A 53,192-nucleotide genomic window follows, 5' to 3' on the forward strand; every position below is an offset into this window, starting at 1 on the left:
GCTAAATTATTCGAAGTGTATTTTAAGTTACATGATATCGAGAAAGATTTTCTAAAACATTTTAGAAAATTTTATGGAAGTAGATCGTTAAGAACTTGTACTAATTGCGGAAGAGAAATGCCCGTTGATCAGAGATTTATTGTTGAAGAATAATGTGGTAAAAATGAAAATATGATATATAGAATATTTCTAATTTTGTTTTCATTTTCGTCGTTCGGCCAGTTAAGCCATGAAAAAATAACGGTAGCAGATTTCAATAAGGATGGATTTAAGGATACGTTGAAAATAAGAAGAGGTTATATTCAAATAATAAATGGTATAAGCGAAGAAAGCTACGAACTTTTTGATAATGGATGTTCTTGCGATATTAAACAAGTTGTTTCTATACCCTTAGAATTAGGTAAAGCTGAGAATAGGCCTTTTTTAGAAACAATGAAAAAAGAATTGCTCCCCAAGCAAAGAAGTGCTCCAGATCCTTCATTAAAATGGATGATAAAAGGAGCGTTCTTAAATATAAAATTAAATGACAACCCCTTCTTTAGTCATATTTATGATTCTAAATTACCTTGGAATAAAGGTAGACATAAGAATATCGACAATTATTATATTAAAATTAAAGGAGATACTCTTAATAAACTGAAAGCTTCCTTTTATGTTGATCAAGAACAAAGAGCATTAAGTTCGAAGGGTTTTTTAGTGTATTATGCGCACAATCACTATCGTCTAGCATCTGGAGACAGTATTATGCTTGTAGATAAGAATGATGTTTATAATATATTAAGGACATCTCACGGGGTTATTGCAGAAAAAGAAGGCTTTTATAAATGGTTATTTGTTAGTGACTATACTCTTACCGGAGCGCCAGAAAAACTTCGGTGGGAATCAATAAAAAATGCAACTCTTTTTGATAAACATATTATAGTTGAACAAAGTTTACCTCCAGATAAACATAAGCAGTTTTTTGTGATAAATATTGAAACAGGTATTTGCGGTTTGTTGAAAGAAGATTTGATAGTTGATAAGCAAGATACTCATAGACTAAAAATGATTTTTAAGGAACTTGAGAAGCATTATATTAGTAATGAATGAAGGTCAATTTAATCTCAAAAATGACATTCTATTGAAGGATTGATTTTTTTGAAGTCTTTTTTTTAAAAAATCATTCAAAATAGACAATATAATAGATCAAAATTTAATATATCTTCAAAAGACAGTATCTTTACCACTTTAAAAAATAATTTAATAAACATGGCAGCTATAGCAACAGATTTTGGAATCGAAGAAGCATTAAAACAATTAGGCGTTTCTGATCTTAATAAAGGAACTTCAACAGGTTCTGATTGGTTTTCAAATGGAGAAGAAATTCTATCCCACTCACCTGTGGATGGTAATTTGATAGGAAAAGTAATTGCTACTACCTCAGATGACTATGAAAAGGTAATTGATAAAGCACAATCAGCTTTTAAAACATGGAAATTAGAACCAGCACCGTTAAGAGGTGAAATCGTAAGACAGTTCGCAGAAGAATTGCGAGTTTTAAAAGAACCACTAGGTAAATTAGTTTCTTATGAAATGGGTAAATCGTATCAGGAAGGATTAGGAGAAGTACAAGAAATGATCGATATCTGTGATTTTGCCGTAGGGTTATCAAGACAGTTACACGGTCTCACGATGCACTCCGAGCGACCGGGACACAGGATGTATGAACAATATCATCCACTTGGGATAGTAGGGATCATATCAGCTTTTAATTTTCCAGTAGCAGTTTGGGCTTGGAACACAGCATTAGCCTGGATTTGCGGAGATGTATGTGTATGGAAACCAAGTGAGAAAACACCACTCTGCGGGATTGCCTGTCAAAATATTATTGCTAAAGTTTTAAAACAAAATAATCTTCCTGAAGGAATTTCTTGCCTTATCAACGGAGATTATAAGGTAGGAGAAATGATGACTACTGATAAGCGTATCCCATTAATTTCTGCAACTGGTTCTACCAGAATGGGAAAAATTGTTGGAGCAACTGTTGGTGAACGTTTAGGGAAATCATTACTGGAACTGGGAGGAAATAACGCAATCATTGTAACACCAGATGCGGATATCAAAATGACCGTAATCGGTGCAGTGTTTGGAGCAGTAGGAACGGCAGGACAGCGCTGTACTTCAACTAGAAGATTGATTATTCATGAATCAATTTATGATAAAGTAAAGAATGCCGTAGTAGACGCATATAAACAATTGAGAATAGGAAACCCATTAGATGAAAATAATCACGTTGGTCCCGTTATCGATAAAGATGCAGTTAAGGGCTACCAAAATGCCTTAGAAAAGGTAGTACAAGAAGGAGGGAATATAGTGGTAGAAGGAGGTGTGCTTTCTGGTCAAGGATATGAAAGCGGATGCTATGTGAAACCTGCCATCGCCGAAGCAGATAATTCTTTTGAGATCGTTCAGCATGAAACGTTTGCACCTGTTTTGTATTTGTTGAAATATAGTGGTTCTTTAGAAAATGCTATCGAAGTTCAGAATGGAGTAGCACAAGGCTTATCTTCTGCTATTATGACTAATAACCTTCGGGAAGCAGAAAGATTTTTATCTCACGCAGGATCAGATTGTGGGATAGCAAATGTCAATATTGGTACATCAGGTGCTGAAATTGGAGGCGCTTTTGGAGGAGAAAAAGATACCGGAGGAGGAAGAGAATCTGGTTCTGATGCTTGGAAAGTGTACATGCGTAGACAAACCAATACCATAAACTATACAACTGAGCTGCCCTTAGCTCAGGGAATTAAGTTTGATTTATAGTCGAACTGAATAATAATTATAGTAAAAAAGCATCTGTTTTTAAAAACAGATGCTTTTTTACTTAATCGCATATAATTTGCTTCTCTAAAATTAACAAAAGAACCACCTGTAAACTGAAAAATAAATGGAAGTTTGTTCAGAATATATACCTTCGCAAAAATAAAGACGCAACCAGAAGCTCATAAGCGCATCTTATTACAAATATGCAAAAGAAATATGAAGAAGTTACTTTTTATACTATTGATAATTTGTTCAGCTTGTAACCTAGAAGAACAAGAGACACTGGATCCGGTTTTTTGCACAGAAGAACTAAGGCCAGGGTTGGAGATTGCCATAAGAGCTGACGCCAATGATGATGTTTTGTTAACCGCTGGGATTACCGTTATTGCAAGAGATGATAACTACACAGAAACACTCACCAATTTCAACGATACAGATACTTTTGTTGGTGCTTTCGAAAGAACAGGGACTTATACAATCACAGTAAGCGGCGACGGTTATGAAACTTTCATTTCAAATACTCCCATTGTTGTAGATAAAGATATTTGTCATGTGATTACAGAGAGAAGAGCATTCATATTACAGCCAAATTAGTAAGATAGTACAATATTTTGATAATATTTTAACAATTGTTTTAATCTCAATGGGTTAGATTTGGTATTCACACAAAATTAACTCAATATGTATCCAACTTTACAACGTCTCATTAGAGATCTGTGCGTTTGCACTTTAATTTTTACCACCTACTCTGCAACCTCACAAACACAGCAGCTGCACACAAGTGCGGATCCACAACCAACCAAAGGACATCAGCTCTACAAACAAACAAGAATGTTTGATAGTAAAAAAGGATCTACAGATTCAAAAACTCCTTTGGAACGACAAGCCGATAATGCTGAAGAAAGGGCGGCTTTCGAACTTATGAGATTGCAGGACCCGAAAACGGGAAATATACCGAATGGAATTAGAAAAGCGGAGCTTCAGTTTTCTAGTAAGATTAGTGCTAGTGATGATTCTAAGAAATCATTAAATACAGTTCCAAAATCTTCGAAATCTAATAATTTTTCTTTTTGGAAGAACAGAGGACCATTTAATGTTGGAGGGCGAACCCGTGCATTAGCTATCGATAGACGAAATGAAAATGTAATTCTGGCAGGAGGAGTATCCGGAGGGTTATGGAGAACAGAAAATGGCGGAGAAAGCTGGAGAAAAGTTACCAGATCTTTTCAGAATCCTAGTATCACGGGAATTGTACAAGACCCTAGGCCAAGGCATAGCTTTACTTGGTACTACATTTCTGGAGAACGTTATGGAAATTCGGCAAGTGCAGGAGGAGCATTCTATCAAGGTAGTGGAGTTTACAAATCCAGAGATGGAGGGCGCACATTTGAACTATTAAGAGCTACAGTAAACCCTAATGTTGGAATATTCAACACAAGTGAACCTTTTGATTTGATTAATTCGATCGCTATTGATCCAACTAATGGAGATATTTATTTAGGTACAATTACAGGTATTCAAAGATCTCAGGATGGAGGAAATTCTTTTACAGAAGTATTAGCGGGAGGTTTTGACAGTAAAGCAGAAGTAATAATTTCTTCGACAGGTCAGATATACGCAACAATAGATTCTGATAATGATCCTACGGCAGGTTTCTTTACTTCAACTGATGGAAACACCTGGACTAATATTACTCCAGAAGGATTCGCAACTGCCTACGGAAGAACGGTAATGGGTATTGACCCATCGAACGAAAATACAGTTTACTTTTTAACGCAAAATAATAGTGGTATAGCTCCTGGGGCTCCTATACTTCCTGCCTTATTAAATAGATATGATGCTACTTCAGGAACTTGGACAGATTTAAGTGTGAACCTACCCTTCGGTATTGGAGGAAGCGTTGGAAACCTAAATTTACAAGGAGAATATAATATGGTAATTAAAGTGCATCCTAGTGATAGTAATATGGTGTTTGTTGGTGGAACTAACGTGTATAGATCAACTACAGGATTTACCACACCAGCAGGACAAGAAAGTTGGATAGCAGGGTATTCTCCTTTAAACAATGTAAGTTTATATACGAATCAGCATCCAGATCAGCATGTACTGACTTTTTTTCCATCAAATCCAAATAAAGCTTTATCTGGAAATGATGGTGGAGTTTTTGTAACCGAAGACATTACAGCCACCAATGATGGTGTAGAACCAGTGACTTGGACTTCTTTAAATAATGGTTATATCACTACACAACCATATCACGTTGCTTTCGATCCAGAACCGAATACAGATGATTTGGTCGCTGGATTCCAAGATAATGGTACTTGGTTTACTAATTCTACAGAATCTAATGCTATTTGGGAAGAGGATTTTGGTGGAGATGGAGCGTATAGTGCAATTGCAGATAATGGTCGAACCCGTTATGTTTCTTCTCAACGTGGTAATGTTTTTAGATTCAATTTTGATGAAGAAGGAGTATTTCAATCATTCTCTGCTGTAGAACCAGCAGGAGCAACTGGATTTTCTTTTATCAACCCATTCATACTTGATCCTAACAACGATAATGTTATGTACATGCCGGCAGGTAGTTCGTTATGGAGAAATAATGATTTGGACGGATTGCCTCTTTTTACGAATACTAATGCAACAGAAAATTGGGTAAATATTTCAACTTCATCAACACCAGATGGCTCTACAATTACAGCCTTGGAAGTTTCTAGATTTCCTATCGCTAATAGATTGTATTATGGAACAAACTCTGGTATTGTGTTTAGAATGGATAATGCAAATATTGATGATCAACAAGCAATAGATCTTACCACAGGTAAAGGTTTGCCACTAGGATTTGTAAATGATATTAATATAGATCCTTCTAATGCAGATAGAGTAATCGTTACTTTTTCTAATTATGGAATCCCAAGTGTATTTATTACAGAGGATGCAGGGGAAACCTGGACAGATATAAGTGGTAACTTAGAAGAAAATTCTGATGGAACTGGCAATGGTCCGTCGGTAAGAAGTACGGCGTTCTTAGGCGGGAGTACAGGAGTTGCAGGTTCACGATTACAAAGAATATTTGCTGCTACCAGTACAGGTTTGTATTCTACAAGAAGGTTGAACGGACAAAATACAGTTTGGAGAAAAGAAAATTTTGCAATAGGCAATGCTGTAACCGACGAAGTTGTGACTAGGAAAGATGGATTTATTGCTGTGGCAGCTCATGGTAGTGGATTGTTTAGTGCCCGTTTTCCGATAAATGCAAATCCCTTACCAGAATCTTCTCTAACTACTGCATTTTTGTTAGATGATTTTGGAATAGATGAAAACAGTGACGAAACCATAATTGATATAACAGGTTTGTTTGTTCAGTCTCAGGGATTACCAATTGATATTGAAGTGACAAATTCTAACCCGGAACTGGTAACTGCAGTATTATCAGGTAATACGTTAACATTATCCTATGCTCCCGATAATATTGGAGCTGCAGCCATTGGATTGATTGCTTCTTCTGGAGAGGAACAAGTTTCTGAAGGCTTTACAGTAATAGTATCGGAGCCTTCTATCTATGAGCAGATCAACGCTCAGGTATCTACATTACCTTCTCAGAATTTCTTAGATTTTGGTGGATTAGCGCAGTCTGCGGATGATTTTACCGTTCCTGACGGGAACACTTGGAACATTGATAGGGTATTAGCTTTTGGTGGTAGTAGAGGAGCTCCTTCTTTTGATAATGTCTCTATTGTGATTTATGAAGATAATTCTGGATTACCGGGAGACGAGATATATAGCAGTGGTGCTATCACTCCAATATCAGAATTAAATGATGCAAATCTTAATATTCTTCTGCCGGAAATAGTGACGCTGACGAGTGGTAAGTATTGGATATCTATATATGTGAATCTTGCTTTTAATCCTGGAACAAACCAATGGTTTTGGGCTTCGCAAGACAATTTTATAGGAGAAGAGACACAATTTAGAGATGCTGCTAATATCTTTGGATTAGGGGCAACAGATTGGTCTACAGGTTCAGTAGTGTTTTCAAGAACACCGTTGGATCAAACATTCCAGATTTTTGGAGATATTATAGGTGGTGAGATAGAGGCAATAGGTCCGGAAGCAGAAGCACCCTTGACAACATTAAAGTTAAATAAAGATGTTTCTGTATATCCAAATCCATCCACTAATGAGTTTTTCTTTAATCTTGGAGAAAATATCTCAAAATCAAGCCAAAAGGTATATGTTGAAATATTTAATAGCACTGGAAACTTGGTGCATACCATATCAGATGTTAATTCAGGTGCAGATATCACCTGGAATGCTTCGAACCTAGCTTCAGGTATTTATTATGCTAAAGTTTCAGGACTTAGTACCAATACGGTTGTTAAATTACTTAAAAAGTAATATTAAATAGATGAATTATGAAAAAGGAGTTGATTTATTCAGCTCCTTTTTTAATTTTAAAACTATGAGTAAAATACTATACATAATGTTGATGTTAATTTTATTTTCGTGTAAATCGAATAATAGTATAGCGCAGGAAAAAGAGAAAAATAATCCTAAGAATACATCAATACAGAAGCCGAAGTTTGGTGACCCCAATAATAATGATCTTATTAAAATAAACACCACTGCTACTAACCAAATCCCACCAAACACCGTATATTTTAATGCTGTTGTCCTTCAAATTTCTGAAAACGAAGTCGTCTGTGACATTTCTAATACTACTATTGTCAAAGTGAGAGTAAAACAGGTTGTAGGCACCGGTTCTGGAATTGTGAATATGCTTTCTTCAAATCAAGAAACCGTTATGGTATTAGGACAAAATACCTTAAAAAATCGTATTGCTCTAAAAGAAATATTAGGTAAAGAAATTTTTATAGTTTCCAGAGAAAAACCTTGTTATGACTTTAGCCAAACAGTATATGAAATTGTTAGTTTTGAACCTAAAAATTAATTATGTTATTGTTGATTGCCATAGGTGTTAACTATCCATACGATCAGAGCAATTATAGCGATAATAGAAAGAATAAAGAAAAATATTTTCCAGAAAGAATAAGGTCTTTTGCCAGATATCTTACCGGTCTGACCATTGACAAAGAAATTATATTTCTTTCCACTATATTGGTATGCGCTGATATATACTGGAAGCAAAATATGTTTAAATGTTTCTTCTGATAAATTCATATCAATGGTATGCACCCTTTGTGTATCGCCACCAATATCGTGACGTGCCCAGGAACGTGCTATTCTTTCTGCTTCTTGTGTAGAAGATAAATGACCATCCTGTAATGGTATTGTATATTTCTCGGTAACAAATCCAGCTAGATAACTAGTATTGAAGGGCTCTAAAGCCTGAAGATTCCAATGAGCAATTTTAGTGGGGATGGAATTTTTACGTTGATGTGAAGCTTTTATCAAAGTATCGTCTACAAAACCATTAACACTGCCACTTGCGGGAGTCCATCTGGTTCTCCGTTCTTGTCTAGTGCGCTGTACTGTCTTTCCATTAACCGTAGTAGTATAAGATACACTCACATAATAATAATCCCCTCTTTGTCCCGTATAGGTAGCATACAATTGCGCATCAAAGGTCCAATATGGAAGGTACAGACCTTTGGTGTATTGCGGATCCAAAGCAGCTTTTTTTAAATTATTTGGAGCAAACCAAAGCCCTTTGACCCATTGAGAAAATATACGATGTGATTTTTTTTGATCAAGTTGAAAAGGTAAGACAGCACCAGGCAAAATCCAGTCTTCTTTATATGCGTCTTCTATGATTAAAGGCATTGTGCAGTATACGCAATGCAAGGACTTATAGTTTTCTTCAACATGTTGATTGGCTCCGCAGTTTTTACAGTGTAACATCATGATCTCTTCAGAATGCGAAAGAGATCCCATTTTATCGAGATAAGGTTTTAGTTCCAATTCCTGGAAACCATCTTCATGTTGTTCAATAGTTTCTTCATGTCCACAATAATCACATGTAATTTGTGTTGTACCTGGCTTATAGGTTAACTCTGCACCACAATTGACACATGATTTTTTTTGTTCAGAAAATGCTTTTTTTTCTTCTTCTCTCTCCATAAAATTGTTATCCCAGCCTCTGCTGGGATTTCATTAGATAATTCTAAGTTATTTGTATTAGCTTCCAGGTAATGGAGGAGGAGTATTGCCTCCTAAAAATGATTTTAACTCTTCTACATCTTTGATAGCTGTCCAATTGGCCATTCCTTGCTTCCAAACTAGAGAATCTTTATTCACTGTTCTGTTTGCAAAAAGTGATTTTAGTTGGTCAAAGGATACGGGTCCTGCTTGCTGACCATTAGAAGCATAGAAGTATTGAACCTGCACTGGCATTGGTGGAGGAGCAACGGGAGACGTTTGTTGGGGTTGCACTTGCTGTTGAGTTGCCATTGGATTCATCATACCACCCATTTGTTGAGCTAGCACGAATCCCATTCCCATTCCCATTCCAGCTCCTGCAGTACCTCCTTCATTGGCGGCGGCAGCTTCAATAGCTTTAGCGGTTTTAAACTTAGTTAATTTATCAAGATCAAGCTTATCAATCCTGCTATACTCGAAAATTTCTTTCTTTAAATCTTCTGGCATAGAGACGTTCTCGATAAAGAACTTTTCTAAAGAAATACCCACAGAATTAAACTCGGGTTGCATGACTTCCTTACAAGTTTCAGATAGTTCTGTGGTATTAGCAGCATATAGTTCGATAGGAAAGTTTGCTTCTCCCACAGTATCTGTAAAACGCGTGGAAATAAGACTTTTAAGATGCTCATTGATTTCAAAATTGGTAAAATTAGCATCGGTACCAACAATATCAACAATAAATTTACCGGGATCGTTGATTTTAAAAGCATACGTCCCGAAGGCTCTGATTTCTACCAATCCAAAACGGTCGTCGTTCAGTGTTATCGGGTTTTTGGTTCCCCATTTCTCATCCGTAAATAGATGTGTATTTACAAAATACACTTCTGCTTTAAAAGGACTATTAAAACCATATTTCCAACCTTTTAAAGTGGTTAGGATAGGTAAGTTTTGTGTGTTTAGGGTATATGTTCCAGGTTTAAATACATCGGCTAATTGACCTTCATTGATAAAAACGGCGGTTTGCCCTTCCCTAACAATAAGCTGGGCACCATTTTTTATTTCGTTTTGATAACGTTCGAATCTATGTACAATAGTATCCTGTGTATTGTCCAGCCACTCTACTATATCTATAAATTCATTACTAAGTTTTTTCTTGATTTCGTCAAAAATTCCCATCGATATGTTGATTTATGGTTTGTGTTCTAAAACTACAAAATACGCTGCTTGTGTAAAAATTAATTTTGGATTTAATTATAAAAATTAAAAGTCCTAATATGATTGACACATTAGGACTTTTTGGTTCAAATAAGGGATTAAAAACTTAATTCTTTAGATTATAAGCTCGTTTTACCGCTTCGTAATCATTGTAATCTATAGAAGTTCTACCTATCGATACATTAGGAGGTATAATGACATACCTAAATCTGTTTCCTCTTGCAGGATCAATCTGAAATTCGTTAAGATCACCACTTAGCGCTTGCGCCCTTATTAAAATGTCTTCTACTGCACTGCTACCGCTACCAAAACCATAAGTAAATTGTGCCCCTCTAAAATTAAGTACAGGTAAAAGGTATACATTACCGTCTCCAAAACCAGTAAAGTAAACCAAGATAATATGCGTGTTTTTAATACTCGTCGCTGATGGTAGTTCTGCCGGGAAATCGATATCCATAAATTTCACAGAAGTAGAGGTTCCGGTAAAATCTGCAGGGATCCAATCACTGTAGATTACTTCTGCGTTTCCATCCTCCCCATCCTGTCCGTCTTGTCCATCTTCACCGTCCTGTCCGTCAGCCCCATCTTGACCAGCTATACCTTGTGGACCTTCTGCTCCGTCCATTCCGTCTTCGCCATCGCAAGAGGTTGCTGTAGTTAATACCATTGTGAGTACTATTACATAATAGCTTAAAAATTTTAGTGTAGTTTTCATTTTTTACGTTTTAATGTTTACGATTAGTGTATGCAAAAACACATAGGTAAACATTGGGTCAAAAAAAACCTGTCTTCTTAATGAAAACAGGTTTGTGTTATAGGTAAAGTTTTAATGTTTTAGATCTAATTAGTCTAGATTGTAATGAGATTGTACTTCTTCAAAATTTGTAAAATCAATACTGCTGGCGTCAGTACCTTCTACAAGCACAAAGCGAAGTCGAAGGTTTGACTGAGTAAAAGTAGCTCTTAATGTGATTCTACCAACTTCGATTCTGTCAATTTCTAAAATAATATTTTGACTACTGCTTAGAGGCAGTACTTCCCAATATTGATTTCCGGTTACCGTTACATATGCGTACACAATGCCGGTATCATATATTTCCTGTGTCAATTCGGGGATATCAAAAACAGTGTCACCAGTATTTATGGTTTGATTTTCTAATAAAACCGAAACTACATTAGCATTTCCATCTTGTCCTGCAGGTCCTTGTGGACCTTCTGCTCCATCCATTCCATCTTCTCCATCGCAAGAAGTTAATACTAAGGCAAAAGCCATCATTACGTACGTTAAAAATTTCATTATTGTTTTCATCATTTAAAGTTTTAAAGTTTAAGATTAGTGGGGTTTTTTTAAAAAAGGTAAACATGTATGTTTAAAAAAAACCTATCTGGATTTTCCAAATAGGTCTTTTTAAAATTAGCGTGCGCTAAAACTATAACTCGATTACTTCTGTGTTTTGTTCATCGATGTACAAGGTCAAGGTTTTTTCTGTTGTATTAGATATGCTATCCAATCCTCCAAAGTCGCTAACAAGAAAAGAAAATGAGATACTTACACCATCACCATTTGTGACTAATTTTCCTGATAGGATATTCCCAGTAGTTGGGTTTGTTTCATCTCCATCCCAAAAAATTATACTCGAAAGAAATGTGGTAGTTGCCTGTTCCCAGGGAGTTGGTATTTCTGTGGAAAATTCTATATAATCATGAGGATATTGCCAGGAGATTCTTTCTACACCACCCGAATCCGCACCAGAATAAATAAAATTATATTCAGTATCTGCACGTAAATTTAGTTGTAAGCTGGAAAAATCATCTTCTTGATTAAAAGTTCGGTTAAAACCATCTCCCGAAATATTGAAAGTAAATGTAGGAGCAGTAGCGTCGGTTTCCGGGATATCGGTTTCACACGATATACATAATAGCATGATCAGTGCAGCAAATATTCTTTTCAATTTTGTGAAAATTAGTGTTTTCATCTTGTTAAGTTTTATTATTTAAAACTTAGTCTTAACGAATAACAATAGGTAAACATTGATAATTAAAACCTGAACCGCTTTATCAAGTACTAATCGAGCTTAGTAATTTTTATTTCGTGTGTATTAGATCCCTTTAGGAATTGCATTGATAAGTTTTTTTGTGTACTCTTTCTTGGGTTTTTCGTAGATTACATCAGCATCTCCACGCTCTTCAATTTTACCTTCATTCATGACCAACAATTGATCAGACATATATTTTACAACCGCCAGGTCGTGAGAGATAAAGATATAAGTAAACCCAAAATTTTCTTTAAGCTCGTTCAATAGATTTAGTACTTGTGCCTGGACTGATATATCCAGTGCACTTACAGATTCATCGCAGATAATTAGTTTTGGTTCTAGGGCAATCGTTCTGGCAATTCCTATTCTTTGGCGTTGTCCACCACTAAACTCGTGAGGATATCTGTTAAAAAAATCAGGATTCAATCCTACTCGTTTCAAAAGATCAGTAGTTTTTTCTTTTCGTTCTGTGTCATTGGCATACAATTTATGAGCTTTCATAGGTTCCATAATTGCTTTGCCAATAGGTAACCGTGGATTAAGAGAAGCAAATGGATCCTGAAATATTAGTTGAATTTCTTTTCTTAAATTTCTGATTTCTGAGGAAGAAATTTTTGTGATATCTTGACCTTTGTATAAAATCTCTCCACTATTAGCGCTATCCAATTGCAGAATAGTGTTGCCTAAAGTAGATTTACCACATCCTGATTCACCAACCAGGCCCAAAGTTTCGCCTTCATATAATTCAAAACTTACGTCATCTACAGCTTTAAACTCTTTTTTACCAAATAAACCAACTTTTGAAAAAAATATTTTCTCTACATTTTTTACTTCTAACAAAGGGGGTTTGCTATATAATTCTTTATGGTGTAGCTCTCGTTGAGTTTTAGAAATAATTGCTCTATCCTTTTGTTGATCGCTTACATAATCTTTGATGGTTGGCAATGTTTTGAATCTTACTTTTAGCGAGGGTCTAGCGTGAATTAATGCTTTGGTATAATCATTTTTGGGATTATTGAAGATTTCCGAGGTGGTGCCATATTCCATCATCTTACCTTGATACATTACTAGAACGTTATCAGCAATTTCAGAGACTAATGATAGGTCGTGTGAAATAAAAAGAATACTCATTTCATATTCTTTCTGAAGATCCTTCAGCAACCCTATAATTTCTTTCTGAACAGTAACATCCAATGCGGTAGTGGGTTCATCAGCGATAAGTAGTTTTGGCTTACAAGCAATTGCCATTGCAATCATGATACGTTGTTTTTGTCCACCACTTAGCTGATGTGGATAAGCGTTATAGGCCCGAGTACGATCCGGAAGCTTCACTTTTTCGAATAGTGAAAGTACTTCTGTTTTCACTTCGGAGTTTGTTAAGTTAGTGTGCTTCAATAGAATTTCTGCTACCTGTTTGCCACATCTCATAGATGGGTTCAAAGAACTCATAGGCTCCTGAAATATCATAGCAATTTCATTTCCACGAACGGATCTAATTTTTTTGGTATCCAAGTCGAGTAAAGAATGAGTGTCGTAAAATATTTCTCCAGAAACCTGAGCATTATTTATAGGGAGCAAACCCATAATAGCCAGAGAAGTTACGGATTTTCCACTCCCTGATTCACCAACAACACCCAGGATCTCATTAGAGTGGATATCAAATGAAATATGGTGTAATACCTGTATTTCATTTTCTTCAGAAGAAAATGAAACGTTTAGGTTTTTTACAGAAAGTAAAGCCGTATTATCCATAGATTCAAAACTAAGTAAATTTAACCAATTCTAACTAAAGAAAAGAAATGGAGTGGTTTGCTATTTCTGGCTTATCGTAGAAAAATTTTTGGTGTGATATTTGTTATATTTACGTCTCAAAGAATACTATGAAGCTAACTAAACTCTCTCTTAGAACAAGGATTTTTATTTCTATGACGGTATTAGTTTTGTTGGCTTCTGTCTTGGTTGCAGCAATCACGGTCTATCAGTATAAAGAAGAAGCGGAGGACTATCATAAGGAACGTTTAGAAAGGAAAGAAGAGCGCATTAAAATTGCAATTGATAACGCTTTAAGAAGTACAACATATCCAGTGACAGAAGAGAATGTTGCCTTCATCTTTAGAGAGAAAAAAAGAATTAATCAAATATCGCATGAGCATTCTTTACCTATCAACATTTATAGCTTATTCGGGAATTTGTTGGTAAAGTCAGAAGAAACCTTTGTGAATGACACTACAGATAAGCAGTTGACTCAGCGGATTATAGACACCTTGGATAGTGGTTATGATAAGAGATACCTAGGGGTGTCAGAGAAAAATGGAGAACACTTTTTATCTTCTTACACTTATATCAAGGACGATAAATCAAAACCATTGGCCATACTTAACCTACCCTATTTGGAAGATGATGATTTCTTTTCCAGAGAACTATGGGAATCTCTAGAAAGACTCGGTCAGGTATATTTATTGATGTTGCTAATAGCTATTGTTTTAGCATATTTTTTGTCAACATATATAACACGGTCTCTTAAAACAATTTCAGATACTATTGATCAAACTCGTTTAGATAAACGAAATAAAAGAATTCGGATTGGGGATTCTAGCGATGAAATTTATTCGCTTGTTAGTGCCTATAACAGCATGATTGATGAGTTAGAAGAAAGCGCTGCGATGCTGGCAAAAAGTGAACGTGAAGCGGCTTGGCGAGAAATGGCGAAGCAGGTGGCTCATGAAATAAAGAATCCGTTAACGCCTATGAGACTAACAGTTCAAAGTTTTCAACGAAAGTTTGATCCCAGTGATCCTAATATTGAACAGAAAGTAAGAGAATATAGTGATACCTTGATCCAGCAAATTGATACGATGAGTTCTATTGCATCGGCATTTTCTAATTTTGCTCAGATGCCAGCACAGAAAAGAGAAACGTTAGATGTTGTAAAAATCGTTGGATTGGCACTTGATATTTTTACGGAAGATTATATTATTTTTCCATCAGAAAAAGAGGAGATCATTGCTAAATTTGACAGAACGCAGTTAATACGTGTCGTAACGAATTTGGTTAAAAATGCCATACAAGCTATACCAGATGATCAAACACCTAAAATTATAGTAAATGTTTTTACAGAAAAGGAGAATGTTGTCATTACTGTGGCGGATAATGGAGTTGGCATAACTGGAGAGAATAAAAAAATGATTTTTGAACCAAAGTTCACTACAAAGAGCAGTGGTATGGGGTTAGGATTGGGGATGGTAAAAAATATTGTGGAAACATATAACGGAAGTATTACCTTTACCTCTCAGGAAGGAAAAGGAACCGTTTTTAAAGTAAAATTTCCAAAAGAACAGTAAACAAGAAATAACGTTATGAAAGAGTATAAATTAGAATCCTTGATTTATTATTCAAAATTGACATTGGATAAAGAGCATATTTTAAAATCTTCTTCAAAAGATATTCAGGAAAAACTGAATCTTTATGCCAAAGACGGATGGAGGTTGGTTTCTACTGATGTAGAAGATTTTGGTATGGGGATGTATTTCTATTTATACTTTGAAAGAGACTTAAAATAATTAACAAACAGTATATACAATGCACACAAATATTCTCGTATCTCATCAAAATGGGATAACAACTATTACTATTAATCGGCCATCAAAATTAAATGCACTGAACAAAGAAACGATCCATGAGCTTCATGAGGCTTTTGATCTTGCTAATAAAGATCTTAAAACAAAGGTTGTCATTCTTACAGGAAGTGGAGAAAAGGCCTTTGTTGCAGGTGCTGATATTAGTGAATTTGCTAATTTTTCAGTGGATCAAGGTGGTCAATTGGCAGCAAAAGGACAAGAGCTGCTTTTTGATTTTGTAGCTAATTTATCAACACCTGTAATCGCAGCGGTAAATGGTTTTGCATTAGGTGGCGGGTTAGAACTAGCCATGGCAGCACATTTTAGAATTGCAAGTGATAACGCCAAAATGGGATTGCCAGAAGTGTCTTTGGGAGTGATACCAGGATACGGAGGTACACAACGATTACCTCAGTTGGTAGGTAAAGGAAGAGCCCTGGAAATGATTATGACAGCAGGAATGATTGATGCCAATCAGGCTTTAAATAATGGATTGGTTAATCATGTAGTTTCACAAGAGGAGTTATTGCCATTAGCAGAAAAGCTGGCTGGTAAGATTATGAAAAATTCTTCTGTAGCTATCGGAGCGGCCATCCATGCGGTTAATGCAGGGTATGAAGATGGAGTGAACGGTTTTAAGACAGAAATCAGTGAATTTGGTAATTGTTTTGGAACTGAAGATTTTAAAGAGGGAACCACAGCCTTTTTAGAAAAAAGAAAAGCTAATTTTCCTGGACGATAGGCTGAAAATCTGGATAAGATTAAGACACCTTAAGGTTTCCAAACCCCCACAGGCCTTTTAGGTTATTTATAAAAATTCATTTCATCAATATATTTCCATACTTCTTCTGGGAGTAAAGGTCTGATATTTTTCTCTTCAAGAATGGATTTTCTGATGAACGTAGAAGAAATTTCCATAATTGGTGCATCTATTTTATGAATTTTTGGATGATTCTTAAATTGATGTTCTGCTACTCCTTCAGAAATGCGCGGGTATACATATATATGATGATTTTCTATAATCGCTTCATAATTTTTCCATCTATGAAAGCTTTTTAGATTGTCTTCACCCATAATTAAACTAAACTGATCATCAGGATATTTTTCTTGAAGATGTACCAACGTGTTTATAGTGTAATTAGGTTGTGGAAGCTTACATTCAATATCACTGGGCTGTAGTTTTGGATAGAATTCTGTAGCACGGTATACCATTTCTAATCGATGGTTATTATCAAGCAAAGAACTTTTCTTTTTAAATGGATTGTGAGGGGTTAAAACCATCCAGATTTCATCAAGATCAGAGTGTTCAGCCATGTGATTCGCGATGGCCAGATGCCCTACGTGAATAGGGTTAAAAGTGCCGAAATATAAACCTATTTTTTTCATGAAAATGTAGCTTTCTTTCTCATAAAATCGCGACTTTTTTTAATTTGATAAAAACTTTTTAACCAGTTGAAAAACTTCTACTTTTGCTTTTTCGAGGTCGTCATTGGTTATGATTGCATCAAATTGAGGTGCAGTAGCCATTTCAGTAGAGGCCTTTGCGACACGCATATTGATTTTGTCTTCTGATTCTGTTTTACGCTTTTTTAAACGAATTTTGAGCTCTTCAATACTTGGTGGTTTGATAAAAATAGCAAGTGTGCGATCCGGATAGATTCTTTTTATATCCAATCCACCAACTACATCAATATCAAAAATTACATGTTTACCCTGATCCCAGATACGTTGCACTTCTGTTTTTAGAGTTCCATAAAAGTTATCACGATATACCTCTTCCCATTCCAGGAATTCATCGGCTTTAATTTTATCTTTAAATTCCCTTAATGAAAGAAAATAATAGTCTTTTCCGTGTACCTCAGCACCGCGTGGTTCTCTGGATGCAGCAGATATAGAGAAATCTAAGTTTAATGCCTCTTGATGTAATAAATATTTTACCAAAGTAGTTTTTCCACTTCCTGACGGTGCAGACAGAACGATAAGTTTTCCTTGTTTCATTTATATATATTTTACCAAAATTGGGGTAAAAAACAGATGCATATCCCTATTTATTAACTAGAACAAAACCTACTTGTGAAGGTTTTACAAAATGTTTAGTAATTGTTCTTTGATCTTTTCTAATTCATCTTTCATTTGCACTACTAGTTGTTGCATAGGAGCATAATTAGATTTACTACCGATAGTATTGATCTCCCGACCAATTTCCTGTGTGATGAAACCTAGTTTTTTTCCATTAGAATCTTTTGTGTTCAACGTGGTAGAGAAATACTTTAAATGATTAGCTAGTCTCACTTTTTCTTCTGTAATATCAAACTTTTCAAGATAGTATACCAACTCTTGTTCAAATCGGTTTTCATCTACTTGTTCCTTTAATTCAGAAACAGCCTTATGCAAACGTTCTCTTACTACTTCTATACGTTCTGGGTCAATAGTAATAACTTTTTCTAATAAATCACTGATGTTTTCAATGCGAGTCACGAAGTCATTTTCTAAGGCTTTTCCTTCGTCTAATCGATAGCTTTCGATGGCTTTCAGAGCTTCCAGAAGTCCTTTTTTTATAGCTTCAAACTCTTTTTCATCAACCTCGGCACGTTCGGTTTTTAACGCATCCGGCATACGCACTGCCATTTTTATCATCTCTAGTTTTTCCGCAGAGTTGTAAATAGATTCTAATTGTTTGATATAATCCTTAACAATATCTTCATTAATTTTGGTAGAATTTTCTTCTCCGGTAACTTCTACATATAAACTAAAATCTACTTTACCTCTCTCCAGAGCTTTGGCTATAGTTTTACGCATTTCCAATTCTTTTTCTCGGTATTGCGAAGGAATTCTGGCATTAAGATCTAAGTTTTTACTATTTAAAGATTTTACCTCTATTGTGATTTTTTTGGTAGGAAGTTGAAGAATAGACTTCCCAAAACCTGTCATGGATTTGATCATAAAATTATATCAGTACTCGGTTAAAAAATTACACGAAGATACAAACTAATTACGAATGAGGAATTAAGAACTCTGAAGGATGAGAATAAATACATTAAAATCGGTTGCTTTAATTGATTTTTAACTTTACTAAACTTGTCTTGACATGATGATTTTGTCAATATATATTTCTTTCTCTAAAAAGAAATTGGGTACAACGCCTGATTGTTGGAATTTCATTTTCTTATATAAAGCAATACCGGAATTATTGCTAGCATATACTTCTAACCAGACTACTTTTAATAGTTGATTTTCTTGTGCCCAGTTTAGTAAATTTTGTAGAAGGAGGCTTCCAATACCTTGGTTTTGCCATTGAATATGGATACCCATACCGATCATTCCTGTATGTTCTATTTTTTTTCTCCAGCTTCCAGTAAGATCAATATTTCCGATAATTTCTTTTTCTGAGGTAGCTATAAGAATAATACAGTTTTTCTCAGATTGATATTTTTGGATCATTTCTCTTTCTTGATCGGCATCATTGGGATATTCATTAATAAAAAGAGGCAGCGTCTCTGTATCTTTTAGATACGCTAATTTCAGTTTTAATAGCTGTTTAGCATCATCAGGTACAGCCTGTCTTATTGTAATAGGTTGATTGTTTTTAGTAGTATATGTTTTAGGAAAGAAGCTCAATTTTGAAACGGGGGAATTTATACTAAGCATTTGGGTTTTTATCTCTAATTCTTTTATAAAACTTTATTCCGAGCATCAATAGGATTGCTAGTAAAAGGATTCCAACAACTCCATAGATCCAATTAACAGCATCTTTCACTATCACCAAAAAAATAACAGCAAATAGAATGATGGTAGCACCTTCGTTCCATATTCTCATCTGGTTAGAAGTCCATTTTATAATTCCAACTTGAAGTTGTTTGAAAATCTGATGACTTTTTAGATGATATATAATGAGTAAAAGAACAAATCCGAGTTTTATGTGCATCCATCCATTATGTAACAGTCCAGGTCTTAGTGTCAATAACCAAATGGCAAATAAGGTAGCTAATACTGCCGAAGGCCAGGTGATAATATACCAAAGACGTTTAGCCATAAGTCTTAGTTGATCCCCTAATATTTCTTTGTCAGGAGAAGGTTTTTGTGCCGCCTCAATCTGATATATAAATAATCTGGGTATATAAAAGAGCCCCGCAAACCAAGTAATAACAAAGATAAGGTGCAGTGCTTTTATGTAATTATAGTAGTCTTGCATGGATCACTCTACAAAAAGATAATTAAGTTGCAAGGTATTGAATTCTGCATTAAAGCTTTTTATTTCTTCAGAAATTAATTTGTCAAAAGTGTTTAGTTGTTCCTCAATTTGTTTTGTCAGTTCATTTTTTACTTCAATATCCTGTGCTGTTGGTCCAAAATCTCCCATTCCTACCAGTGAATTTAAATGGCCAAGCTTATTGGTTAGCTTGATAGGAAAGTTCAATGGGTCTTGACCACTTCTATTTTTAGTTTGATATAATGCTTTTTCAATTTCAGCGAACTTTTTTTGTAAATCTTTAGCTTTTGCAATCAGCTCTTTAGTTTTTGAGTCATCTTTATATTGTTTGGAGAAAGACTTTAATTGAGTATTAATTTTTCTTATCTTTTTTATAGACTTATGTGCCTTGTCCACAGTTTTATTAACGCTGCTGATAAAATCAAATTGCTGTTGCATTTGCTGCAGTGTTGCTTCTGCTCTAGGATCTGCTAAAATTGTAAATGGTTGCGAAACTTGATTTCCGTTTACATTCAGACTTACTTTGTAAGTTCCGGGAACAGCTTTGGGACCATTAAGATTGGCCCACCACAAAATCATTCCTTGTAGTTCTTCGGCGCCATCACCGCGCATATTCCAATTAAATTGATTCGCTCCTTTTTTTAAGTCCTTTAGTTGGTCGTTTTTCTCTTTAGCGCCGCTACTAAAAGACTTTATAGTATCACCTTTGCTATTAAAATATGTGAGAGAAACAGTATCTTTTTCTTTTTCGAAATTTTTAAGGTTAAAATACGTAATGACTCCGCTTGGATGATTCGTTCCTTCTGTTTTAGAGCCTTTTCGACTAGCACCACCCATTCGATACGTATTCTTTGGTTTAAACAAAATATTTTCCTGAGTTTTTAAACTCTTGTTGAGTTGATGTAATACGGTAAGATCATCAATAATCCAGAGACTTCTTCCCTGAGTAGCTACTATTAAATTGTTGTCTTTGATTGTTAGATCCGTTATAGGTACGATAGGGAGATTCAACTGGAAGGATTTCCAGGTTGTACCATCATCAAAAGAAATATACATTCCTGTTTCCGTACCCGCATACAACAACCCCTTTCGCTTAGGGTCAGCACGTAGTACTCGTGTAAAATGTTCACCATCAATACCAGATGTAATCTTTATCCAAGATTGTCCATAATTAGTGGTTTTATAAAGATATGGGGCAAAATCACCGGATTTATATCGTGTTCCTGCAATATAACAAGTGCCTTCATCAAAATTACTGGGCTCGATACTATTGATCATCATCCATTCTGGCATTCCTTTTGGAGTGACATTACTCCAGTTCTTTCCGCCATCTTTAGTGACATGAACAAGCCCATCATCGCTTCCGGTCCACAGTACTCCTTCTTTAATAGGACTTTCTGCGGCAGCAAAAATCGTACAGTAATATTCGACTGAAGTATTATCTTGGGTAATAGGACCCCCAGAAGATTTTAGCTTGCTTGGATCATTACGAGTAAGGTCAGGACTAATAACATTCCAGCTTTGACCTTCATTTTCAGTAACGTGAACCTGATTTGAAAAGGTGAATAACTTATTTGGGTTATGCTTAGAGAACATAATAGGGAAGTTCCACTGAAATCGATATTTCATGTCTTCTGCACCGTGTCCCATAGGATTATCTGGCCAAACACTAATGGACCTTATGGTTTCGGTTTTGTGATTTACTCTCGTTAAGAAACCATCATAACTACCACCATAAACAATATCATTATTTTTCGGATCTACTGCAATATGCGCAGATTCTCCACCAGCTGTAGACTCCCAATCATCTTCAGAGATAGACCGTCCTGTACTTCTGTGATTGATCCTTATGGTAGAATTATCTTGCTGGGCGGCATAAATTCTATAAGGGAAACTGTTATCGGTAGTAACCCGGTAAAATTGAGACGTAGGTTGATTATAATAGGTACTCCAAGTTTCTCCACCGTCATATGTAATTTGTGCGCCACCGTCATCACCAATTATCATACGTTTTGGATTTTCTGGAGCGATCCATAGATCATGATGATCTCCATGTGGAGCTCTATGGCTACTGAAATTTTTTCCACCGTCTTTACTTTTATGATAAGAAACGTTTACTACATACACTATGTCCTTATCTTTAGGATCCGCATAGATACGGGTATAGTACCATGCACGTTGGCGTAAGCTACGATCACTATTGAGAAGATTCCAGGTTTCTCCACCGTCATCACTTCGATACACACCACCTTTTTCTTTATTTTCTACGATAGCCCAAACTCTTTCACTATCAATAGGAGAAACCGTTACTCCCATAATTCCTAAAGTGTCTTTTGCAAAACCTTCATTTTTCGAAATTTCTTTCCAGGTTTTACCACTATCTGTACTTTTCCATAAGGCAGATCCTTTACCTCCAGAACTAAGACTATATGGTGTTCTTCGGGCATTCCAAGTAGAGGCATATAGAATTCTTGGGTTATTCGGATCCAAGGTAAGATCCACAGCACCGGCATCCTGATTGGCAAATAAAACGTTATCCCAGGTTGCTCCTCCATCCGTACTTTTATAAACACCCCGATTCTGTGTAGGTTTATAGATGTTTCCTAAAACTCCGGCATATACAATATCCGGATTCGTAGGGTCAATTGCTATTCTTGGAATATGTCTGCTTTGGGGAAGGCCTGATTGCGTCCATGTTTTTCCGGCATCGACACTTTTCCAAACTCCATAACCGGAAGAAACATTGCCACGCAGCGTTTTTTCTCCACCACCCACATAAATTACGTTCGGATCACTTTTAGAAACCGAAATGGATCCAACAGACCCACCAAAGAATCCATCAGATATGTTTTCCCAGATACGACCACCATCTGTTGTTTTCCATACACCTCCTCCAGTAGCGCCAAAGTAGAAAAGATTAGGTTTACCAGGAACTCCTGTAACAGCTGCACTGCGTCCTCCTCTAAAAGGACCAACTAATCGGTATTCAAGAGCATTGTATAACTCTTCATTATAGTTTTGTGCTTTTACGGATGAAAAATTGCCAATTATAAAAAAGACAATCCAGGCGATTTTGAAAATTCTTGAGTACATTTAGTTGAGTTTATAGTTTACACCAAAATATTTTTAAAAATCAAGACAAGTAGATTTGATGGTCTACTAAAATCTGGAATAAATGGTTATTGGAAAAGAATTTCACGTAATTTTAACCTTAGTTGATTCTCTTTCTCTCTTCAGATTGATTTACTAGGAAAAAATAGGTGTTAAGCTGTTTTTGGAAGCGCTAGTGTTTTTCGGACTTCCAGGTTGAGGTAATATCCAGTAAGTATTGTTGATAATACATCTGCTATTGGAAATGCAATCCAGACCCCTAAAACTCCAATAAATGGAGGTAAAATCAGAATAAGCGGAATCAGGAAAAACCCCTGTTTCGTTAGACTTAATAATAATGCAGGTACTGCCTTTCCGATAGACTGAAAATAAGCGGACCCAATAAGTTGAACGATAATCACAGGTGTTGCAAGAAATACTAATCTGAGCGCATCTGGAGTCCGTCGTAATATTTCTGCATTATTCGCCAGCGTTTCTTTATCCAGGGATTCTTTGCTACTTACAAAAAGAGAAACAAAATTTTCAGGGAAAATCATGATTATGGAAAAAACCACAATAGCAAGTAGTCCGCCATATTTAATCGAGGTATTGATGGCTTCTCGTACCCGCTGATATTTTTTTGCCCCATAATTATATCCTGCAATGGGCATAAACCCTTGGTTTATACCAATTACCGGAAATAATGCAAACATCAGCATTCTACTAATAATACCATAAGAAGCTACATCCAGAGCATCTCCATGTTTTATTAATACATTGTTTAAAAGTACTGTAAGAACAGCGATGGTTCCTTGTCTTGCCAGCGTAACAAAACTCAACTCACTGATTTCTTTGACAATATTTCGTTGTAGTTTAAAACATTCCAGATACAATTTTAGCTCACTTTTGACAACAAAAAACCAAACAATAAAAGCAAAACAAATAGCATAACTAATAAAAGTAGCCCAAGCAGCACCTTCCATTCCGTAATCTAATATATTAATCAGAACATAATCCAATAAAATATTACCAATAGCAGGTAAGATCATAGCGACCATGGCAAATGTAGGCTTACCTTCCGCACGTATCACATTATTGCCCATCATACACATGGATAACATTACAATACCATAAAGAACAATACGATAGTACGTTAAAGCATAGTCTTTAAAAGAATCATCAGCGCCAAAAAAGCCAATGAGATAATCCTGAAAAAGTAAACCCATTAAGGCAAGAAAACCCGAAGTTAAAAAAGTCAGTGTTGTTTGGTTTCCAAAAATCCGCAAAGCTTTGTCGTGATTTCCAGATCCTAAAGCTCTGGATAAAACAGAGCTTCCTCCAATACCAATAGCCAAACCAATGGCTCCTATAAAAAAGGTAACCGGAATCACTACAGTTATTGCAGATATAGCTAGTGGACCTATCCAGCGTCCTAAAAAAATAGTGTCTACGATCATGTTCAATGACATAACCAATATACCTATCGAAGCTGGAACTGCTTGTTGTATAAGAAGTTTTCCGATGGGCTGTGTTCCTAAAGCCTCAGAACTGACTCTAGCCATTATAAAGCGGGTGTTTTAGCTTCTACCCACTCGTTTACCCAATTTCCTAAAACATCAGCCCAATCATCACGATCATTTAAACAAGGAATTGTAGTAAATTCTTTTCCCCCAACTTCGTGAAAGATCTCCTCACCTTCCATGGCAATTTCTTCCAGAGTTTCTAAACAATCAGAAACGAAAGCAGGAGTAACGATCGCCATTTTTTTGATTCCTTCTTTTCCCATTCGTTCGATAGTTCTATCTGTATAAGGCTGTAGCCAAGGATCAAATCCTAATCTGGACTGAAAGGAGGTAGAATATGTTCCGTTTTTAAGGCCTAATTTTTTAGCTACCTGTACTGTTGTTATTTCACATTGATGACGATAACAGAATTCGTGTTGTACCGATCCTTTCTTAAAGCAGCACTTTCCATCCATTTTGCAATTTCCGTTGCTAATATCGCTCTTTCTAATGTGTCTTTCAGGAACTCCGTGATAGCTAAATAAAAGATGTTCATAATCAAGATCTTTAATTTTTTCGGCAATGCTAGTAGATAATACCTCAATATATTCTTGTTTATTATAAAAAGCAGGAATATCTGTAAGTTTCATATGAGGAAAATGCTCTTTACGTAGTGCTTCTGCTAAAACTAAAATTGTTTCGGTAGTAGCCATAGCAAACTGTGGATACAAAGGAATGATTAGTACTTCATCCACTCCTTTTTCGTGAAGCTCCTGTAATCCTTTTTTGATATTCATAGAACCATAACGCATCGCCAAACTAACAGGGATAGATGTTCGTTCTGCTACTTTTTTCTGTAATCTTTCTGATAAAACAATTAGAGGAGAACCTTCATCCCACCATATTTTTTTATAAGCAGCTGCAGACTTTTTTGGCCTGGTATTTAATATGATCCCTTTTACTAATAGCGTTCTCGCCCACAATGGAACATCAATAACTCTGGGGTCCATTAAAAACTCACCAAGATATTTCTTAACGTCCTTCGGATCTGTACTATCAGGAGATCCCAGGTTGACAAGAAGTACACCTTTACTCATAGTTTTTTGTTTCGAGGGGTAAAAATACAAACTATTCTATGGATAGATCATAAAATTATAATAAGACTTATTAATAGCAGAATCATAAAGTTTTAAGTTTACATTTTTTCGTAAGTAATTTCAATTGTTTGATATTCTTTAATATTACAAAACCTTAATTTCCTAGTTAAAATATTGTAAATTAGGGATTCTCATATAATATTTTCTTATTTTTATAGGACAAAAAAAGCATTGAAATGAAACGTATTATTGTAGACGTAGAAAATAACAAATTGCCTTTTATCCTAGAGTTACTTGAGCATTTCGAGTTCGTATCCGTTTTGGCAGATACTGATGGTGATGATAGGGGGATGTATGACTCTATAGTTTCTCTTCAGAAAGGAGAAGGAATTCCTATGAAGGAATCTCGGGATCTGTAGTTAACTTAAGTTCATGACGTATTTCTTTGGGGTAGTCCCAAATTTCTTTTTAAAAGCAGCTATGAAATGACTAGCCGTACTATATCCTACTTTTAACCCAACTTCATTAACATTATGTCTTCCTGAAGCAAGTAGTTGGCGAGCAACTTCCATTTTATAATCAAACAAAAAAGCATATACAGGTTCTCCATAGATTTGTTTGAATCCATCTTTTAGTTTGCTTAGAGGCAATCCGATTTCTTTTGATAATTCCTGAAGAGTCGGTGGCTCTGACATTCTGTTAATAATAATTTCTTTAGCTCTTTTGATTTTAAGAACGTTTTCTTCATCGACTAAAAATGGACATTGATCAATATCCGTATCTTCGGGTTTATTGAAGTATAGGCTTAATAATTCATAAGACTTTCCTCTAAAATATAATAGCTTGATTGATTTATGTAAGTTATAACTTAAGATTTGATTGAGAACCACTACCATGGACGGAGATATATCAGCATCTGTATAATACTTTTTATCTCTATTACCTTCACCAAGAAAAGGGATATAGTCAGCTTCTTTCGAAAATAAAGAATGAAACTTCTTTATAGAAATTAAAAGGGATACCGACCAGGAATCTTTTTCCATCTCTAAGTTCATAGGTAAATCTCGCTGTGGATTATACAATAAAAGTGATTTTTTTTCTGGTAAGGGAATGGCATAACTTCCATTATTAAAATTAAACTTCAAGCTACCTTTTACACAAAAATGGAATTGAATATAACTGCTATCAATATCTCTTATAATCCTCTGATTATCATTGGTTTCGTTTTGAAATTTTAGAATATAAAAGCCATCTTCTATAATGGTTTCTTCCAGAATTCCTGGAGCGTTATTTTTTAGTTGTATTTCCATGTTTCTAAAAGTATTTATTTAGAATAAATCTAAACAGTTGAAACCCCAATCTTTGGGACTTACACAAAAATAGGTGTTTTTACCCATTTTTGCATATTCTAACTTCTAAACAACGCTTTTCGATACTTTAAAAACTTCTAGCGTTATTTTTTAAACCATATGTGGGATATTTTTGCTACGGAAAAATTGAGATAACCTAATGGAACCTCACCTACGTAAGAAAGGCACTAATTTTTATACAATCGGTCTTAGCTATAAAAAAGCTGATGCAGAGATTCGTGGCCATTTCAGCATAAACGAGGATGCAAAAACGGCTATTTTAAAACAAGCTAAAAAAGAAGGAATAGAAGGTTTGTTGGTAATGTCTACGTGTAATCGAACAGAGCTTTATGGTTTTGCACAGCACCCATTTCAATTGATAAAACTTTTATGTGAACATACACATGGTACTGTCGAGGAATTCGAAAGAGTAGCATACGTACATAAAAACAGCAAAGCGGTTACACACTTGTTTAGAGTAGGAACTGGGTTGGATAGTCAGATTTTAGGAGATTTTGAAATAATAGGGCAAATAAAAGCTGGCTTTAGGGCATCTAAGAAGGTACAAATGATCAATCCCTTTTTAGAACGATTGATAAATGCAGTTATCCAAGCAAGCAAACGAATTAAAAATGAAACGGATATTTCTACTGGTGCGACATCGGTTAGTTTTGCCGCAGTGCAATATATTTTGGCAAGAGTTCCCTTTGTGTCTGACAAAAATATAGTACTATTTGGCACTGGGAAAATAGGTAGAAATACTTGTGAGAACTTGGTAAAACATACAAAAAATGATCATATAATTTTGATTAACAGAACAAGAGATACAGCAGAAAAAGTAGCTGGTAAATTTAATCTTGTTGTTAAAGATTTTGATAAACTCAAAGAGGAAGTGAATCATTCGGATGTTTTAATTGTTGCTACAGGAGCTCAAAAGCCAACAATTACTAAAAACACTATTAGTACCGATAAACCATTATTGATTTTGGATTTGTCAGTTCCCAAAAATGTAAACACGGATGTTACTGAATTACCAAATATTACTTTAGTGCACATGGATCATTTGTCTAAAATTACAGATGCTACCTTGCAGCGAAGAAGAGTTCATATTCCAAAAGCAGAAGCCATTATTGATGAGGTAAGATCTGAATTTGATAGTTGGATGGAAACTAGAAAATTCGCTCCAACTATAAAAGCGCTTAAAAACAAACTAATTTCGTTGAAAGAGGCTGAAATTAATCTACAGCGAAAAAAAATAACCGATTTTAATGAGGAACAAGCGACCATTATCAGTGATCGCATTATCCAAAAAATCACAAATCATTTTGCCAGCCATCTAAAAGACGAAAATACTGCATCTGATGAAAGTATTGAATTGATTCAGAAAGTATTTCAAATACAAAATAAATAGTGGAAACAAGAACAATCCGCATTGGTACTCGAGATAGTGAGTTAGCCCTTTGGCAGGCACATACTGTTCAGGATACACTAGAAAACCTTGGGTATGCTACCAAGTTAGTACCGGTAAAATCTACCGGAGACATCATTTTGGATAAGCCGTTGTACGAATTAGGAATTACAGGGATTTTTACAAAGACTTTAGACATTGCAATGATAAACAACGATATCGACATTGCTGTGCATTCAATGAAAGATGTTCCAACAGCTTTGCCGAAGGGTATTATAGAAGGAGCTGTTTTAGAACGTGCCAATACAAAAGACATACTTTTGCATAAAGGACTTGAGTTTTTAGAAACGCAAGAAGAAGGGATTATTGCAACTGGAAGCCTTAGAAGACAGGCACAATGGCTTCATAAATACCCCAATCATCAAGTAATAGACCTAAGAGGTAATGTAAATACCCGTATGCAAAAACTAAACGATAATGATTGGAACGGAGCTATTTTTGCTGCTGCAGGATTAGAGCGAATCAACCTAAAACCAAAACAATATTTGGATCTTGACTGGATGGTTCCAGCGCCTGCACAAGGAGCCATGTTGGTGGTTGCTAAGGAGAAAGATTCGTATTGCCTAGAAGCACTCTCGCACTTGGATCACATTGACTCCAAAATATGTGTGCACATAGAAAGAGAATTTCTTAGGGAACTAGAAGGAGGCTGTACTGCTCCAATCGGAGCACTGGCAGAAATCGAAGGAGATCAAATACATTTTACAGGAGTTTTATTCAGTTTAGATGGAAAAGATAAAATAGCGATTCGCAGAACCATAAAATGTAAGAACAGAAAAGGGTTTGGCGTACAGTGTGCTCGGGAAATATTAACTAATGGAGGAAAAGAACTAATGAAGAAGATTAAAACAGACTTGAAATAATTGACTTCTAGTAGCACCATATTATCCACAAAAAAACTTTCTACAGCTCAAAAAGAACTCTTATTGAATTCAGGAATCGGATTTGTTGAATACCACGCAATCGAGATCGAATTACTGGATATTGATTTTGCTAAAGACGTACAGAATGCAATTTTTACCAGTAAAAATGGAGTGAAAGCAATTTACAATTCACAATTGACAATTCAGAATTGCTTCTGTGTAGGAGAAAATACCAAGAAACTTCTGGAAGAAAACGGGCAAAAAGTTATAGAAACTACTCAAAACGCTTCAGAATTGGGTAAAATTATTGTAGAAAAACATAAAAACGAACAATTTTACTTTTTTTGTGGAAATATTAGAAGAGATGAACTGCCATCGATTTTAAAGGAAAACAATATCAAATTTGAAGAGGTGATAGCCTATAAAACACGCAAGAAGACTAAGAAATTTAATCGTGCTTTTGATGGGATATTATTTTTTAGTCCATCTGGGGTAGAGAGTTATATCTCTGGTAATATACTTGGAGAAAGTACAGCTTTTTGTATAGGAAATACAACGGCTTCTGAAGCAAAGAAATATACAAACAACATCATTGTTGCTAATAAACCAACCGTAGAGAATGTGATTGTTCAGGCGGTAAAATACTTTGACAAACGAATATGATAGAAAACGATTTATTCTTAAGAGCATTAAAAGGAGAAACGGTTGATCGTCCACCAGTTTGGATGATGCGTCAGGCAGGAAGATATCTACCAGAATTTATGGTATTAAAGAAAAAGTATGATTTTTTTACCCGATGCAGAACTCCGGAATTGGCTTCAGAAATCACAGTACAGCCCATTGATATTATTGGCCCTGATGCTGCTATATTATTTAGTGATATCTTGGTCATACCCCAAGCTATGAATATCGAAGTGCAGATGAAGGATGGTGTCGGACCTTGGTTACCAAATCCTATTCGGTCTCAAGCAGACGTCGATCAAGTGATAGTACCGAATATCGATGAGGAATTGGGATATGTGATGGATGCGATCAAGATGACCAAAGAAAAACTAGCTCATAGAGTTCCGTTGATTGGTTTTGCTGGATCACCATGGACTATCTTATGTTATGCAGTACAGGGTCAAGGTTCTAAGAATTTTGATATGGCCAAAGGGTTTTGTTTTACACAACCGGAAGCAGCACATCAACTATTGCAAAAAATCACCGATACTACTATTGCATATCTAAAGAAAAAAGTAGCGACTGGAGTCAATGCAGTCCAGGTATTTGATAGTTGGGGCGGTATGCTTTCTCCCGTAGATTATCAGGAATTTTCCTGGAAATATATTCAGCAAATCGTAGATGCCCTAAAAGACGAAACAGAAGTGATTGTTTTTGGTAAAGGGTGTTGGTTCGCATTGGATAAAATGGCACATTCTGGAGCTGCTGCTTTAGGAGTAGATTGGACTTGTTCAGCCAGAAATGCTCGATATTTAACAGGCGGAAATATCACACTACAAGGTAATTTTGATCCATCCAGATTATTATCACCTCCATCAGATATCAAAAAGATGGTGAAACAGATGATTGATGAATTTGGTAAAGATCGGTATATTGCTAATTTAGGACACGGGATTTTACCTAATATTCCGGTAGAAAATGCAAGAGCTTTTGTAGATGCGGTAAAAGAATATAATGTGTAGCGATGAAAATTCGCAACTTGATAAGACGGTTTAACTTTTGGCAGCTATTTAGATTAGCTGGATTGGCCATTCAAAAGCCAATGTATATAATCCCCACGCTAAAAGCAACTAAAAAAACAATGATGATTTGTGATGCTATCTATGGAAACTTACATCACAAAAATGGAAAAGCGAATGCGTTTAGACATGCATTGTGGAATGTATTGATCTGTCAAAATACATATAGTCGTTCTAAAAATGAAGAGAAGTCAATCCTTTGGGCGCAAAAGGTCACAGATTTACATGAGAAAATAGCACCTAATAAAGCTATAGAAGAAGCTATGGATCTTCATAATAATAGGTTAGGTAGGTTATATTTTAGAGTGTTGGAAAACGCTACGGAAAGAGAAACAATCGCCTATCTTAATAGTAAGATCGAAAATGCCAAAAGAATGTCAGATATTAAAAATCTTAAAACATTTTCAGCTGATTTAGTATATATTGAATAAAAATTATAAATTAACTTTGCTCAATGATTAGTAAGCTAAAAAATCTTAATAAATCATATTCAAATTTTAAAAAGGGTTGGTCTCCACAACAAAATTTACTTTATGGATTTTTAACGTATGTAGTTGTGGGGTTCATATTGTTATGTATTCCTTGGTTTCAAAAGACTTCTGCACCAATCCTGGATCATCTTTTTATCGCAACATCGGCCGTTTCTACAACAGGTTTAGTAACGGTAAGTATATTTGATAGCTATAATTTAGGTGGCCAGTTTGTGATACTGATGTTATTTCAATTAGGTGGTATAGGTTACTTAACTTTTACGACTTTTATGATTCTTTCTACAACAAGAAAAATTACACATTGGCATAAGAAGTTGCTAAGTTCAGAGTTTACTTTACCACAAACGATACAGGTAAGAGACTTTTTAAAATCCGTTGTATTTTTTACTTTTTTTATGGAACTTTTAGGGAGCATCCTATTTTTTATTGCTTTTAGACTAGAAGGAATGGATAATGGGGACGCGCTTTGGAATGCTATTTTTCATAGTGTAAGTGCGTTTTGTACCGCTGGCTTTAGTTTATTTAATTCAGGCTTTACGGAATATGTTGATAATACACTCATCAATGGGATTATTGCCTTCTTAGCAATTTCGGGTTCCTTAGGTTTTATCGTCGCTACTGATTTCTTTCTCCGATTAAAGAAAAAGTCACACAAAATTAGCTTTACTACTAAAATAGTGTTGATTGGTTTTCTACTTTTGCTGAGTTTTGGAATTGTCTTTTTCTACTTTTTTGAGCCTGAAATATCCTCTCTAAACGAAAAAGAGAGAGTTTTAGCTTCATTTTTTCAGGCTATGACTGCTATGACTACTGTTGGTTTTAATACAGTAGATTTTGGAACTTTTATTTTACCAATGTTGTTGGTTACTACAATGTTAATGTATGTTGGAGCTTCACCTTCGGGAACTGCTGGAGGAATTAAAATAACTACTCTTACAGCAGTTTTTGCAATTATGAAAAGTAGATTACGTGGAAGAAAAAAAATTACTTTTTTAGGAAGAATCATACCGTTTGAAAGATTATATATAGCAACTTCATCCTTTATATTTTATACTTCTATAATATTTGTTGGTACTTTCATCCTAACGTTTACAGAATCGTTTAAATTTGAGAGAATTTTATTTGAAGTTGCATCTTCATTAGGAACGGTTGGTTTAAGTACAGGTATAACTTCTCAATTAAGTGATATAGGAAAATCTGTGATAATAATTTTGATGTTTATAGGTCGTTTAGGAGTTTTAACTTTTGGTCTTGCTATTTGGTCCAAGAACATTACTAAAACGGATAGAAAAATATTGGAGGAAGATATTGCTGTATAAATTTTGAAACGAAATTCTCAAAAACCCTCCCTACTAATAAGAAGTTAACTAATTTATAGCAATATGATTAAAAATATTATCAACGGTATCAAAGCATATTTTGGAGGCTTTGCTTTAATTTCAAAGTTGGGGCTGTGGAAATATTTTGCGATTCCTATACTTATTAGTTTTTTAACCGGAGTCCTCTTTATGATAACAGCTTGGTTTTTATCCAACCCACTAGGTGGTTTTATTGCCAAAGTCTGGATGTGGGATTGGGGATCAGAAACATTTGCCTTAATCAGTAAAGGTTTCAGTATTCTATTGATACTTGCCATCGGATTAATATTGTATAAACATATTGTAATGGCGTTATCTGCGCCTTTTATGAGTCCAGTTTCAGAAAAAGTAGAAGCACATCTTTTAGGAGATCAGCATAAGGGGCACCAACACCGCAATACTTCTTTTAGGGAACAATTGATTCGTGGTATCCGTATTAATACAAGAAACCTGTTTCGGGAACTATTATTTATCATTCCCCTACTTATTCTTAGCTTAATTCCTGTAATAGGGATTTTTGCGACCCTATTAATTTTTGCTATACAAGCCTACTACATAGGTTTTGGTAACATGGATTATACAATGGAACGACATTTTAAGTATAAAGAAAGCATTAAGTTTGTACGAAACCATAGAGGCACTGCTATTGGAAACGGTATTGTTTTTATGTTAATGTTATTTATACCTATTATTGGATTTATCATAGTACTTCCGATTTCTGTAGTAGCAGCCTCTACTGAAACGGTTAATATTCTTGATCAAAAAGGATTAATTCAAGAAAAGGATGCTGTTAAGGTTTCTAAAATTGAAGCATAAAACATGAAAGAAAAATTTTATAAATATATACAAGAATTACAAGATGCGATTACTGTTGAATTAGAAGGGGTTGACGGTCAAGCCAAATTCAAAGAGGATATCTGGAAACGTGAAGAAGGCGGAGGTGGTCGTACTCGAGTTATAGAAGACGGAGCTGTTTTTGCCAAAGGGGGTGTCAATATCTCGGGTGTTCACGGCAAATTACCCAAAGCAATGCAGCAGTATTTTAAGGTGGGTGATGTTGATTTTTTTGCCTGTGGACTGTCATTGGTGTTGCATCCAAAAAGTCCGATGGTACCTACAGTGCACGCGAACTGGAGATATTTTGAAATGTATGACAATGATGGTACTATCATAGATAGTTGGTTTGGAGGAGGACAAGATCTTACACCTTATTATTTGTTTGATGAAGATGCTACTCATTTTCATCAGGTGTGTAAGATGGCTTGTGATAAGCACAATCAGGAATTTTATCCATTATATAAGAAAAAATGTGATGAATATTTTTATAATGCGCATCGGGGTGAAGGTCGCGGGATAGGAGGTTTGTTTTTTGATTATTGTAAGAAAACTGAAACGATGACTATGCAGAACTGGTATGATTTTGTTGCTGAAGTAGGTGATAGTTTCTTACAAGCATACACACCAATTGTAGAAAAAAGAAGAAATCTCAATTATACGGATCTTCAGAAAGATTGGCAGGAGATCCGTCGAGGCAGATATGTAGAGTTTAATTTGGTGCATGATAAGGGAACACTGTTTGGGCTAAAAACCAATGGTAGGATTGAGAGTATTTTAATGAGCTTGCCACCGCAAGTACAGTGGCGATATGATCATCATCCTAAAAAAGGTAGCGAAGAAGCACGGTTACTACAAATATTGAGGAATCCAGTGGAGTGGGCTTAATCCTATTAAAAAAGCATCAAAAACCGTAATTTTAGAACTGTAATTCGTTAAAGTGTATAAAAAGAAGGATAAAGTGTTGTAAGTATAATTTTTTTTATTACCTTGCGCACACTTGTGGGGATTATTGCATAAATTTTTAACCAATTAACACCCAGAACCCTATGAAAAAAATTCTACTATTATTCGCTGTAATCCTTTTGGCAGGTTGTCAGTACTTCACTACCGAGGGAGGACAGAAATCTAAATTCTCAAGTTTTTCAAAAAACACAATTGAGTTTCGTAAAAATACAATTATGCTTACGAAAGGATATGAAAAAACAAGCCCTGAAGAGTTTAAATCAAGGTTAGATTCACTAACCGATAGTCCAAAATTTAAAAAGATCGCGTTAGAAGAATTGAAAAAAATAGAAGACAAGAATGTCGATTTTCAATTGTTTGTTGACGAAAGAAATGTAGAAAACTACGTATTTATTTATGCTACCGATTATTACCAACTGGATGAGCACAGAGCAGCAACAGTTGTGGAAGCATTGAGCAGACAGCTAAAGGATGAAGCACTTAGTCAAGAAGTTCGTTATAAAAGAATACACGGAAGGTTTTTCTTTACACCAACTTCTAAAATCGTGAAGTTGAAATATCTTAAAGGGTATAAATTGGAGAAAAAGTATCAGGCAGAATATATTGTTGCTTCTAGAACTGGAGGGATTGGTCTACTGATCAGTAATCTTGAAAATGTAGATTTCGAAAAATCTATCAAAAGATTGGCTGCTAAATAAAATAATAACACCAATTAGGTTAATTGGGTTTTCTTATAAAATTATTAAGGGTATTAGTTCTATAACTAATGCCCTTTTTTTGTTATCATAACTCTATTAGAAATGCAATAAATAAGCATTTGATCAATTATGAAAAGAACATTATTAATACTAGTTTGCTTAAGTCTTAATGGCTGTGCTCGCACTGTAGAACCTACGGTAGAGAATATTAATAAAATATTTGCTTCAAAGGATTTTACTTTTGAGTTTCATAAAATTGGAGAAACGACCAAATCCATTAGTTTTAGAGAAGATTATTTAGTGTATAAAAGTGATCAACCTACCATAAGACGCATAATAACCTATGATGAGGTGCTGCTTATTAATGATTTTATCCAGAAAATTGTCAATTTACACCAGGATGATATGCCACAGGAATCTTCGTCTTTTTATATTGTAAGAAATACTGCATATAAAACCACTATTATCCCGAAGCAGGAAGACTATTATTTTGAAGCGTTGTTAAAAACACTGAAATTGACTAAGCAATAACTGGCGTACTCATTCCGGACATTTGGGAAAGGGCTAAAGAATATAAATTTTTAGGTCGTGAAAGCCTCTTACACCTTCTTTGCATATAATAATAGTTGAACTCAGGTAAAGTACATCCGCCAGGTCGAATGATTTTAAGAAAGTAAAGCAGAAAAATTATATCGTGACCTAACTTATCTAAGAAAAGTTTTTGATCCTATATGGTATCTCGACAAAGTTTACAGCTTCACTATGTTCAATCATAAAAAGACACTTGACATATGGTATAGTGTTTAGATAAAAGTTAGCTAAGTCCAATGATCTGCTTAAGACCAGCTCCAAAAAAATTAGCCGAGAGAAAATTATAAAAAAACTAAACCAAACAGCTTTTTAGCACTTGTTATTTTTTACTTACTCTTCTATATTTTCCTCAATGGCTTTAAACTGTTTGATGGCTGTATTTGGTTCTATAATATTATATCCTTTCCAGAAATCCGGATTATATTTCGATAAGTAGGTAGATTGTACATTTTTATTTTCTGTACTGCTGTTATATTCTGAATCAGTAATATTCTTAGTATCAAAAACAATCACTTCATATTTGTTTCTAGCAGAACTGATTACATCTAATTTTAGTGATAACTGGTTTTGCTTGTTTCTACCTTTAACGTATTTGTTTTTCTCTATAATGCTTAGAGGTCTGTCTACACCAAATTTGTTTTCAGTGACTTTTTCGATAAACTTTACCCCATATTTACCATCGATACCTTTTTCAAAAATAGTGGTACCGCGATACCCATTTTCCTCAAAACTAACACCAAACAGACTAAAATTACGTAAACGTTTTATATTCTGATAATCAACTCGTATTACTGCAAAATCTTCTGTATTTACGTACAGTGTACCTTTAAAATCACCTCTTCTCTTAGGAGTGAACGTTATCACATACACGCCCACGTCATCCAGTATTGTATAATCCACACGTTCAAAAACATATCTACCAGAATTTTTGATCACATTTAGTTTTGTGTCGGACTGATATAGAACCTCATTGAAAAGGTTTTTGAGATTCATTTTTCTGGATTTAAAAAAGAAGTTTTCTTTAGGGTTTTTGATTCCATCTGCTATGTCTTCAGCATCTTGATTCGATCTAAGGATAGAATCCACCTGTATTTTTTGACTGAAGAGTCCGGATCTAATTTTTAGATACGAATTGGGTTTCACATTATCCTTAAAAATTTTACTCATTTTTTTAAAAACCCCTTCTATAGAACCATTATTATTTTTATCATACAGTCGAGCACCTTTTATAACATTGAGTTTTTGTTTATCGGTATTTCCATAAAAGTCGCAAAGAGCTTCTGCATAGAAAACCGAGTTCTTAGGGATGATTTTGGATATACTATCTACCAATTTTTCGTCAATCTCTTCGATAGTAGATTTTTTGAATTCGATATCCATTTTTTTGATATAATTGCGATTGGTTTCTCTAAAAAAAAGTCGGCTTTTTGTAAGGTTTGACCTATAATTATCCTCCATATTTTCATCTACATTATCGATGATATCATCAATGTCAAGATTTTTATTGGAGATAAACACACTTTTTAATGCGATCGCTTCGGGTTCGATATAGATTACACTATCGGTTATACTTCGTACTGAAACCCCTACTTTTTCATAACCCATTGACGAAATATAGATAGAATCAATTTTAGATTGTATTTCGCTTAGTGTGATGCTAAAACTACCTTCTTCGTTGGTCACTACACCTTGGTTTTCTCCTAGCTGTATTGTGGCATAAGGTATAGGTTTGTCAGTCTTTTTATCAACCACCCGGGAACGTATGGTTTGGGCACTTATAGAAGAAGAGATCATCCATAAACCAAAGATTAATAAAACAATCTTATTCATTTTCATAGTATCAGTGGGTTGGTAAAATTACGCGATAAAAGTATGGTTTGCAATATCAGTATTACATAGTTACAACGAAAAATAATAGCATTATGGTAATATATTCTTAAAAATAAGACGGAGATATTCGAAGGCTTAATTAGAAAACCTCTATCTCCAGTTCTTTCCTTTAGAGGAAGTGAGCTAAAAGCCCGTTTTTGAAGAGCGATATAGGGATATGAACTAGGATTGCGTAATTCGCCAAGCTAAACAAGGTATTGAAATCAATTAGTTTTTTGTGTCTAGATACACGTTCGTGTTTCACACACTTGCTGTGGTCAACCTCTCCTTAAAATATCACCTTGTCGGGTTGAGTGCTCGAACTTTGGGAGCAGTGTATCGAGATCATTAAAATTGAAGTTCTGATTATCATTCAATTACCGTAAACTGTTTAATAGCGGTATTAGGTTCTATAATATTATATCCTTTCCAAAATTCTGGGTCATATTTTGATAAATACTGCGGTTTGATCGTTTTATTTTCTTTACTATTTTTGTATTCACTTTCAGTGATTGGCTGAGAATCATACACCACTACTTCATATTTGCTGATTTCTCCGGCACCGATATCTAGTCCCAAGGATAGTTCATTTTGTTTGCGTCTACCTTTTACAAACTTATTCTTTTCCACAATTCTTAATGGTCGATCAATCCCAAAAATATTTCCTCGTATTTTTTCTATATATCGTACGCTGTATTTACTATCAGCCCCTTTCGTAAAGATCGTTTTACCTTTATACATGGTATCGTGAAAACTAATTCCTAGTAGTCCAAAATTCTGGAGATTTTTTACATTTTCATAATCTACTCTCATAATAGCAAAATCTTGAGTGTTTACATAAATGGTTCCTTTAAAATCAGCTCTTCTTTTTGGCACAAAGTCAATGATATACACACTACTCTCATCCATAATCGTATAATCTACCAGTTCAAAATCATATCGACCGGATTTATCAATAAAATTTAGCTTAGAATCTTCCTGAAAAAACATACTGGATAATAATTGTTGTATAGTAGATTTTCTATAGGTGTAAAAGTAGTCTGCTTTATTTTTATCCGGATCTTCCATTTCTTTTTTAACCTCGGCTGCTTCTGGATTATTTTGCATAATAGAATCAACCTGAATCTTAAATCCGGGGATCCAACCCGACTTAATTTTAAGGTAAGAATTTTGTTTAACGTTCTTTTTAAGGATGTTTTCTAATCGTTCTGATAAAGAATTCATAGAGCCATCATTAGCTTTGTCATATAATTCCGCCCCTTTGATAATACCTAGTTTTTGTTTGTCAAAATTTCCATACAGGTCACATAAGGTTTCTGTGTAATACGATGATTTTCTGGGGATTATAGAAATAACACTATCGATAAATTCCTTGTCAAATTCTTCAATAGTAGATTTCTTTAGTTTGACATTGATCTTACTAATATCACTAAAATCTGATTCTCTGATAAATAGTTTTTTGTGGGATAACGCATTGCTGTAGTTTTGATCGACATTTTCTTTGACACGGTCCATGATCTCATCTATCGTGAGATTTTTATTAGAGATAAACACACTACTTAATGCTACTGCTTTGGGCGTGATATAAATAATACTATCTGTAATGGTATTCAGGGCAATTCCAATTGTTGAGTATCCCATAGAAGAGATATAGATAGAATCCGTTAATGCCGATGGTTTATTAAAAGTAAAGCTAAACTTTCCTTCTTCATTGGTAATGACACCTCCGTTTTTAGCATATTGAATAGTGGCATAAGGAATAGGTTCATTAGTTTTTTTATCTACTACCGTAGCACTGATGGTTTGTGCTGATAATGATAAACCTGATAGGATCGCTATAGAAGTAACGATAAGTTTTATGATATTCATGTGATTATTTTGTTTTTTGACTGTCATTTGTATAGACGCAAATAGTGCTATAAAGGTTGCCCGTGCAACTGTACGAAGAAGACGGATGTTTTTAAAAATTGTTACAAAAAAGTCTTTGAGTTGACGAGTAGTAAGTATTATGAATGTATTTAGAGGTGCTCAATATACTAGATTCTTGTGTAGCGGTAGAATAGTTTTTTTTAAAATCAGTGGGGTAACATTTCATAATAAACAGACGTAATATACTAGAAACAAGAATATAAAATCATGAAACTTACTGATAACAAAGAATAGGTTGCTCTGTTTTTTTTGTAAAGGTCATCTGCAAAAGCACACATAATATCGGAAAAGCGATATGTACCTTAAAATTATAATTGTAAAAAAAAGTAATCAGTTGTAATATTGTTCACTTAAATTATCCATTACTGGGATTAGACACCTTAAATTTAGTTACTAAGAAGATGAAGTTCTCAGATTATTGAAAAAAGATACTATACATATCAAACACTATATTTTTTACGGTAAGTTTATAAAGCAAACAAATGAAAAACACTTTTATACTACTAATTACTATTCTTTCTTTACCATTACAAGCCCAAAAACTTAAGCAAATCTTGTTGCCGGATCACAAAGGTTTTCGTATAAAAAGTTATCAGGAATCCAGATATGGTTTTATCTATGTTACTCGTGATAATCAAATTTATATGATCAGTGGAGAACAAATCAAAAACCCTAATAAAATTACAGAGGGACTAAAAAACAGTAAAAATGGAGTTGATCGGGCGTATATTTTTGCAGATAATAAAACACCCTACAGTACTATTGATAAAATAAATACAGTGATAGCCAGATCAGGAATAGAAAATATCTGTTATATGATGACTTTTCCAGGTGGCTCTAGGGCTCCTTTTGGATACTTAAAAAAGTTGTATAACCACAATATAGTAAACGATAGGGTAAAGGAGAAAATAAAGGAGAATAGAAACAAAGTCTTGGACCATACGCAAATGATTATCACATCAGGAGATCACAAAATAGAGCTGAAGGATGGAAAAAAAATAGCTATAGAAAGCCGAGCATATAGGGAGATGATCAATGCTTCGGTTGTAATATCAGTAGGCTATATGGATGATATATCTTATGGAGATTATATCTATTGGTTGGATAAAACCCAAAGGATCATTAAAAAACAAAGATATAGAAAACGAAAAAAAACGTTGATCAATGAGCTATCAAAAGAGTTAATGAAATACAATCACGATTAAGAGGCCAAGGTACATGTTAAAGGCTAAATATGCGAAACACCAAAAAAAGCCAATTCATAAAGTATTCTTCAAAAATTAAATCTAATAATTGGAGGTAACATTCTATAGATGAATGACACTTATTACATGAACCAAGTAAAAATAAGACACCACAAAAATTTAAACACACAAGACCGATGAAACTAAAAAGTAGTGTACTTCTAATATATATATTCTGTATGAGCAAATTAGTTACTGCTCAATATGAAATTACCATAGATGCATATGTCGTAGATCACATAACAAAACAACCGATTCCTTTTGTGAATATTGGTTTTGTAGATAAAGGTATTGGTACGGTGAGTGATGAGAATGGTCGGATTTTTTTACAGTATGAGGAGGCATCTGTAGGACAAAACAGCATCATACAACTCTCTAGTCTTGGATATAGAACCAAACAGTTATCCGTAGATAGCCTATTCGAACTATTGACAAAAAGTAACACCATTTTTTTGGAACCGTATATTTACGAACTAGATGAGGCCAAAGTAGTTGCAGAAAAAAGAAAGACAAAAACTATAGGTAATCCTTATACACACACAGGAATAATTGGTTACTGGAAAGATGCAAAAGCATTAGGAGGAGAAATTGCAACGCGAATCAGGATTAGACATAAGAATTCTAAGTTATTAAAACTGAAGTTTAATATCCATGAAAATGCAACGGATAGTTTATTAGTGCGTGTAAATATATACAAGTCAAAGAAGCGAAGGCCTGATAACAACATATTAACCAGCAATATTTATCACACCATTACAAAAAGAAAAGGAGAAGAGGTTATAGATCTTGCCAAGTATAATATTTTGGTACAGGAGGATATTATTGTTAGTTTAGAATTAATCAGAGTATATGGTGAAGATATTGAGTTTTCTATCAGCGCATCAAAACAGGGAAGATCCTATCTGCGATATATAAGTCAGGATGCCTGGAAAGATTTTAGAAATGTCGGGATGGCATTTAGATTGGATATTTCGTATCCGGGTGCCAAAAGTGAGTTAAAAAAAAGAGAGAAACCTAAAGACATTGTTTTATATTGGGATGCTTCATTTTCTGCAGCTAAAAAAGATCCAAGTAGTACTCTGATATTTCTAAGAGCATATCTGAAAAAAGTAAAAAACACAACCATTACCCTAGTAACATTTTCTAATAGGATTTTAAAAAGACAAAAATTTACCATTAAGAGGGGCAAAAGTGATCAGCTAATAAGCATACTTACAGATGTGACGTATAACGGTGCTACTAATTTTGAAGTTCTTTTTAAAGAAAAAAAGTTGCCAGATCAATATATAGTTGTAAGTGACGGTTTTGCAAATTATGGTATGTCAAAAATTATATACGACGCTCCCGTTTTTTACATAAATCATGTGCCTAAAGCTAATGACCAATTCCTTCAGGATGCTGCCATACAAAGTGAAGGATATTACCTTAATCTCAACAAAATATCTCTAGATCAAGCATTATCGAATATTTTACATGAAGTAGATGATAATACCATATATCAGTCAAATGTAAAACAGGAGCTGGTCAATGGTGTGGTATATGCAAACGGAGAACCAGTGCAAGGATGTAAGGTTACTGTAAAAGGAACGCTGACAGAAACCCTTACCGATGCTAATGGGATGTTTAGTATCAATGCTCAAAATCAGGATGTGCTACGTTTTGAATTTTTTGGAATGAATACACAGGAAATAACCTTGGATGCCACTAAAAACCTACGGGTGGATATGCTTTCTAAGTATACCGTTTTAGAAGAAGTGACCGTAGATGCAAAAGAAGCTAATAAACCAGAAGAAAAAATAGATATTGGTAGCAGAAAAGTGAGTAAAAGTTCTTTAGGATACGCCGCATATACCTTAGAAAATGAAGAGTTTCCTAAATCAGCAATATATTTATCAGACCTTATTCGAGGTAGGTTTCCAGGAGTGCAGGTATCAGGCTTCGGTAATGATGCTTCCTATACCATACGTGGTAACAGCTCTTTTAATAATGAGAGGCAACCTTTGTTTGTAGTTGACGGCGCTCCATATCAAACGACTCCTATATTTTTACAGCCTGATAATATTAAGAGGATATCTGTTATCAATGGTTTAGCAGGAGCTACTCGATATGGTGAAGCTGGACGTGGTGGAGTTTTTCTGATTACTACTAAATTTGGCGAAGAAAGCAATTCTAAAGATGAAAAACCAATTAATGATTTATTGGCAAAAGGAAACGATTATACTACTTCCAGTTTTTTGATCGATGCGAATTATAATAGACCTGATTTTTTAGAACCATTATGGATTAGTACCACATATGACGAAGCAAAAGGCATTTATTATGAATTAAGAAAAGAGCATTCTTTGAGTATTCCTTTTTATAGTTATTGCGCCTCTTACTTTATGAGGTGGGATGTGCCTTTTGCTAAACAAATCTTGTCTAATATTGCAGAAATTGGCTTTGATAATCCACAGGCCTTAAGAGCGCTTGCATTTAAACTTGAAGCACTAAAAAAAGATAATACTGCGGCTTTACTTTATGAGCGTATTTTTGATTTGACACCTAATTCGTCACAGTCCACTCTGGATCTGGCAAGGATTTACGTTGTAATTAAAAAATATCAGGAGGCTTTCGAACTCTATAAAAAAATACTACAGAATGAAGTAACTCAAACAGATTTCAGCGAACTTGCAGAACAGGCTGAATCTGAAATCCAACGATTATTAAATTTACATAGATCAGAAATATCTTTTCAGGACGTTCCTAAAAGATTTTTAAAAGTTAGGGGAGTACCCGTTAGACTGGTATTTGAATGGAGCGACCCTCAATCCGAATTTGAACTACAGTTTGTAAATCCACAGAACAAATATTACAAATGGCAACGCGTATTTCAGGTAAATAAGGAAGAAATGCTTTCTCAAACCAAATCAGGGGTGTTATCAAAAGAGTTTATTATAGATAAAGCGATGCGTGGACAATGGATTATAAATGTCCAATCCTTCGGTGATACTTCTAAACTAAATCCAGAATTTATGAAATATACTACATATACAAACTATGGTTTAGAAAATGAAACTAAAGAAATACAATGTATCAACCTCTACAACTACAAAGAAAAAGTGACACTCGATAAAATAACACTATAATGAATTCGAATTCACTTATTGTTTTAACTGCCATAGGCGTTTAAAGAATCACCAATAATGAAACAATAACTGGTAAACATTGATTTACTATTTTGAATTCTAAATCTTTAAACACGCGTGGTTAAAGAGCAGGTAAGATCTTATTCATAAAAAGGATCCAATTTTGTGAAAATGATCCTATCGAAATTACGTTATAAGTTGGTATATTTACAATTGTTATAAAATTACCAGCAAGTCAATGCACCAACTACGTAGAAATAGAAGATTACGAACCACGGCATCGATTCGGTCTTTGGTTAGAGAACATGTAATTACTCCAAACGACTTTTTAGTACCGCTCTTTATAGTAGAAGGTAGTGATGTGAAGCAAGAAATAGCATCCATGCCAGGATATTACAGGTATAGCCTTGATCTTTTAAAAAATGAGGTAAAAGAGTTATGGGCAATGGGATTAAAAGCAGTACTACTGTTTGTAAAAGTGCCCGATAATCTTAAAGATAATAAAGGAACTGAAGCCCTCAATCCAGATGGGTTGATGCAGCGTGCTATCAAGACAGTAAAAGAAGTTGCGCCAGAAATGCTGGTAATGACAGACGTAGCGTTAGACCCGTATTCTTCTTATGGACATGATGGTATCGTAGAAAATGGCTATATTGTTAATGATCCTACTTGTGATGTGTTGGCAACAATGTCTTTATCACACGCACAGGCAGGAGCAGATTTTGTAGCGCCCAGTGATATGATGGATGGAAGAATTTTAGCAATTAGAGAACTACTGGAAGAGGAAAATTATAAGAATACCGGTATTATGAGCTATAGTGCCAAGTATGCATCAGCTTTTTATGGTCCATTTAGAGATGCGCTGGATTCCGCACCTGGTTTTGGGGATAAAAAGACTTATCAGATGGATTTTGCCAATCGAGACGAAGCAATAAAAGAAACACTTATAGATATTGATGAAGGAGCGGATATTGTTATGGTTAAACCGGGATTGGCGTACTTGGATATTGTACGCGATGTATGTGATATCGTAGATGTACCTGTGGCAGTATATCAGGTTAGTGGTGAATATGCCATGCTCAAAGCAGCAGCAGAAAAAGGATGGCTGGATCATGATACAATTATGATGGAACAATTAGTGGCTTTCAAACGAGCCGGAGCACATATAATCGCTAGCTATTTTGCGAAGGATGTGGTCAAACTTTTGGGATAATTAAAAATAACTATTATGGTAAGTAGGGATCGGTTATATCAAACATTCGGTGAGTTGTTATATGTCATTGCTATGAGTGATGGTGTTATCCAAAAAGAAGAAGTAAATACGCTGGAAGAAATCTTAAAAGCTCATCCTAAAGGACAAGAAATAAAATGGTCTTTTGATTACGAAAGCGACCATGAGAACGACATAGAAACCTTATACAAGAGAGTGATCGAAGTTTTCTCTGATAATGGCCCCGACGAAGAATATGATTTTATGATCTATGCCCTGACTAAAATAGCCGAAGCAACAGACGGGATTAGCTCCAAAGAAAAAAACGTAATTAATAGCTTTTCTAAAGACCTGTTAAAAAGATTTAAAAATGACATTGATAATTTATTTAATTCCTAAGTTCACACAAATGAAAAATATTTTTGTACTATTCCTGAGCATTGCTTTTGTAACAACAACCAGTTGCAATTCTGAGAAAAAACCCGAAAAAGAAAAAATTGTTATTGGATCAAAGAAAAAGACTAATTCTCCCGAATACGAATTAGGTAAAGAGTTGTTTAAAGGAAAAGGCAACTGCTATTCTTGTCACAGAATGGATAAAAAATCAGTGGGACCCAGTGTTACAGAAATTATAAAAATTTACAAAGAGAAAAATGGGGATATTGTAGGTTTTCTTAGACAGAAAAAAGACCCTATTGTAGATCCAGAAAATTATGCAGTGATGAAAACTAACTTTACGCGTTTAGAGAAATTTACAGATGAAGAACTGGAAGCTATTAAATTGTATATGAATAAAGTGACCACTAAGTGATGAAAATACTTCTCATGGTTTTTATACTTATTTCATATCCATTAATGTCACAACAATTGACTGCTAAATCTGCATTTTTAGAAAAATGGCAAAACTCAAAAAAGTATCTTCTGGAGATTGCAGAATCGATGCCAGCGGATAAGTTTGAGTACGCACCTACGAAAAGCAAAATGGATTTTAGAAATCAATTGCTGCATATCTGCGGAAATATGCTTTGGCTTAGCACAACCTACTTTTCTAACGAAGAATTTGATCGTAAGAAACTTGCAGAAAATGCGCCTGACTCTAAAATCGATATTATCAAATTAATCAAAAAATCATTTGATGAGGTCTATAATCGTGTGATGAAAACACCAGAAGAATTACTAGTAACAGAAGTAAATTTTTTTGCCGGTCAAAAATCTAAACTTCAGATATTAAATTTACTTCAGGATCACGTTACGCATCATAGGGGACAGCTTATTGTTTATTTAAACCTTAATCAAATCAAACCACCTAAGTATGTAGGGTGGTGATAAGTATTCTTATCTTTTATTTTTACAAATGATTACCAAATCCGTACTTTAGCAAAACTAACTTTATACTATGGCATTACTTATTGTATACGGAGTCGTATCTATTTTCTTTTCATTTTTATGTTCTATTCTTGAGGCGGTACTGCTCAGTATCACTCCTACCTTTATTAATGTTAAGAAAAAAGAAGGAAAAACATATGCAACAGCTTTAGAAAAGCTTAAAAAGGATGTAGACCGTCCTTTAATTGCAATTCTAACACTAAACACCATAGCACATACAGTAGGAGCAATATTAGTAGGTGTGCAGGCAAAAGTTGCCTACGTAGAAATGTACGGTTCAGAAACACGCAAGGTTTTTGGAATGGAAATGACAGAAGATTTGATGGTGGGTGTGGTCTCTTCTATTATGACTATTTTGATATTAGTAGCTTCAGAAATTATACCCAAAACAATTGGAGCCACATATTGGAAACAACTAGCTAATTTTACCTCCAAAGCATTACATGTATTGATCTGGCCATTAAAATGGACAGGTATTTTATGGATTCTGCAATTAACCACAAAATTGATTGGAGGCAAAGGACACCACGGATCTGTATTGAGTAGAGAAGACTTTACCGCTATGACAGATATTGCCGAAGAGGAGGGTGTTTTTGAAGAATCAGAATCAAAGGTCATCAGAAATTTGCTTACTTTTAAAGAAGTGTTTACCAAAGATGTGATGACACCAAGAACCGTTTTAAAATTAGCATCAGAAGATACTACTGTAGAGGACTTTTTTAATGAAAATCAAAACCTACGTTTTTCAAGGATTCCTGTATTTAAGGATAAAGCCGATAATATTACAGGTCAGGTGCTGAAAGACGAAATATTTAAGGAAATGGCTAATAAAAATGGTCATAAGCTACTTGGTGAATTAAAAAGACCCATCATTTTTACTACCAGAAATCTTCCTATCCCGGATTTATTTAATGAGTTGATCCAAACTAAAAACCATATTGCACTGGTAGTAGATGAATATGGATCTGTGAGTGGGTTAGTGACTATGGAAGACGTCATAGAAACCTTACTAGGGCTGGAGATCGTAGACGAAAGTGATACGGAAACAGATATGCAGAGTTTAGCCAGAAAAAATTGGGAAACACGAGCAAGACGTTTAGGGATTCTTAATGATAAGCAGGAGGATTGATAGCTACTGTCCTTATAGAAACTCCATTAGGTATAGCTTCTATCAGCGGTGATGAAAATGGGATCACTAAGATTTCTATAACAGAAGATGCTGAAAAAAACGCTTCAAAGGAGATTCCGGATGTTCTGCAAGAAGCTATGATTCAGTTACAAGATTATTTTGAAGGAAAAAGGAAGGAATTTAACGTTAAACTGAATCCATCAGGCACGGATTTTCAAAAAAAGGTGTGGATAGAACTTTCTAAAATTCCCTTTGGAAAAACGACAACCTACCTTGATATCGCTAAGCGGTTAGGAGATCCAAAATGCATACGCGCCGCGGCATCAGCTAACGGGAAAAATCCGCTATGGGTTGTGGTTCCTTGTCATCGAGTAATTGGCAGCGATGGTTCTCTTATCGGATATGCTGGTGGTTTGTGGAGAAAGAAATGGCTACTCGAACATGAAAGTCCTGCCAAACAACAATCTTTAGAGCTTTAATAGTTTAAGTTTATTTATCATGAAGTTTACCTAGGTTCGATTTTTAGTTAATTCGCAGTTCTTTGATTAAATAACTGTGTACTTTGTAAACAGAATTATGTTTCTTATTACCAAAATTTTTTAGAACTCTCTTTACTGAGGTCAAAGCACTTGATGATATTTTTTTCAGAGTTAACCGAAAGATTCGGTAGTAAAACTAGATCGAAAGAAGGATTTTGTGTTAAAAACAGTGGATAATCAATTAAATACCTTGGTTATTCAAGAAAAGGAGTTTTGGGGATTATTTGACAAGTTTAAAGATAGAACTCCATTGATAGTTTTTAATGAGAAAGCTTTAATAATAATTATTTAAAAAGATAAATTACAAAAAAATCAGAAGATTTATTTCCATTATTAGCCAACCAATGTAATGCTAAGTAAAATTTAGATTTAACGATTTATTATTCTAAAAAGGCTACGAAATATGCCAATCAAAGAAGTTTTTATTATATATGGATTTAATAATTGAAAAATTAGGTTGAATGCCAAACCAAATAAAAGGTACTCTTAAACTAATAGTTTAGAATTATGTAGAAATATCAAATCCTATGAAGTAATATTGCTGTACGTACAAAAACTAACTAAAAATAAAAAGCGTAACAAAAGTTTATAGAATAGCGATGTACAATAACTATATTATTGATCTAAAACAACCTTGCTACAATGATATTTTTTAAGTCTGTTTAGTTTCATATTTACGATCTATAAAATGTAGAATCTGGTTATAAGGTTACTTAATCTATCCTTTTTTTAATTTTTGCAAAATCAGCTTAGTAGTATAATTTAGTGTAAGGATATGAAAAGATAAAGTAAAACTTATTATAAATGTCACAAAAGTTCTAAGCAACAAAATAATTGAGACTTAGTATGAGTTAATAAATTGAGCGAATGAAATAGTTTAAATCAAAAAAAGAACTGTTGTTATTGCTATTGTAAAAATCAACTAAAATATATGTTAAAGCACATCCTATCTATACTATGCCTGTTTATTGGCATAGATAAAAGTTTTACTCAGGTCAAGTTGGATAAGTATGCGCTTAAATCAGAGCTGGAACTATATAAGAAAAGGGGAGATAGTCTTCGTAAAATAAATAGATATAATGCATCGGCAAAACACTTTAATATAGGGTATAAAAAAGCTTGTAGTGTCAATTCTGATAGGTATACATATTATTTTGGTAGGTCCTTAATGATTACATACGCTAACTTAGAGGAGAAGAACTATATAGATAGCATTAATCAAATATATCAAGATATAAATAGATTAGCTCTCGTTGGTTGTCATACTAAGGAATTAATAAAAAATCATCTTTACTATGCACTCGCTGTAAGGGACGTGGATACAGAAAATGCCTTTAGGGGTTATGCTAAAGCAGTTGCTTTAATTCCTGAAATTAGATCAGACTCTGTATTAATCTCCCAAATATATAGGGCAAGATCAGATTTCTTTTTTAAAATAAAAAACTATGAATATTCCAAGTCAGATGCCTTTAGGGCATATCAGCACATATCATCTAAACACACATTAGTTGAAAAAATTAAGCTAAATAGAGATCTTATTGTTGAACTTAGTAATAAACAAGTAGTAGAAAACAAAGAGTTGGTTAACAATACTTTTAGCTATTGTGATCAATGTAAGTATTCGGACTGCCAGGAGGTTTGTTTATCGGTTTATAGTAATTTAATGATAGATTTTAGAAATATGAAGGATTACAAGACAGCAGACTATATCCTATTAGATAAAATTAATCTGGATTCTGTAAAAAAAAATGCAACTCGTAGTACGTATCACAAGATTCTTAATCACTACCAACAATATGATCAGCGACAACAAAATTATGATAAGGCTATTGTTAAATTAAAACAGTTAAAACAATTTGCTTTAAAATATGAGGAAGAAGATATAGCATTATATGCCAATTACTTAGCTCATGTTTATGCTAAAATTGGGGATTATAAAAGAGCCTTTGACGAATCAAATGCTGCTTACATTTATTCTGAGAGGTATCGTAGTCCCTCAAAAAAACTCGCTGAATTACAACAGGAAACTTTTGAAAAATCTGAAAGTTTAGAAAACAAAAATAATGTAATATCAAGCTTAAGTAAAAGTAGTTTAGAAATTAATAAGGATAAGCAAAATTTAAAGAATTACTGGGTTTTTACTGTGGCACTTGCTCTGGTAATTTCGCTTTTACTCATAATATATATACAATTTCAAAGGCTAAGACTATTAAAAATAAAGGAGGAAGCGACTTTTAATAAGATGAACTCCTTACAGATCGCTATGAATCCGCATTTTTTGTTCAATTCATTTAACTCCATCCAGAAGTTCGTGTTATTTGAGGAAAATAAACTAGCTACTAAATATATAGGTAAAATGGCCAGTTTGATTAGAAATTATTTTTATTGTGCAGAGCGTAGGTTTATTTCTTTTACAAAAGAATTAGAAATTTTAAAGCACTATATTGATTTAGAAAAAATTAGGTTTGAAGATAAGATTGATGTAAAGTTTGATATTGATATTGATTTGAAAAGTGAAAATTTCTTAATCCCATCGCTGATTTTGCAGCCATTTGTAGAAAACTCGATCAAACACGGTTTTACGGAGCAAAAAGATAAATACCTGATCCATATTCGTTTTAAGATAAACAAGGGTTATCTTCAGTGTAGGATTACAGATAATGGTACAGGAATTTTAGAAGTAAAAAGAGCAAAAACACAGGATCACCTTTCTATTGCCACAAAAAATATAAGAGATAGGTTAAAGTTATTAAACCAAACGTTACAAAGAAAAGCTTCTTTTACAGTAAGAAATATAGAAGGAAAAAACAATACCACACTTGGAACAGAGGTAGAAGTCGTATTACCTATTTTATAAAATTGATATATTCAGATGCTAAAGACTATCGTACTTGATGATGAAAAAAAAAGTAGAGATTTAATAACATATCTTTTACAGATTTATTGTCCCGAAGTGGAAGTTGTAGCTCAGGCTAATGACAAGCACACTTTTATCAATGCATTAAATAAACTACAGGTAGATTTGGTCATCTTAGATGTAGAAATAGGAAGCATCACATCATTTGATATTTTATCAGAGATTCCTAACATCAATTTTAGAATCATTTTTGTATCGTCATATGATCAGTATGCCATTATGGGATATCGATATAAGGCTATTGATTATTTATTAAAACCCATCGACCCGGATGAACTCATTCGTGTGGTCCAAGGTATCAATAAAGTAAGGCATAATACATTAAACAATGTAATGGATGAATTAAAAAACTTAAAAGATAAGGTTTTTGAATCTCCAAAAATTACGATTTCAGACAATCAGGGCATACATTTTATAAATGTTAATGAGATATTGTATTGTACAGGTAGTGGCAACTACACAACCTTTATTTTACAGGATGGTAATGAGGTCGTTTCTTCAAGAAACTTAAAATTCTATGAACAAAAACTGACACCCTATAAGTTTTCTAGGATACATAAATCATACCTGATTAATCTGGCACATTTATCTAAGGTACATAAAGAGCAAGGGGGGTATGTGATATTAAATGATATAACTAATTTACCAATATCAAGGCATTATAAAAAGCAGTTCTTCGAGTTATTAAATAGAAGTTTTTAATAGCTGGTATAAAAACCTTTATGTTTTCAATAATTCTTCCATAAAGCCATATTATTATTTAATCAATTTTTTTTCTTAAAAGTGTTATAAGTTGTCCATTTTGGGATAAGTAGGAGCCACTATATATTCCTAATTTAGCTATGTGATCACACCAAGATTATCAAGTCATGATGACCTAATCTATTATTTAATTTTAAACACTAAAATTATGAAAACACAAAAAACGTTGATGTTTACCTAAGTTTTGATAAATCTTTGAAGGGGTAAAACAACGGCAGGTGTCATGAATTATGACACCTGCCGTTGTTTTATAGTTGAATTAGTGTTTATTTAGTTTTAATAAATTTTTCTGATCGATTGTTAACTTTCAGAATATATATACCTTCTATTAGTAAACTGACATCAATTTTTGATTTTCCTCTAGCATTAACAAGTTCTTTTCCAGAAATAGCGTATATAGCCACTCGATCATTCTCATTGATACCTCTAAGTGTAAGTTGATTAGATACCGGATTTGAAGTTATAAAACGCACTTTTTGGTCGTTTGAACTAGGCTTTTTGACAGATGACACAGCTATAAACTTCCATTGAGTAAAACTTCCCGTGCTATTTACGGTTGCACAACTATTGTTTCCGTTTTGGGCATCCGAAGTATTTCTACGAATGTTTTGATCTGTACCGATAGCTCTGATGTTAGCAAATCCTTCACTATTTCCGCCTGTAGTAAAGAACTTTGTCGCCAACGTTTTGTTTGCCACCATATTAAGTTGATTTCCAGATTTTTGTATATACTTATCATTTCCGTTTAGCTGTAAATAGTAATTTTGATTTCCTGCATCAATTACATACCACTGTACATAATCTCCCGAGCTTCCATTGGCACTATGCAACAATTGACTACCTCCACCAAATAATCTACGTCCAGAATCAGGGCTTTGGATAAAGAAAGGACCTTCTTTTGTGTTTTGATTACATGTATCAACAATCTCAAAAAAACCTACTTCAGTATCAGGACAATCACCATTACCCCATGCTGTATAAATGGTATATGTACCAGGAGACACATTGTTGATCGTGTAGTTTTCGCTTGTACCTTGATTAGCTGAGTAATCAC

The 53,192-nt window shown here is 34.4% G+C and carries 48 protein-coding genes (1 of these 48 only partly in view); 30 read left to right on the plus strand and 18 right to left on the minus strand.

The annotated features are described in order from the left end of the window. The 6 genes from ACWGOQ_RS18935 to ACWGOQ_RS18960 form a co-directional block, all read left to right on the plus strand. Positions 1-153, plus strand: the end of a protein-coding gene (locus tag ACWGOQ_RS18935; protein ID WP_452055780.1) for a 3-hydroxyanthranilate 3,4-dioxygenase. Its footprint begins 387 nt before the window's first position; 153 of the gene's 540 nt are visible here — the last part of the coding sequence; its start codon lies beyond the left edge, outside the window; it ends in the stop codon at positions 151-153. Positions 154-171: 18 nt separating this feature from the next. Continuing rightward, entirely contained in the window at positions 172-1,089 is a 918-nt protein-coding gene (locus ACWGOQ_RS18940; RefSeq protein ID WP_452055779.1) for a hypothetical protein, read from the plus strand. Positions 1,090-1,248: 159 nt separating this feature from the next. Then, the gene (gene amaB / locus ACWGOQ_RS18945; RefSeq protein ID WP_452055778.1) at positions 1,249-2,802 is read left to right on the plus strand and encodes an L-piperidine-6-carboxylate dehydrogenase; all 1,554 of its coding nucleotides are present in this window, start codon (positions 1,249-1,251) and stop codon (positions 2,800-2,802) included. Positions 2,803-3,018: 216 nt separating this feature from the next. Further along, entirely contained in the window at positions 3,019-3,396 is a 378-nt protein-coding gene (locus ACWGOQ_RS18950; protein WP_452055777.1) for a hypothetical protein, read from the plus strand. 87 nt (positions 3,397-3,483) lie between these two features. Next, positions 3,484-7,200 (plus strand): T9SS type A sorting domain-containing protein, encoded by a 3,717-nt coding sequence (locus tag ACWGOQ_RS18955; RefSeq protein ID WP_452055776.1) that lies wholly within the window; start codon positions 3,484-3,486, stop codon positions 7,198-7,200. Positions 7,201-7,264: 64 nt separating this feature from the next. Then, the gene (locus tag ACWGOQ_RS18960; protein ID WP_452055775.1) at positions 7,265-7,753 is read left to right on the plus strand and encodes a hypothetical protein; all 489 of its coding nucleotides are present in this window, start codon (positions 7,265-7,267) and stop codon (positions 7,751-7,753) included. A 5-nt stretch (positions 7,754-7,758) separates the two neighbouring features. On the opposite strand, the gene ACWGOQ_RS18965 is transcribed toward ACWGOQ_RS18960, so the two are convergent. The 6 genes from ACWGOQ_RS18965 to ACWGOQ_RS18990 form a co-directional block, all read right to left on the minus strand. Then, positions 7,759-8,883 carry a TFIIB-type zinc ribbon-containing protein gene (locus ACWGOQ_RS18965; protein ID WP_452055774.1) on the minus strand — a complete coding sequence of 375 codons (1,125 nt, stop codon included), beginning with the start codon at positions 8,881-8,883 and terminating at the stop codon, positions 7,759-7,761. Between the two features lie 57 nt (positions 8,884-8,940). Beyond that, positions 8,941-10,077, minus strand: a complete 1,137-nt coding sequence (locus tag ACWGOQ_RS18970; protein ID WP_452055773.1) for an SPFH domain-containing protein — start codon at positions 10,075-10,077, stop codon at positions 8,941-8,943. Positions 10,078-10,222: 145 nt separating this feature from the next. Further along, on the minus strand, positions 10,223-10,831 hold the full coding sequence (locus ACWGOQ_RS18975) for a hypothetical protein (RefSeq protein ID WP_452055772.1): 609 nt from the start codon (positions 10,829-10,831) through the stop codon (positions 10,223-10,225). A gap of 129 nt (positions 10,832-10,960) precedes the next feature. Further along, positions 10,961-11,425 carry a hypothetical protein gene (locus ACWGOQ_RS18980; protein ID WP_452055771.1) on the minus strand — a complete coding sequence of 155 codons (465 nt, stop codon included), beginning with the start codon at positions 11,423-11,425 and terminating at the stop codon, positions 10,961-10,963. A 121-nt stretch (positions 11,426-11,546) separates the two neighbouring features. Further along, positions 11,547-12,092, minus strand: coding sequence for a hypothetical protein (locus tag ACWGOQ_RS18985; protein ID WP_452055770.1), 546 nt, complete (start codon positions 12,090-12,092; stop codon positions 11,547-11,549). A gap of 123 nt (positions 12,093-12,215) precedes the next feature. Continuing rightward, on the minus strand, positions 12,216-13,904 hold the full coding sequence (locus ACWGOQ_RS18990) for an ABC transporter ATP-binding protein (protein ID WP_452055769.1): 1,689 nt from the start codon (positions 13,902-13,904) through the stop codon (positions 12,216-12,218). Positions 13,905-14,032: 128 nt separating this feature from the next. Here ACWGOQ_RS18990 and ACWGOQ_RS18995 point away from each other — a divergent pair, with 128 nt between their 5' ends. Genes ACWGOQ_RS18995 through ACWGOQ_RS19005 form a run of 3 tightly spaced genes read left to right on the plus strand, consistent with a single transcriptional unit; the run spans position 14,033 to position 16,511 of the window. Beyond that, entirely contained in the window at positions 14,033-15,493 is a 1,461-nt protein-coding gene (locus ACWGOQ_RS18995) for a sensor histidine kinase (RefSeq protein WP_452055768.1), read from the plus strand. Between the two features lie 15 nt (positions 15,494-15,508). Next, positions 15,509-15,712, plus strand: a complete 204-nt coding sequence (locus tag ACWGOQ_RS19000) for a DUF4177 domain-containing protein (protein WP_452055767.1) — start codon at positions 15,509-15,511, stop codon at positions 15,710-15,712. A 19-nt stretch (positions 15,713-15,731) separates the two neighbouring features. Then, entirely contained in the window at positions 15,732-16,511 is a 780-nt protein-coding gene (locus ACWGOQ_RS19005; protein ID WP_452055766.1) for an enoyl-CoA hydratase/isomerase family protein, read from the plus strand. A 62-nt stretch (positions 16,512-16,573) separates the two neighbouring features. Here ACWGOQ_RS19005 and nadD read toward each other — a convergent pair whose 3' ends face one another. The 8 genes from nadD to hemH form a co-directional block, all read right to left on the minus strand. After that, the gene (gene nadD, locus ACWGOQ_RS19010; RefSeq protein WP_452055765.1) at positions 16,574-17,155 is read right to left on the minus strand and encodes a nicotinate (nicotinamide) nucleotide adenylyltransferase; all 582 of its coding nucleotides are present in this window, start codon (positions 17,153-17,155) and stop codon (positions 16,574-16,576) included. Positions 17,156-17,194: 39 nt separating this feature from the next. Next, the gene (gene gmk / locus ACWGOQ_RS19015) at positions 17,195-17,767 is read right to left on the minus strand and encodes a guanylate kinase (protein WP_452055764.1); all 573 of its coding nucleotides are present in this window, start codon (positions 17,765-17,767) and stop codon (positions 17,195-17,197) included. 84 nt (positions 17,768-17,851) lie between these two features. Continuing rightward, positions 17,852-18,712 carry a YicC/YloC family endoribonuclease gene (locus ACWGOQ_RS19020; protein WP_452055763.1) on the minus strand — a complete coding sequence of 287 codons (861 nt, stop codon included), beginning with the start codon at positions 18,710-18,712 and terminating at the stop codon, positions 17,852-17,854. Between the two features lie 129 nt (positions 18,713-18,841). After that, a complete protein-coding gene (locus tag ACWGOQ_RS19025; protein ID WP_452055762.1) occupies positions 18,842-19,417 on the minus strand; it encodes a GNAT family N-acetyltransferase in 576 nt (191 codons plus the stop codon). Continuing rightward, positions 19,410-19,961 (minus strand): CopD family protein, encoded by a 552-nt coding sequence (locus tag ACWGOQ_RS19030; protein WP_452055761.1) that lies wholly within the window; start codon positions 19,959-19,961, stop codon positions 19,410-19,412. Before ACWGOQ_RS19030 ends, ACWGOQ_RS19025 begins: the two co-directional genes overlap by 8 nt. A gap of 3 nt (positions 19,962-19,964) precedes the next feature. Beyond that, positions 19,965-23,072, minus strand: coding sequence for a VPS10 domain-containing protein (locus ACWGOQ_RS19035; protein ID WP_452055760.1), 3,108 nt, complete (start codon positions 23,070-23,072; stop codon positions 19,965-19,967). 170 nt (positions 23,073-23,242) lie between these two features. Beyond that, positions 23,243-24,631 carry an MATE family efflux transporter gene (locus ACWGOQ_RS19040; protein WP_452055759.1) on the minus strand — a complete coding sequence of 463 codons (1,389 nt, stop codon included), beginning with the start codon at positions 24,629-24,631 and terminating at the stop codon, positions 23,243-23,245. Further along, a complete protein-coding gene (hemH, locus tag ACWGOQ_RS19045; protein WP_452055758.1) occupies positions 24,631-25,668 on the minus strand; it encodes a ferrochelatase in 1,038 nt (345 codons plus the stop codon). The genes ACWGOQ_RS19040 and hemH overlap by 1 nt, the downstream gene beginning before the upstream one ends. 236 nt (positions 25,669-25,904) lie before the next feature. On the opposite strand from hemH, the gene ACWGOQ_RS19050 reads away from it, so the two are divergent. Beyond that, positions 25,905-26,087: a hypothetical protein gene (locus ACWGOQ_RS19050; protein WP_452055757.1), complete on the plus strand. Its 183-nt coding sequence runs from the start codon at positions 25,905-25,907 to the stop codon at positions 26,085-26,087. Here the strand turns inward: ACWGOQ_RS19050 and ACWGOQ_RS19055 are convergent, their stop codons facing one another. After that, the gene (locus ACWGOQ_RS19055; protein WP_452055756.1) at positions 26,088-26,978 is read right to left on the minus strand and encodes an AraC family transcriptional regulator; all 891 of its coding nucleotides are present in this window, start codon (positions 26,976-26,978) and stop codon (positions 26,088-26,090) included. A 199-nt stretch (positions 26,979-27,177) separates the two neighbouring features. Between ACWGOQ_RS19055 and hemA the strand changes: the two genes are divergently transcribed. From hemA to ACWGOQ_RS19105, 10 genes are all read left to right on the plus strand, one after another. Beyond that, a complete protein-coding gene (gene hemA, locus ACWGOQ_RS19060) occupies positions 27,178-28,428 on the plus strand; it encodes a glutamyl-tRNA reductase (protein ID WP_452055755.1) in 1,251 nt (416 codons plus the stop codon). Then, positions 28,428-29,348, plus strand: a complete 921-nt coding sequence (gene hemC / locus ACWGOQ_RS19065) for a hydroxymethylbilane synthase (RefSeq protein WP_452055754.1) — start codon at positions 28,428-28,430, stop codon at positions 29,346-29,348. The genes hemA and hemC overlap by 1 nt, the downstream gene beginning before the upstream one ends. Then, positions 29,349-30,011, plus strand: a complete 663-nt coding sequence (locus ACWGOQ_RS19070; protein WP_458202840.1) for a uroporphyrinogen-III synthase — start codon at positions 29,349-29,351, stop codon at positions 30,009-30,011. Further along, positions 30,008-31,033 carry a uroporphyrinogen decarboxylase gene (gene hemE, locus ACWGOQ_RS19075; protein WP_452055752.1) on the plus strand — a complete coding sequence of 342 codons (1,026 nt, stop codon included), beginning with the start codon at positions 30,008-30,010 and terminating at the stop codon, positions 31,031-31,033. The genes ACWGOQ_RS19070 and hemE overlap by 4 nt, the downstream gene beginning before the upstream one ends. A gap of 2 nt (positions 31,034-31,035) precedes the next feature. Then, the gene (locus ACWGOQ_RS19080) at positions 31,036-31,521 is read left to right on the plus strand and encodes a DUF6973 domain-containing protein (RefSeq protein WP_452055751.1); all 486 of its coding nucleotides are present in this window, start codon (positions 31,036-31,038) and stop codon (positions 31,519-31,521) included. Positions 31,522-31,544: 23 nt separating this feature from the next. After that, complete coding sequence (locus tag ACWGOQ_RS19085) at positions 31,545-32,900, plus strand: TrkH family potassium uptake protein (protein WP_452055750.1); 1,356 nt, start codon at positions 31,545-31,547, stop codon at positions 32,898-32,900. A 63-nt stretch (positions 32,901-32,963) separates the two neighbouring features. After that, complete coding sequence (locus ACWGOQ_RS19090) at positions 32,964-33,755, plus strand: EI24 domain-containing protein (protein WP_452055749.1); 792 nt, start codon at positions 32,964-32,966, stop codon at positions 33,753-33,755. Positions 33,756-33,758: 3 nt separating this feature from the next. Further along, positions 33,759-34,661, plus strand: a complete 903-nt coding sequence (gene hemF / locus ACWGOQ_RS19095) for an oxygen-dependent coproporphyrinogen oxidase (RefSeq protein WP_452055748.1) — start codon at positions 33,759-33,761, stop codon at positions 34,659-34,661. Positions 34,662-34,822: 161 nt separating this feature from the next. Then, positions 34,823-35,437 (plus strand): hypothetical protein, encoded by a 615-nt coding sequence (locus ACWGOQ_RS19100; RefSeq protein ID WP_452055747.1) that lies wholly within the window; start codon positions 34,823-34,825, stop codon positions 35,435-35,437. A 129-nt stretch (positions 35,438-35,566) separates the two neighbouring features. After that, a complete protein-coding gene (locus ACWGOQ_RS19105) occupies positions 35,567-35,968 on the plus strand; it encodes a hypothetical protein (RefSeq protein ID WP_452055746.1) in 402 nt (133 codons plus the stop codon). A gap of 390 nt (positions 35,969-36,358) precedes the next feature. On the opposite strand, the gene ACWGOQ_RS19110 is transcribed toward ACWGOQ_RS19105, so the two are convergent. After that, positions 36,359-37,858 (minus strand): carboxypeptidase-like regulatory domain-containing protein, encoded by a 1,500-nt coding sequence (locus ACWGOQ_RS19110; protein WP_452055745.1) that lies wholly within the window; start codon positions 37,856-37,858, stop codon positions 36,359-36,361. Between the two features lie 408 nt (positions 37,859-38,266). After that, positions 38,267-39,766, minus strand: a complete 1,500-nt coding sequence (locus ACWGOQ_RS19115; RefSeq protein ID WP_452055744.1) for a carboxypeptidase-like regulatory domain-containing protein — start codon at positions 39,764-39,766, stop codon at positions 38,267-38,269. A 542-nt stretch (positions 39,767-40,308) separates the two neighbouring features. On the opposite strand from ACWGOQ_RS19115, the gene ACWGOQ_RS19120 reads away from it, so the two are divergent. The 10 genes from ACWGOQ_RS19120 to ACWGOQ_RS19165 all read left to right on the plus strand — a co-directional run bounded on the left by ACWGOQ_RS19120 (position 40,309) and on the right by ACWGOQ_RS19165 (position 52,078). Then, complete coding sequence (locus ACWGOQ_RS19120) at positions 40,309-41,031, plus strand: hypothetical protein (protein ID WP_452055743.1); 723 nt, start codon at positions 40,309-40,311, stop codon at positions 41,029-41,031. 218 nt (positions 41,032-41,249) lie between these two features. Beyond that, positions 41,250-44,195: a carboxypeptidase-like regulatory domain-containing protein gene (locus tag ACWGOQ_RS19125; RefSeq protein WP_452055742.1), complete on the plus strand. Its 2,946-nt coding sequence runs from the start codon at positions 41,250-41,252 to the stop codon at positions 44,193-44,195. A 238-nt stretch (positions 44,196-44,433) separates the two neighbouring features. Beyond that, positions 44,434-45,408, plus strand: a complete 975-nt coding sequence (gene hemB / locus ACWGOQ_RS19130; protein ID WP_452055741.1) for a porphobilinogen synthase — start codon at positions 44,434-44,436, stop codon at positions 45,406-45,408. Positions 45,409-45,423: 15 nt separating this feature from the next. Further along, a complete protein-coding gene (locus ACWGOQ_RS19135) occupies positions 45,424-45,804 on the plus strand; it encodes a tellurite resistance TerB family protein (RefSeq protein ID WP_452055740.1) in 381 nt (126 codons plus the stop codon). 10 nt (positions 45,805-45,814) lie between these two features. Next, complete coding sequence (locus ACWGOQ_RS19140; protein ID WP_458202841.1) at positions 45,815-46,216, plus strand: c-type cytochrome; 402 nt, start codon at positions 45,815-45,817, stop codon at positions 46,214-46,216. Beyond that, complete coding sequence (locus tag ACWGOQ_RS19145) at positions 46,216-46,731, plus strand: DinB family protein (RefSeq protein WP_452055738.1); 516 nt, start codon at positions 46,216-46,218, stop codon at positions 46,729-46,731. Before ACWGOQ_RS19140 ends, ACWGOQ_RS19145 begins: the two co-directional genes overlap by 1 nt. 70 nt (positions 46,732-46,801) lie before the next feature. Then, on the plus strand, positions 46,802-47,920 hold the full coding sequence (locus ACWGOQ_RS19150) for a CNNM domain-containing protein (protein WP_452055737.1): 1,119 nt from the start codon (positions 46,802-46,804) through the stop codon (positions 47,918-47,920). Further along, the gene (locus tag ACWGOQ_RS19155; RefSeq protein ID WP_452056474.1) at positions 47,920-48,399 is read left to right on the plus strand and encodes a methylated-DNA--[protein]-cysteine S-methyltransferase; all 480 of its coding nucleotides are present in this window, start codon (positions 47,920-47,922) and stop codon (positions 48,397-48,399) included. Before ACWGOQ_RS19150 ends, ACWGOQ_RS19155 begins: the two co-directional genes overlap by 1 nt. 991 nt (positions 48,400-49,390) lie before the next feature. Further along, positions 49,391-51,316 carry a sensor histidine kinase gene (locus ACWGOQ_RS19160; RefSeq protein ID WP_452055736.1) on the plus strand — a complete coding sequence of 642 codons (1,926 nt, stop codon included), beginning with the start codon at positions 49,391-49,393 and terminating at the stop codon, positions 51,314-51,316. A 15-nt stretch (positions 51,317-51,331) separates the two neighbouring features. Then, positions 51,332-52,078: a LytR/AlgR family response regulator transcription factor gene (locus tag ACWGOQ_RS19165; RefSeq protein ID WP_452055735.1), complete on the plus strand. Its 747-nt coding sequence runs from the start codon at positions 51,332-51,334 to the stop codon at positions 52,076-52,078. Positions 52,079-52,404: 326 nt separating this feature from the next. On the opposite strand, the gene ACWGOQ_RS19170 is transcribed toward ACWGOQ_RS19165, so the two are convergent. Beyond that, positions 52,405-53,192 (minus strand): T9SS type A sorting domain-containing protein (locus ACWGOQ_RS19170; protein WP_458202842.1); only part of this gene is annotated, 788 nt, incomplete at its 5' end.

Source organism: Aquimarina ulvae (assembly GCF_053613295.3).

Coding starts and splice junctions, on each gene's coding strand:
- ACWGOQ_RS18940 (WP_452055779.1), top strand. CDS start 172: ATGATATATAGAATATTTCTAATTTTGTTTTCATTTTCGTCGTTCGGC.
- amaB (WP_452055778.1), top strand. CDS start 1,249: ATGGCAGCTATAGCAACAGATTTTGGAATCGAAGAAGCATTAAAACAA.
- ACWGOQ_RS18950 (WP_452055777.1), top strand. CDS start 3,019: ATGAAGAAGTTACTTTTTATACTATTGATAATTTGTTCAGCTTGTAAC.
- ACWGOQ_RS18955 (WP_452055776.1), top strand. CDS start 3,484: ATGTATCCAACTTTACAACGTCTCATTAGAGATCTGTGCGTTTGCACT.
- ACWGOQ_RS18960 (WP_452055775.1), top strand. CDS start 7,265: ATGAGTAAAATACTATACATAATGTTGATGTTAATTTTATTTTCGTGT.
- ACWGOQ_RS18965 (WP_452055774.1), bottom strand. CDS start 8,883: ATGGAGAGAGAAGAAGAAAAAAAAGCATTTTCTGAACAAAAAAAATCA.
- ACWGOQ_RS18970 (WP_452055773.1), bottom strand. CDS start 10,077: ATGGGAATTTTTGACGAAATCAAGAAAAAACTTAGTAATGAATTTATA.
- ACWGOQ_RS18975 (WP_452055772.1), bottom strand. CDS start 10,831: ATGAAAACTACACTAAAATTTTTAAGCTATTATGTAATAGTACTCACA.
- ACWGOQ_RS18980 (WP_452055771.1), bottom strand. CDS start 11,425: ATGAAAACAATAATGAAATTTTTAACGTACGTAATGATGGCTTTTGCC.
- ACWGOQ_RS18985 (WP_452055770.1), bottom strand. CDS start 12,092: ATGAAAACACTAATTTTCACAAAATTGAAAAGAATATTTGCTGCACTG.
- ACWGOQ_RS18990 (WP_452055769.1), bottom strand. CDS start 13,904: ATGGATAATACGGCTTTACTTTCTGTAAAAAACCTAAACGTTTCATTT.
- ACWGOQ_RS18995 (WP_452055768.1), top strand. CDS start 14,033: ATGAAGCTAACTAAACTCTCTCTTAGAACAAGGATTTTTATTTCTATG.
- ACWGOQ_RS19000 (WP_452055767.1), top strand. CDS start 15,509: ATGAAAGAGTATAAATTAGAATCCTTGATTTATTATTCAAAATTGACA.
- ACWGOQ_RS19005 (WP_452055766.1), top strand. CDS start 15,732: ATGCACACAAATATTCTCGTATCTCATCAAAATGGGATAACAACTATT.
- nadD (WP_452055765.1), bottom strand. CDS start 17,155: ATGAAAAAAATAGGTTTATATTTCGGCACTTTTAACCCTATTCACGTA.
- gmk (WP_452055764.1), bottom strand. CDS start 17,767: ATGAAACAAGGAAAACTTATCGTTCTGTCTGCACCGTCAGGAAGTGGA.
- ACWGOQ_RS19020 (WP_452055763.1), bottom strand. CDS start 18,712: ATGATCAAATCCATGACAGGTTTTGGGAAGTCTATTCTTCAACTTCCT.
- ACWGOQ_RS19025 (WP_452055762.1), bottom strand. CDS start 19,417: ATGCTTAGTATAAATTCCCCCGTTTCAAAATTGAGCTTCTTTCCTAAA.
- ACWGOQ_RS19030 (WP_452055761.1), bottom strand. CDS start 19,961: ATGCAAGACTACTATAATTACATAAAAGCACTGCACCTTATCTTTGTT.
- ACWGOQ_RS19035 (WP_452055760.1), bottom strand. CDS start 23,072: ATGTACTCAAGAATTTTCAAAATCGCCTGGATTGTCTTTTTTATAATT.
- ACWGOQ_RS19040 (WP_452055759.1), bottom strand. CDS start 24,631: ATGGCTAGAGTCAGTTCTGAGGCTTTAGGAACACAGCCCATCGGAAAA.
- hemH (WP_452055758.1), bottom strand. CDS start 25,668: ATGAGTAAAGGTGTACTTCTTGTCAACCTGGGATCTCCTGATAGTACA.
- ACWGOQ_RS19050 (WP_452055757.1), top strand. CDS start 25,905: ATGAAACGTATTATTGTAGACGTAGAAAATAACAAATTGCCTTTTATC.
- ACWGOQ_RS19055 (WP_452055756.1), bottom strand. CDS start 26,978: ATGGAAATACAACTAAAAAATAACGCTCCAGGAATTCTGGAAGAAACC.
- hemA (WP_452055755.1), top strand. CDS start 27,178: ATGGAACCTCACCTACGTAAGAAAGGCACTAATTTTTATACAATCGGT.
- hemE (WP_452055752.1), top strand. CDS start 30,008: ATGATAGAAAACGATTTATTCTTAAGAGCATTAAAAGGAGAAACGGTT.
- ACWGOQ_RS19080 (WP_452055751.1), top strand. CDS start 31,036: ATGAAAATTCGCAACTTGATAAGACGGTTTAACTTTTGGCAGCTATTT.
- ACWGOQ_RS19085 (WP_452055750.1), top strand. CDS start 31,545: ATGATTAGTAAGCTAAAAAATCTTAATAAATCATATTCAAATTTTAAA.
- ACWGOQ_RS19090 (WP_452055749.1), top strand. CDS start 32,964: ATGATTAAAAATATTATCAACGGTATCAAAGCATATTTTGGAGGCTTT.
- hemF (WP_452055748.1), top strand. CDS start 33,759: ATGAAAGAAAAATTTTATAAATATATACAAGAATTACAAGATGCGATT.
- ACWGOQ_RS19100 (WP_452055747.1), top strand. CDS start 34,823: ATGAAAAAAATTCTACTATTATTCGCTGTAATCCTTTTGGCAGGTTGT.
- ACWGOQ_RS19105 (WP_452055746.1), top strand. CDS start 35,567: ATGAAAAGAACATTATTAATACTAGTTTGCTTAAGTCTTAATGGCTGT.
- ACWGOQ_RS19110 (WP_452055745.1), bottom strand. CDS start 37,858: ATGAATAAGATTGTTTTATTAATCTTTGGTTTATGGATGATCTCTTCT.
- ACWGOQ_RS19115 (WP_452055744.1), bottom strand. CDS start 39,766: ATGAATATCATAAAACTTATCGTTACTTCTATAGCGATCCTATCAGGT.
- ACWGOQ_RS19120 (WP_452055743.1), top strand. CDS start 40,309: ATGAAAAACACTTTTATACTACTAATTACTATTCTTTCTTTACCATTA.
- ACWGOQ_RS19125 (WP_452055742.1), top strand. CDS start 41,250: ATGAGCAAATTAGTTACTGCTCAATATGAAATTACCATAGATGCATAT.
- hemB (WP_452055741.1), top strand. CDS start 44,434: ATGCACCAACTACGTAGAAATAGAAGATTACGAACCACGGCATCGATT.
- ACWGOQ_RS19135 (WP_452055740.1), top strand. CDS start 45,424: ATGGTAAGTAGGGATCGGTTATATCAAACATTCGGTGAGTTGTTATAT.
- ACWGOQ_RS19140 (WP_458202841.1), top strand. CDS start 45,815: ATGAAAAATATTTTTGTACTATTCCTGAGCATTGCTTTTGTAACAACA.
- ACWGOQ_RS19145 (WP_452055738.1), top strand. CDS start 46,216: ATGAAAATACTTCTCATGGTTTTTATACTTATTTCATATCCATTAATG.
- ACWGOQ_RS19150 (WP_452055737.1), top strand. CDS start 46,802: ATGGCATTACTTATTGTATACGGAGTCGTATCTATTTTCTTTTCATTT.
- ACWGOQ_RS19160 (WP_452055736.1), top strand. CDS start 49,391: ATGTTAAAGCACATCCTATCTATACTATGCCTGTTTATTGGCATAGAT.
- ACWGOQ_RS19165 (WP_452055735.1), top strand. CDS start 51,332: ATGCTAAAGACTATCGTACTTGATGATGAAAAAAAAAGTAGAGATTTA.